This window comes from Chryseobacterium sp. 22458 (assembly GCF_052044975.1).
Lineage (GTDB): Bacteria > Bacteroidota > Bacteroidia > Flavobacteriales > Weeksellaceae > Chryseobacterium.
Map to the genome: position 1 here is coordinate 115,343 of NZ_JBQEOA010000005.1, position 57,671 is coordinate 173,013.

A 57,671-nucleotide genomic window follows, 5' to 3' on the forward strand; every position below is an offset into this window, starting at 1 on the left:
AATTCATTCAGCAGGTTCAGGGGAAATCTTTCAACGATTTCGTGAATATTGCTAAGAAAGGGAATTATCAGTTCACCAATCCTAAAGCAGCTAAAAGATTTGAAGGTCAGCTTCAGGGCTTAGGTACTGAGAAAGATGCAGAGATCCTTACATGGGCTTTCGATAAGAAAAGATCTAAAGGAGATACTGAACTTTTCACAGTAGACGGAACAGGTGATAAAATTGTAGTATACCTGAACGGAAAACAGGATGCAGGTCTTGCTGATCCAGAATCTGTAAGAGATCAGATTGAAGTGATCGTTAAAAATAAACTGGCAGCAAAACAAATTTCTGATAAAATTGCAGGCGCAAAAGCTTCCAACCTGGATCAGATTGCTAAATTGTTTGCAACATCAAAACAGTCAGCTCAGGTTAATCTCTTGAATCCTTCAGTAGCAGGTGCTATGGAACCTAAAGTTGCCGGAGCAGCATTCGGAGTTGCCAAAGGAAAACTTTCTAACCCGGTTGAAGGCGGAACAGGAGTATACGTTCTGATCAAAAAATCAGAAACAGTAAATAAACAGCCTGGTGACCTTAAGCAATTTACTGAGTCTATTACTCAGAGAAATGCAGGAATGTTCGGACAGGCTTGGATGAAGAGTCTTCAGGACAATGCAGATATCGATGATTACAGAATTGAAATCTGGAATAAAATCGGAAATCAGCAGCAATAAGAAAACATTTTACAGATATAAAAAGCGACAAATTTTTTTGTCGCTTTTTTTTGTATTTAACGCAGAATAATAAAGGAAAAGATTTATTTAAAATGTATTATATTTGCTTATTAGAAAAAAATTAGCAAGTGAAGTTCAGTAAAGAATTAAAAGCTGGTGTGATCGCACTTCTGGCTATCGTAGGCTTTGTGGTGTTGTTTCAGTTTATGAAAGGGAAAAGCCTTTTTACTACCGATAATATATTTTACGCAAAATATGATAACGTGGAAGGACTTGCGCAGTCTTCGGCGGTTTCTATCAATGGTCTGAAAGTAGGGCAGGTGGATAAAATCATTCCTCTGACCTCAAAAGACGGGAAGATCAATTTTGTAGTGAAAATTACAGTAGACAACAAATTCGAATTTTCAAAAAACTCATCTCTGGAAATCTTTGAACCGGGATTGATGTCTGGTAAAGAAATGAGAATAAACCTTATGTACGGAGGTCCAACGGCAAAAGACGGTGATACTCTGAAAGGTGCTTTCAAACTGGGAACCCTGGGGAGCCTTTCTTCTCAGGTAGGCCCGGTAAAAGATCAGCTACAGGTTGTGCTGCACAGAGTGGATTCGCTGATGACCAATGCCAATATGCTTGTAGATGCACAAAACAGAGCTGAGATCAAAGCCTTATTGTCCAATCTTAATAAAACAGTAGGAGCATTACAGACTACAGCAGGAAGTGTAAACAATCTGGTGGGGCACAATGATCCTAAACTGCAGAAAGTACTGGATGATGCAAGCCTTACCATGCAGAGCGGAAAAGTAACGCTGGATAAATACGGAAATCTGGCAGAAAGTATCGATACAAAGAAACTTAATGCAACCATTGCAAATCTGGATGCTACGGTAGGTAAACTTAATCAGGTGATCGGAGGGATAGATAACGGACAGGGAAGTTTAGGTAAACTGATGAAAGATGAGCAGCTTTACAATAACCTGAATTCAGCATCTTCTAACCTGAATTCATTGATCGAAGATATGAAAGCGAACCCGAAGAGATACATCAATTTCTCGGTTTTCGGTAAAAATAACAAAGACTAATACGCCTTATGCAGTACATCGATAACATTATTTTCCTGATTTTATTAGTGGCCGGATTTGGACTATTTGCCAAAAGCCTCCAGAAAATCTATAGAAATATCAGGTTAGGTCACGAAATCAACAGAAACGACAGAAAAGGAGAACGTTGGGGAACCATGGCAAGAGTGGCTATGGGACAGAGTAAAATGACAGCACGTCCTGTAGCAGGAGTTTTACACCTTTTCGTATACGTAGGTTTTGTGATTATTAATATTGAATTAATAGAAATTGTTGTTGATGGAATATTTGGGACGCACCGTTTCTTATCAAGCATTTTAGGACATACTTTATATAATTTCTTCACCGCAACACTAGAAGTTCTGGCTCTTTTGGTGGTGATTGGAGTGGTTATTTTCTTTATCCGTAGAAATTTTTACGGAGTAAAAAGATTGACGATGAAAGAACTTTTCGGATGGCCGAAAAATGATGCCAACTGGATTTTGATCATTGAATTTGCTCTGATGATGGCTTTCTTTATGATGAATGCTTCTGATTTTATTTTACAGGCAAGAGGTGTTTTTCCTGAACATGGAAGCTTCCCGATCAGTGAAATGACATTTGTTCCGTTTTTGGAAATCTTCAATTTTGACAGCGGATTTCTGATGTTCACAGAAAAAGGAGCATGGTGGTTCCACTTTGTGGGAATTCTGTTCTTTATGAATTATCTGTATTATTCAAAGCATCTACATATTATCCTTGCTTTTCCAAGTACATGGTACGCCAATCTTGATAAAAAAGGAAAATTCAATAATCTTGAGTCTGTAACAAAGGAAATCAAATTAATGATGGATCCTAATGCAGATCCGTATGCTGCTCCGGCTGAAGGTGCTGAGGCTGATGTTCCGTCTAAATTCGGGGCTGAAGATATCTTTGACCTGAACCAGGTACAGCTGTTGAACGCTTACTCCTGTACAGAATGCGGACGTTGTACTTCCGTTTGTCCGGCTAATATTACCGGTAAAAAACTTTCTCCGAGACTGATCCTGATGAAGACCAGAGACAGACTGGAAGAGGTAGGAAGAAACATTGATCAGAACGGAAAATTTGTTGACGACGGCAAAAAGCTGTTGAATGATTATATCACAAAAGAAGAACTTTGGGCCTGTACAACGTGTAATGCCTGTACAGAAGCTTGTCCGGTATTGCTTGATCCGCTTTCCATTATTTTCGAAATGAGAAGATTCCTGGTAATGGAACAATCTGCGGCTCCGCAGGAACTGAATCTGATGATGACGAATGTGGAAAACAATGCTGCTCCGTGGCAGTATAACCAGGCAGACCGTCTGAACTGGGCCAATGAAAACTAGATAATTAATCAATTTGAAAGTTTGAAATTGATAACAGTCTATATCACTTTCAAATTTCCAAATTCTCACATTTTCAAATTGAAAAAGAAATGGATTTCAATATAAAAACAATGGCAGAATATGCTGCCGAAGGAAAAGCCCCGGAAGTTTTATTTTGGGTTGGATGTGCGGGAAGTTTTGATGACCGTGCCAAAAAAATTACAAAAGCATTTTGCAAAATATTAAATAAAATAGGGGTAGAATTTGCTGTTCTGGGACAGGAAGAAAGCTGCACCGGAGATCCTGCCAAAAGAGCCGGAAACGAATTCGTATTCCAGATGATGGCGCTTACCAATATTGAAGTTCTTAATGCTTACGAAGTAAAGAAAATTGTAACGGCTTGTCCGCACTGCTTCAATACCCTTAAAAATGAATATCCAAGCTTAGGAGGCCACTTTGAAGTGGTACACCATACTCAATTCCTTAAAACTTTAATGGAAGAAGGCCGTCTGAAAATTGAAGGAGGAGCATTCAAAGGAAAGAAAATCACTTTCCATGATCCATGTTACCTGGGACGTGCCAATGATGAATATGAAGCGCCGAGAATGCTGCTTGAAAAGCTTGATGCAGAGCTTGTAGAAATGAAACGTTGCAAAACCAACGGACTTTGCTGTGGAGCAGGAGGAGCACAGATGTTCAAAGAACCTGAAAAAGGAAACAAAGACATCAATATTGAAAGAACAGAAGAAGCTTTATCTTTTGAACCTAAGGTGATTGCAACAGGATGCCCTTTCTGTAATACAATGATGACAGACGGAGTAAAACATTTTAATAAAAATACTGAAGTTGCTGTAAAGGATATTGTTGAACTTCTTGCAGAAGCAGACGATTTATAGATATAATCTTCAGACCATGAAATTAAAATGGGGAATCTCCTTTTTATTTATAATATCGATACTTGCTTTTCTAACCTTCTGGAACTACAACAACAGAGTTTATGATTGGGATATGCCCGGATATCTGGGGTGTATGTACACTTCAGAATTTCCAAATTCACCGGATAAAGTTCGTATCATTACCTATGAAGAAATAAAAAAAGAGGCTCCTGCAGAACATTATGCTGATGTTATTGGTCTGAAACCGTGGGATATACCACGCCAATACTTTACAAAAAACACCCAGTCTTTTACAGAACAGTTACCCTATTTTCAGATCAAAATAGGGTATATTTGGGTTATTACCCTTTTTTATAAACTCGGAGTGAGCCCGCCGATGGCAGTACTGGGTACCAGTCTTATTTCCTATTTTATCTCAGGACTGCTGTTCTTTTATATTCTGAAGCTCCTGTTTCCGAAAAAATACTGGCTTGCTGTTTTGTTGACGGTTGCAGCAATGCTGTTGCCTCCAATGACCTATATGTCCAGGGTTTCAACACCGGATATGTTCATTTTTCAGTTCATTCTGGTCTTTATTATCGGATTAATCAAAAACTGGAGCAAATGGGGAATGTTTGCACTTCTTTTTGCCATCACGTTCATCCGTCCGGATTATATTACTTTTACGCTGACCTACATTATGGCTGTTTTCTTTTTCAGCTATTATCAGGAAAAGAAAATTGAAGTCTCCTACATCGTTCAGGGAGGGATCCTTTTGCTGATGTATCTGGCCATTATTAAATTTTACCATTATCCGGGATGGAAAGATGTTTTCTATGATACATTTATTGACAGAAGACCTATTATTTCCACACATCCGGTTAAGCTGAGTTTGATGGATTATCTGCAGATTATTTACATTAAAATCATCTATTTTAAAAAGGTAACCTTATCGGTCTCCATCATGATAGGGATTATCTTCTGGAAATCAAAAGATACTTGGGTGAGAATGATTTCGGTTCTTTTCCTCGTCAATGTCTATATTAAATTTTTCTTTTTCCCTCAATCTGCTGCATTAAGGTTCTTCTTTCCGTTCATTTTCCCGCTGTTCATTATGATGCTCTATGTTTTAAGCAAAAAATACAATGATCTTAAACTCAGGAAAATTGCGTAATTTTGTAATCTGAATTGATAGGATATGAGATCATCAGATTCAAATGCGGAAATGATGATGGCATACCTTTTTAAATACTGTTTACATTATGAAAATCGAAGAATCTAATATTGTAGAAACCAACGACTACAGAGTTATTATATATCCGGCTTCAAGGCCTTTTGAAACGAAAGAGGCAAAAGCCATTACTGAGAAGTTATTTGATTTCCTGGCCACATGGGCAGCTCACGGAAAACCTCTTTCCTCTTCATTTAAAATCGAAAAGAACCAGTTTATTGTGGTTTGTGTTGATGAAGAGAAAGAAATGGCTTCCGGATGCAGCATTGATGCTTTAGGAAAGATCATGAAAGAAATTGATGAAGAATATCAGTTGGGATTGTTCGACAGAATGAAGGCGAGCTTCGTTGAAAACGGAGAAGTGAAAACATTAAAACTGATGGACTTTAAAACGAAGCTGAGAAATGGAGAAATTTCAAATGATATCCAGGTTTTTGATTTCTCTAAAAATACCTACCTTGACTTCTTAAGCCACTTTCTTCTTCCTTTGGAGAAGAGCTGGGCAGCATCTATAAAATAAACGCATTAAGCCGATAAAGCTTATTATTCATAAAGTGGAAACGTGTTTTCCACTTTTTTGTTTTAATGTATCTTTGCACAGATTCGAGTAAGAACTAATGCCTAAAGTACTTTTTTTAACCACATCCCACAGCTATAATGATGACCGTATTTTTTATCATCAGGCGAAAGCGCTTAGAGATAATGGGTATGAGGTAAAAATATGCAGTTTATATGCAGATTATAAAGGTACTATTGATGGTATTGAGATAGAATCCTATGCCGTTCTGGAAGAAAGTGTGGAAAAGAAAACTGTGACATTTCAAACGGTTTGTGAGGCTTTTAAGCCCGATACCATCATCTGTTCCGAACCTCTCGCAGTAGTGGCCGCAAAAAAGTTTGTGAAGGCAAATAAAATCAGCTGTATTTATGATATTACAGAGTGGTATCCTTCCATGTCAATGCTGGAGAAATACAGATTTCCGGTTAAGATTTTTCAGGCATTAAAGTTTTTTCTCATTCAGTTGTATGCCGGCTATGTAAGTACTCATTTTATTTTTGGGGAAACCACCAAAAAATTTCCTTTAGCTTATTTCTTTGGATTTAAAAAACAGATCATCCTTCCTTATTATCCGGATCCGGACTATATCCGGGAAAGTATAAAAGCACTGGATCCTGGCAGCATTACGCTTTGCTATACCGGGCAGATTTCAAAAGACAAAGGAATTGGCAATTTCTTGAAAGCAGCAGATAAGGTCCGTCAGAAAATTTCCACCCATAAAGTTAAGATTCTTATCATTGGCGCTACAAGACAGGAAAGTGATGAAGCTTACTTTTCTGATTTATTGAATAAGTATGCTTTTGAACATATTGAAATCAGAAAGCCCACGTCTTTTGAGAAATTTACTGAAGCTTTGGCTGATGCAGATTTATGTTTTGACCTTCGGGAAATCAATTTTGAAAATAATCATTCCCTGCCGATAAAGCTGTTTTACTTTATGGGAGCGGGAAAACCCGTGATCTACTCAGATCTGAAAGGCATCCGGAAACATATGGGAACCCTCTCATTTGGAAGCCTGGCAGATCCGCAGGATGCAGAAGCTATTTCGGAAATTATTGTTAATTATGTAAAAGACCCGGAGCTGTATCACCTGCATGCAATGAATGCCGGTAAAGCATTTAAAGAAAAATACAACTGGAGAACGATCAGCAATTCTTTTGTGAATTTTGTGAAAAAATCTATTGACAGATAATTGATTATGCCACTTACCATCATTAAAACCTTCGTTTCACGCTTTCTGATCCTGTTTCTCAGCTTCGGACTGGTGATCTATTCTACGAATATGTGGGGAAGTGAAGGGAAAGGAACTATTTCCATTGTGATTGCGAATGCTGCTGCGGTAAGCTTTTTCAGCAGTATTTTTTCCGGAAGCAGCACCTCTTATTTTGCATCAAGGTTCAGAATAGAGAAGATCTTATTATATGCTTATCTCTGGTCCCTTTTTATAGGACTTCTGGTGCCTTTTCTCTTCAGCTTTGCTTCTGTTCAGAGTGAATATCTTATTTACCTGATCGGGATTTCGGTTTTTTCATCCCTGTTGTCAACGAATATAAGCTTGTTTGTTGGTACACAGAATATTAAAAGGTTTAATCTTTACACCGTCTTGCAGCAATTCGTCCATATTATTTTTATAGGATTGCTGGTATATGTGTTTAACCAAAAAGATGTTTCCGTATACTTTCTTGCACAGATAGGTTGTCTGGCATTACTTTTCATCACAAGTTTTTTTCAGATTATCAGGAAATGTGATATTTCAGAGGTTTCTTTCTCTAAAGAAGTTTCCCGGAATATGTTTGAGTACGGTTGGAAAACCCAGTTGAGCGCTTTTGTTCAGTTCCTGAATTACAGACTTTCTTTTTATTTTCTGGAATATTTTGAAGGCATTTCGAGCGTAGGGATTTTTTCCATCGGGGTCACTTTTTCGGAAGCCATATGGACGATTACAAGAAGTATTGCGGTAGTTCTGTATTCTGATGTTGTCAACAGCAAAAGCAGGGAAGAATCCATTGAAAAAACCAAATCTTCTATCAAACTGACGGTTATACTGATGATGGCTTTTGTTTTGGGTATTCTGATTATTCCTTCAGAGATTTATATCATGATTTTCGGAAAAGAATTCAGAGATACCAAGGAAATTATATTTTTTCTTTCTCCGGGAATTTTTGCTATTGCCGTAAGTGATATGGCAGGCCATTATTTTTCAGGAATCAGAGAACTGAAAATCCTGAATGTCAAATCAATAGTAGGATTAGTGTTTACGGTTGTTTTCTCTTTGATTGCTATTCCGAGATGGGGAATTTTGGGAGCCTGCTTTGCCACCACATCTTCTTATCTGGTCTCAGCTTTTCTATTATTAAGAAAGTTTTATAGCGATACACCGTTCAGACTTAAAGATTATATGGTGTCAAGAGAAGAGTTACAGCTTTTAAAAGATAAATTTTTAAAGAGATAAATTTCATTGCAGAATTATATTCTCGGTGTCTGTATTGTCTATTTTTTACCATAATTTCAACAGCAAAGCCGTTTTCTTTTTTTATCATCGGAAATAAAAACCTATGAAAAACAGTTCCGGTTTATGCCGGATAAAGTCATTTCCTTATTTTTACATTTCTATTAAGACTTATTATGTGCGGAATCAGCGGCTATTATTCATTTCATAAAAATATTTCCTCTAAAAATATTCTGGAGATGAATCAGGCGATCAGGCACCGTGGGCCGGATGATGAAGGTTTCTGGCTTTATTTCAACCGGGAGGGGACGTCTTTTTCAGGGACGGACTCTACGGAGAAAATTAAAGAACAGTTTCCGGTTTTATCAGAAAATCAGGCCGGAATTGCACTGGGATTCCGAAGATTATCCATTGTTGATCTTTCCGAAAGAGGTCATCAGCCAATGCTTTCGGATAATGAAAAGATCATTATTACATTCAACGGAGAAATTTACAATTTCAGAAAGCTAAGAGCGGAGCTTGAATTGCTGGGACATTCCTTTAAAAGTACCTCAGATACTGAAGTGATCCTGAAGGCTTATCAGGAGTGGGGGAATTCAATGTTTGTAAAACTGGACGGGATGTTTGCCATCTGTATTGTTGATCTTCTTCAGCAAAAACTTATTCTGGCAAGAGACAGGGTAGGAATGAAACCTCTTTTTTATTATAAGGATGAAAATGCATTGGTCTGGGCCTCAGAAATAAAAGCAATTCTGAAAAATGAACTGGTAAAGACAACGATCAACTGGAACGGAGTATACACCAACTTCCTTTTTCAGACCACATTGGCTCCACAAACCTGTTTTCAGAACATATTTTCTCTGGAACCGGCCTCTTGTATGACCATCGATCTGGAAGATCAGAAAATAACAAAACAAACATTCTGGAATTTACCTTCAAAACATAAAGATGATATTACAACAGCTGAAGCGACAGAAAAAATAGACGAATTACTGTCTGAAAGTATATCAGAACAGCTATATGCCGATGTTCCGGTTACGGTAATGATGAGCGGAGGAATAGATTCAACCCTGATTGCTTCAAAAGCAAAACCGTTTAATGGAAAAATAGATACCTACACGATTTCATATCCGTTTTCTGAAGAAGAAGTGAAAAAAGCCTCACTGGCAGCCCGGTATTTTGGAGTTTCGCATAAAGTAAAAGAAGTGAGTGATGAAGAGGCGCTTGATCAGCTTAAAGAAAATATTCAGCATTTCGAAGAACCTTACAGCAGTTTTGAAGTGCTGATCAATGCAGCAAAATATGCCCGTGATCAGGAATTCAAGGTTGTACTCAGCGGAAACGGAGCAGATGAGCTTTTTGGAGGTTATTCTCATACGCTGAAGCTTAACAGATGGCTTCTGATGAGGAATTTTAATTTTGTAAAGCCCCTTATTTTTACGAAAGACCGGTTTTCACAAAGGGTAAAAAATTATTTTTCTCAGGAGAAAATGTTTGATTTTTTCTGCCAGAGCCAGATCAGTATGATGCCGCTTCAGATTAAAAATGTCTTAAAACCTGAAATTTATACTGAGATCAATACCGATCTTTCAGGATATCATGCATCAGAGATAAAAAGCTATTCAGGATATTTTGAATATGACATGAAATTTTCGCTGTCATCCCACCATGTATTCCGGGATGACCTGAGTGCTATGAAATATGGGGTGGAGTTCCGTTATCCTTATTTAAGCAATGCCTTGATTGATTATGTGGCTGCTTTACCGGAGAATATCAGATTCAATGGAGTTCAGAATAAACCGCTTCTGCGTAAGGTAGCGGCAAAATATCTTCCTCAGGAAGTTTTGAATATGCCGAAACGTGGATTTTCTTTTCCGGTACATTATTTCATCAGAAACGAACAGCGGGTAAGGGATTTTATTGCAGAAAATTTAGAAAGTTTAAAAAAGAGGAATTTTTTCAAAGGAGAAGTGATTGATGAGTGGTGGAAGCATCAGGAAAATGAATATGACTGGGTCAAAATATGGCAATTGGTGACTTTTGAGCTATGGTATCAGAAATATTTTGAAAAATAAAGAAGCAGCCTAAAGATTAATATTTTACCTTTGTATTATGATGAAATATTTTTGGAGTATACTGATTATTGTCTTCGCACTTATAAGCTGTAAAAGTGATGACGAATCTTTGCAGAGAATTGATCAGGTTATGAATATTTACATGAAGAGCAACACCAATCCGGATCTGCTGAATGCTAAAAAATCCGGATCCTATACTGCATATTCAGTAAATGATATGCTGGGAGACAGGGATATTTCCCCAGTGAGCATTCCTCTGAAAATGAGACCGGACTCCACTTTTTATATGGAATATATTTCAGGAGCCAAGAGAAGAAAGCTTGATTCTGCAGGCACTACATATTACTCACGGATGCGTCTCACTTTATCGAAAAACGTTAATAATGTCCCTGAAAATACATTTGATACCCTTGAAATTCGCTATAGAAACTCATTTGAGGTATTTCAGGTTTCTCAGGTTTTATACAATAGAAAATTAATGTTTTCAAAAGAAGCCGGTGCTGCAAATTCGATAAATGAGGTAACTATCGTAAAATAATTTTACATTTGTACAATTGTTAGCTTGAGTGTAAGCTAAACATCTAATATTTAACATCTAAATAAAATGTTACAAGTCAATTTTTTGCGCGACAATAAAGAACGCGTTTTAGAAGGTCTTAAGAAAAGACAATTCAAAAATCTTGAGTTGGTAGACGAAGCTATTGCTACTGACGACGAAAGAAAAAGAATCCAGTTTGAATTAGATTCCCAGCTTTCCGAGATCAATAAAATATCCAAAGAGATCGGACTTTTGATGAAGGAAGGAAAGAAAGAAGAAGCGGAATCAGCAAAATCTAAAACAGCACAGTATAAAGAGTCGAGTTCAGAATTGAAATCTCAGCTGGAAGTAAAAGAAACAGAATTACTGAATATTTTGTACCAACTTCCAAATATTCCAAATGAATTGGTGAAAAGTGGTGCTTCAGCTGACGACAACGAAATTATTTTCCAGTCTCACACTGTAGAAGGTCTTGGCGAAGGAGCAATCCCTCACTGGGAACTGGCTAAAAAATATAACCTTATCGATTTTGAACTAGGAGTAAAGATCGCCGGAGCAGGATTTCCTGTTTATTTAGGAAAAGGAGCAAGATTACAGAGAGCTTTGGTTCAGTATTTCTTAGATAAAAACGTAGAAAAAGGATATACAGAAGTGAACCCTCCTCACGTTGTGAATGAGGCATCCGGTTTCGGAACAGGGCAATTGCCTGACAAAGAAGGGCAGATGTATTATATCAACGAAGATAAATTATATTTGATCCCTACGGCAGAAGTTCCTGTAACCAATCTTTACCGTGATGTATTACTGGATGAGAAAGATCTTCCGATTAAAAATACAGCTTTCTCTCAGTGTTACAGAAGAGAAGCGGGAAGCTATGGAGCTCATGTAAGAGGTTTGAACCGTCTTCACCAGTTCGAAAAAGTAGAGATCGTAAGAATTGAAAAGCCAGAAAATTCTTATGCTGTACTGGAAGAAATGGTAGAACACATCAAAGAAATTCTTACAGATCTTGAACTTCCGTTCAGAGTTTTAAGGCTTTGTGGCGGAGATACAGGTTTTGCATCTGCAATGACCTATGATTTTGAAGTATGGAGTGCCGCTCAGGAAATGTGGCTGGAAGTAAGCTCTGTGTCTAACTTTGAAACTTTCCAGGCGAACAGATTGAAGTGCCGTTATAAAGCAGACGGTAAGTCTCAGCTGGTTCACACATTGAACGGATCTGCAATGGCGTTGCCAAGAATTATGGCTGCGTTGCTGGAGAACAACCAGACTGCGGAAGGAATAAAACTTCCTAAGAAGATTGCAGAATATGCAAGATTTGATATTATTAGCTAAATAATTCAATTACAGATAAAAACCCACCGGATTCCGGTGGGTTTTGTTATTTTATTCAGTGACAATGATGATCTTTTTATCAGCATTTTTAAATTTTGCATCCTTGTCATACAGGGCTTTCAGGTCATAGGTGATTTTCACAGAATAATCATCAACCTGTTTCAGCCAGTCATGTTTTCCGGTGATCGATTTTATCTTGTTTTCAAACTTCAATGTTGTTCCGATATTTTTGAAAAACATCATCATCATGCCCTCCATTTGCTGAGTTTCATCTTCGGAGCCTTTTGCTTTAAGAACTTCTTCAATATTTTTAACATTGAAAAGATCCGTATTGATGATCAGAGTTTTTCCATCCCAGGTGTTGAATAAATTCTGATCGAAGGGTAATTTTTCGTCTTTATTGAAATTTTTAATCAATTCATAATCTTTGGGAGTGATGTGATCCATTTTAAAGGAAAATCCTGCAGGAACATCCTTATTGTCTTCTTTTGCAGATTTCATGAAAAACTTTTTCAGAACTCTTATAGTGTCCTGATTTTCAGTCTTCAGCTTTCCTTCTTTCTTCATAAGATCATACATACTCGTCCAGGTGGTTGGAAGTCTGTCCATATCCTTAAACTTCTCCTGCTGTAATGAATCCGGTGTCATAGCCTGCATTTCCGCCATAAATTCCCGGGTATCAATGTCGGTCAGCAAGGATGATGCTGAGTCTTTATGGTAGACTATTTCAGTATTTACATTACAGGCCTGTAGCGTAAAAAGACTTATTAAAAATAGAACAATTGTTTTCTTCATAGGTATTATAGGTAAATGCTGTTTAGTGGCAGTTGACAGCTCCGTTATGATCCTTTGAAATAGTCATAGCTTCAGCTTTTGGAGAAATGTAAGGTATTCCCAGCTCTAAGCCCCTCAGGATGAAAAGCCCGCCCAGAATGATCATGATCACCGGAACAGCTTTCAGTACTTTTATTCTGAAGGCCTGATTCATAAGATTTCCGGCCAGAACGATGGCAAACATGAATGGAAGGGTTCCCAGACCAAATAAAGCCATATATAAAGCTCCCTGCCATATTCCTCCGCCTGCAAGACTTGCGGTAAGGGCCATATAAACCATTCCACAGGGTAAGAAACCATTAAGGATACCTGTTGTAAACCTTGATCTGTAATCCGCCTTCTGCAGCAGCCTTCCTAAATTTGATTTTACAGAATACAGAAATTTGGAAAGAAAGGGTATTTTTGAAGCAAAATCTTTTCCTCCAAATGAAAATACAGCCATGATGATCAGCAACACTCCGGCTGTGATCGTCAGGTACTTCTGAAAGCCGGCCATTTCAAATCCCTGTCCTATTATTCCAAGAAGAGCACCTAATAATGAATAGGTAAAGATTCTTCCGAACTGATAGGTAAGGTTCTGAAGGTAGAAATTGGCAGCCTGTTTTTTGGTTAATCCCATCGATAATGCAATAGGCCCACACATTCCGATACAGTGAAAACCGGAAGCAAATCCTAAGGCAATAGCCGATACAACAAATCCTATTTCCATATCACATCATAGTCCATTCGATAGTCTGTTTTGTCTTTTGTCCAGCTCAGTCTTAAGGTATAATTACCCATTTTCAATACCTGTGCAGGTATTACGAAAGACTGGCCGGTAAGCTGTACAGATTTTTTGATATCTAAATTCTGGTCGTCGGTTCTGTTTAAAACAAATTTTACCGTAGTATTTGAGCTGTTATAATCTTGTGGAAAAGTAATTTTTATTCCTTCGGTGCTCTGGCTGTATACAGGCTTTTCCTGCAGTTCGTCAGCCCTTTTTTTGGCATCAATTACATCCTGGTACTGTAATTCTTCTTCATAGTAGTTGTCTGTCACCATTTCAGAGTTTTTCTGCCCGTTCGGGAAAAGAAATAACATCGATAATATAAAAATGATGAATGCAGCCAATGCAATGACAACACCGTGTCCCCAACTAAAGTTCTTCATTTCTTCCGGATTTTTTATTTTTTATGGTTGAAATACTTCCATAACAGATAAGTATGGAAGTATTTTATATTTTAATTAAAATTGTAGTTTAAACGGACCTTCAAAATACGTCTGGTAAGAGTCAATAAGATTTCCTTTCATATCATAAACCCCAATGGTGATGTTCTGCTTAGAGAGTCTCATCTCATTTTCCGGGAAGCTGATGTTGATGGTTCCTTTAGAAATCTTATCTCTGTCTACCTGAATCTTGCTTGATGCACTGTAAGTAATCTCTCCGTGAGTAGGTTCTATTACTTTTATTGTAACGATCTTTTTATCGTTTGTTTTATTCAGGAAGGTATAATTGTAGGTATTGGTAATTTTTCCGTCTCTTACAAAGAAGGTGCTTCCTGCCGGTTTAATGAACTTAGCTTCCATTTCGCCACGGCTGTAGAGAAGAAATCCTAAGAACCCTACAAGAAGGAGCAGGAATATTGAGAACCCTTTCATTCTTCCTGTAAATTTAAACTGGGTTTCTTTCTCAATTTCATTTTCAGAAGCATATCTGATCAGCCCTTTTGGAAGGCCAACTTTGTCCATCACTTCATCGCAGGCGTCGATACATGCCGTACAGTTGATGCATTCCAGCTGCTGTCCGTCTCTGATATCAATTCCTGTAGGGCATACCACTACACATTGATGACAGTCGATACAGTCTCCTTTACCAGCTGCTTTTCTGTCTTCACCTTTTCTCCATTTCGATCTGTTTTCTCCTCTTTTAAAATCATAGAAAACGTTGATTGTATCTTTGTCAATCAGTACTCCCTGAAGTCTTCCATACGGACACACCAAAGTACATACCTGCTCTCTGAACCATGCAAATACAAAATAAAATGCAGCGGTAAGAAGGATCATCACGATAAAATTGGTAGGATGGGCAAACGGTCCTTCAGAGACTATTCTGAATACTTCTTCATAGCCCACAATGTACATGAACATGAAGTGAGTAATGATGAGCGAAATAATGATATAAACAGACCATTTCAAGCTTCTCTTCCAGATCTTCTCGCTGTTCCACTCCTGTCTGTCCAGCTTCATCTGCTTATTACGGTCTCCTTCGATCAGATATTCGATTTTACGGAAGATCGATTCCATAAAAATTGTCTGAGGGCATATCCACCCGCAGAAAATTCTTCCGAATGCAATCGTAAAAACGATAATAAAGATCAAAGAGGCGATAGCACCTAAAGTCAGGATAAAAAAGTCCTGTGGATAGAAAGGCTGTCCAAAAATGAAGAACTCCCGGTCTATTACGTTGAACATCAGCAATGGGTTTCCATTGATCTTGATGAACGGTAGTGAAAAATAAATAATTAATAAAAGATAGCTTACAATGTTTCTATAGTTGGTGTATTTCCCTTTTGGTTTTCTTGGGAATACCCACTTTCTTTTACCGGATTGCTCCATTGTCCCTATAGAATCTCTGTAAGTTTCAGGGTCCAGAACCTGTCCCTGTCCGCCTCGTACTTCTATTTCTTCTATGTCTGACATATTGTAATGTGTTTAAAAAAGAAAAAACATAATTCGTTACTATTTTTAATCTAATAACAAATTATGTTTTTTTCATATGTTTCTAATTTTTTAAATTACTCTTTTTCCCAATGTGCTTCCTCACCATATGGTGTTGCTCCTCCTTGAGCAGGAGTAATTGGCGGTTGCTCCTGGTTGATGTGGTAAACATAAGCTGCTACATTTTGGATGTCAGCACCTGTTAATACCCCATTTTTACCCCAAGCCTGCATTGCCGTACCTGTTACCCCATTTTCTACAACGTGGAATACGTTTTTGAATAAGGTCTTTTCAGGCTGGTTGTGCCAGAAGTTATCGGTAAGGTTAGGCCCGATACCTCCTCTACCACCATCAGAGTGACAAGAAACACAGTTAGTTTTGAATACTTCCTCTCCGGCTGCAATGTTATCTGCTGAATATTTTGCAGATTCAATGGTTACTGGAGGCTGGTCTTTCATATACTTATCAATAGCAGCCATCTGTTCTTTATATTCCTTCTCATACTCGCTTAGCGGGTGTGCGAAATCTGTGAAAGAGTATGCTGCAATATATACAATACAAAAAGCAGTCCCAAAGTAGAATAAACCTACCCACCATTTTGGTAATTGGTTATCCAACTCCATGATTCCATCGAATCCGTGGTCGATAAGAATGTCTTTTTCTTCTGTATCCGATTGCTTTTTGAAAGCAGCTGCATACATTCTTTTGAAGAAAGGAACTTTCTTTTCAGCCAGGTAAGCCGCTTTTTCTTCAGGAGATAATTTTTTGAATTTGTTGTTTTCAATAAGGTCTCCAATGGCACTGTGAATATAAGCCAGAATACCAGCGATCACAACAGTTCCCCAGAAGTAAGGCGAACCTAAGAATGCATAACTTTGTACAAACAAATAATAAAAAACGATTAAAAGTCCGATTATTATTAAGATGTTTACGACAACAGGTGTTCTTTGTTTCATAAAATAGTCTAATTTTTTAAATTAAAATCGTCATCTTCATCATCCTGCAGAGGAGCTTCTTCTTCTTCTTTGTAGTATTTCTTAGGCTTGCTAAAAACATATATAATCAAAGCTACGAAGAACAGCATAAAGAAAATCAGAGCCAGTGTCTGGTAGAAACCAGAATTGTCTGTATTGGATAATATATCTTTAAAGTTCTGAGGAATCATATGAACCTTTTAATGTTTTTTTAGTTATTACTTGCTGTTTTGATTTCAGTTGTTTTGATATCAGTTCCCAGTCTCTGAAGATAAGAAATAAGAGCTACGATTTCTTTTTTCTCTAATTCTCCCTGAGGTCTCTTAGCATATGCCTCTTTAAGGTCATTCGCTTCAGAGAAGATATCTTTTACAATTTTTGCCGATTGGTTGTCAGCCCACTTATCTGCAGAATCAATCTGAGCCTTAGTATAAGGTACATCAAATGTATTCTTCATCAGCTTCATTTTGTCTACCATTTTAGATCTGTCTAAGTTATTAGCGATCAACCAAGGGTAACGAGGCATGATGGAACCTGCAGAAGTAGATCTTGGGTTGTACATGTGCTTGTAATGCCAAGAACTTGGGTTTTTACCACCTTCTCTATGTAAATCCGGTCCTGTTCTCTTAGAACCCCATAGGAATGGTCTGTCGTATACGAATTCTCCAGCTTTGGAGTATTGTCCGTTTTTACCGTTGAATCTTACGATCTCATCTCTGAACGGTCTTACCATCTGAGAGTGGCAAGCGTTACATCCTTCACGGATATAGATATCTCTACCTTCTAATTCAAGCGGTGAATAAGGCTTCACAGCAGAAATGGTAGGAACACTTTTCTTAAGGGATAGAGTAGGGATGATTTCCACCATACTTCCGATTGAAATGGTAAACAATGATAACACTGTCAATAACATCGGCATTCTTTCCAACCAAAGGTGGAATCCTTCTCCTTCTTTACGTTTGTTTCCGATATTGGCCAATGCAGGTGCCTCAGCAGGAACTTCTTTCTGGAATGATCCTTTTCTTACCGTAGCAATTACGTTTACGATCATTAGGATAGCTCCTGAAATATAGAATACTCCTCCTAAGAATCTCATTTTGAAGTAAGGGATAATAGCCGTTACCGTATCCAACCAGTTTTTCCATAATAAGGTTCCGTCCGGGTTGAATTGTTTCCACATTAATCCTTGTGTGAATCCTGAAATATACATTGGTACTGCATAGAAAATGATTCCTAATGTACCTAACCAGAAATGCCAGTTAGCTAATTTTACAGACCAGATTTTTGTTCTCCACATAATAGGTACCAGGTAATAAATAACCCCGAATGCCATGAAACCATTCCATCCAAGAGCTCCTAAGTGTACGTGACCGATAACCCAGTCTGTGAAGTGACCAATTTTGTTGATGTTTTTTGTTGCTAAAAGCGGCCCTTCAAATGTTGCCATACCATAACAGGTAACTGCAACTACGAAGAACTTAAGGATAGGATTTTCTCTTACTTTATCCCAAGCTCCTCTCAGCGTAAGAAGACCATTTAACATTCCCCCCCAGGATGGTGCGATAAGCATGATAGAGAAACCTGTTCCTACTGCCTGTGCCCATGCCGGAAGAGCGGTATACTGAAGGTGGTGAGGACCAGCCCAGATATATACGAAAATTAATGACCAGAAGTGAATAATAGACAGTTTATAAGAGAAAACCGGTCTGTCTGCAGCTTTTGGTAAGAAATAATACATCAAACCTAAAACCGGAGTTGTCAATACGAATGCTACTGCATTGTGACCATACCACCATTGTACGATAGCATCTTTTGCCCCTGCATATGCAGAATAAGACTTCCAGCCAGAGAATGATAACGGAACTTCAAGGTTGTTGAAGATATGAAGCATTGCTACTGCAACCCAGGTACCTAAATAGAACCAGATCGCTACATAAAGGTGTCTTACCCTTCTTTTAGCAATAGTCATAATCATGTTAACCCCGAAAATGATCCATGAAATAGCGATTAAGATATCGATCGGCCATTCATGTTCAGCATATTCTTTAGAAGTATTGATCCCCATAAAGAACGTAATGAACGTAGCAACGATCATAAACTGCCAAGTCCAGAAATGAATCCAAGACAATGTATCACTATACATTCTTGTTTTTAATAATCTCTGCGTAGAGTAATATACCCCAACATAAACGATATTACATACGAATGCAAAGATTACGGTATTGGTGTGCAACATTCTGATTCTACCAAAACCAAATGCACCATGAGTGTTTATTAACCCTTGGATATTACCTGATGATAAACTTCTGATGGTTGTATCATCTGTACCGAATAAGAATTCAGGTAATTCCGGGTAGAAAAGCATTAATGCCGCCGTAAGCCCGAACGTAAATCCTATGAAACCAAAGATAATGGTTGCATAGAGGAACGCACGGACAATACTATTGTCATAACTAAACTTTTGTGTTTCCATATCAACTATTCACTATTTTTCTCAATTTTTATTATTTTCTCCTATTTCTTTTTCGTCTTTATCCTTGTCGCCAGTCTCATCTTTTTCTTTGACTCTCTCGTCATCAAAAAGAATTCTGACAGCCGGAGATTCATCATCTTCAAACTGCCCTTTCTTGGCATACACTATAAATACGACCAGGAAGATCGCAGCTAAAGAAACACTGCAGACGATCATTAAATATAGAATATCCATTGGACAACAAAATTAACCTATTTTCGGGGTTCAAATTTAGTGAAAAATAATGACATTCATCACGAAATGCCGATTTCAGCTAATTTAAAATCAGTCTAAATAACAGCGTTTAAGCCCGTTTTTTGAAGTATTTGCGACCCAGTATCCAAGTCGAAATTGTAGTAAAGGTCACTACCGTAATTGAACTCACCGGCATGATGATTGCTGCAAAAAGCGGATGCATATGTCCTGTGACTGCGTAACTTAACCCTACAATATTATAAAGAAAACTGATTATAAATGTCATTTTCACAATAGTGATCGAGCCTTTGCAGACGTTCAGGTAATTGTCAAGAGTCACTACTTTTTCACCATTCATGATCACATCGGAAGAAGGGGTGAAGCTGTTGGTGTCATCGGCAATGGCAATTCCTACATTACTTTGTTTTAACGCTCCGGCATCATTCAGCCCGTCTCCCAACATGGCTACTTTCATGTGCTGATCCTGAAGGTTTTTGATATAATTCAGTTTGTCCTCAGGGCTTTGATTGAAAGCCATTCCCTTGTAATTAGGGATGAGTTCTTTGAGCTGGGTTTCCTCTGAAGAATTGTCCCCGCTAAGAATGAATATTTTGTATTGGGTAAGTTTGGTAAACAGATCCTTAAGTTTCGGACGGTATTCGTTTTTAAAGATGAATTTTCCGATGAACTGGTCGTTTTTACTGATGTATACTGCGGTTTCAAGATTTTTAGGTTCCTGATTATTGTATCGTGCAGAACCGATTTTGTACACATTCCCTCTTACGCTGGCTTCGTATCCTTTTCCTGATATTTCGCGGAAATTTTCTACCGGGAAATAGTCATCATTTACCTCTATAAACTCATATAATGATTTGGAAAGCGGATGATTTGAATTTTTGAGTAAGGTTTTGATATTGAATAAATCAAATTCACTGATTTCAGTACCTTCATATTTGATATTTGCCTTTTTTCTATGGGTAATCGTTCCTGTTTTATCAAAAACGATAGTATCCAGTTTGGCAATTTTTTCAATCGTTAAAGTGTCTTTTACGTAAAATTTATTCCTGCCTAAAATCCTCATAATATGGCCGAAAGTAAATGGGGCAGATAAGGCAAGTGCACAAGGGCAGGCAATGATCAGAATCGCTGAAATGACCTGGAACATTTTTTCAAGATCGATAAATGCCCAGTAGATTCCTGATATCAGGGCGATGCCAAGAATGACAAATGTAAAATATTTACTGATATTATTCGTGAGAGTATCAAGGCCGGTTTCATGTTTTTTAAATGCTTCTTTATTCCAAAGTTGGGTAAGGTAACTTTGATCTACATCTTTGATAACTTCCAGCTCAAGAGAGGAACCAATTTGTTTTCCTCCTGCAAAGATTTTATCTCCCGGCTGTTTACTGATACTTTCACTTTCCCCGGTGATAAAGCTGTTGTCAATATTCCCTTCTCCGTTGATCAGAATGGCGTCTACCGGTATGATTTCCTGGTTTCTAACTAGAATTCTGTCTCCTACTTTAACTTCTGAAAGCAGCATGTTTTCCTGTTTCCCTTCAAAATCTATTTTGGTAACGGCAATCGGATAGAAAGATTTGTAATCCCTGTCATAGGAAAGGGCGCTGTACGTTCTTTTCTGGAAAAGTTTACCCATCAGCATGAAAAACAGAAGGCCGCAAAGTGTGTCAAAATATCCCGGACCATAATCCGTGGCCACTTCATAGATGCTTCTCCCAAAAAGAACGAAGATTCCCAATACGATAGGAACATCGATGTTTACAATTTTATTCTTCAGTCCGTACCATGCGGATTTGTAGTAATCTGATGCAGAGTAGAATACAACAGGGCAGGCCAGTAAGAACATCAGTACTCTGAAAAGCCCTTTGTAATGCTCCATCCAGTAATCTTCACCTCCCACGTATTCAGGAAAAGCCAGGAACATTCCGTTTCCGAAGGCAAATCCGGCAATGGCAAATTTTACCAGAAGGGATTTGTCCAGATGGTCAACATTTTTTTCGGCAGTCTCAAGGTTGATGACAGGTTTGTACCCCAGATTAGTTAAGAAATTAGCGAGTTGGCTTAATTTCAGGTCGTTATGATTGAATGAGATCTGTAAGGTCTTTCTGGTAAAGTTGACCTGGGAATATTTGATATGATCGTTCAGTGTATGAAGGCTTTCCAGAAGCCAGATACAAGAAGAGCAGTGTATTACAGGGATTTTAAATGTGACAAGGCTGGTGTTTCCTTCTGAGAAATCAGTCACCTTTTCGAAAATTTCAGGAGTGTCCAGATAATCGAACTGAGTAGAGTTTTCATCACCCGGGCGAATTCCGGCTCCTTTATTCAGCTCGTAGAAATTACTTAAATTATTCGTATTCAGAATTTCATAAACAGATTTACATCCGTTGCAACAGAAAGTCTTTTCGTCAAATAAAATTCTCTCTTTTTCTATACCTTGACCACAATGAAAACAGTTCTCGCTCACCCCATAAAATATTGAACTACAAAATTATAACAATTTTTTTTGTTTATCGTGTTAAAAAGTTCTATTTTTGTGATAAATATCATATAAAATGCCGCAGGAACAACAGATAGCAATTGAAGAGAGGTTCGCCAGAGTTTTTAATGATAAATCATTTAAGGAAAGACTTTCTAGCGCAGATTTTGAAAAATATATTAACGGTAAAAAAAGATTGAGTTTTCAGAAACACGATACTATTTTCGAGGATGGCGAAACTCCGAAAGGGGTATTCGTGCTTGAAAAAGGAGCCGCTAAACTTTCGAAATCAGGTGCCTTCGGGAAAGATCAGATTTTAAGATTTATCAAAGAAGGGGATATCATCGGCTATCGTTCTTTGCTTTGCGGGGAAAATTTCCAGGCCAAAGCAGAAGCTATGACAGACATTGAGTGTGTTTTCTTACCAGCTGATATCTTTATGTATCTTTTGGAAGTAGATCCGCAACTATCTTTCGTGATGCTTCAGAAAATATCATACGAATTAGGAGAATCTTCCAATACCATTACTTTCCTTGCTCAGAAAACAGTGAGAGAAAGACTGGCTGAAATCCTTTTGCTTCTTGAGCAGAAACTGGGAGTAGATCCGGAAGGATTTATCAAGATATCATTGACAAGAGAAGAAATTGCCAATATTATCGGTACCGCTACAGAAAGTGCCATCCGTCTGATCTCAGAATTCAAACAGGACAGCCTGATTGAAGTGGATGGACGAAACATCAAGATTCTCAATCACGACAAACTCATGAAACTCGGTCACGTAGTTTTATAAAAATCATAAAAACTTAAGTCGGCTACAGGCCGACTTTTTAACTTTTAAAAAATAGATCAATTATGTCTGTTCACTCTGAAATTAAAAAAGTTACAACTGAAACCTTGCGTAAAATGAAATTCGACAAGGAAAAAATAACAATGCTTACAGCCTATGATTTTACTACAGCAAAAATGGTAGACGCAGGTGGAGTAGATGCTATTTTGATTGGTGACTCTGCAGCAAATGTAATGGCAGGTTTTGAAACGACCTTACCTATTACCCTGGATCAGATGATCTATCATGCTCAAAGTGTGGTGAGAGGAACTGACAGAGCTTTGGTAGTGGCAGATTTGCCTTTCGGAACATATCAGAGTAATCCGGAAAAAGCCCTGGAATCTGCCGTAAGAATGATGAAAGAAGGAGGTGCTCATGCAGTAAAGATTGAAGGAGGTAAAGAAATTTCCAAATCAATCAAAAAAATCATCAACGCCGGAATTCCTGTGATGGGGCATTTGGGATTAACTCCACAATCAATCTATAAATTCGGAACCTATAAAGTAAGAGCAAAAGAAGAAGCTGAAGCTCAAAAACTGATTGATGATGCCATGCTTTTGGAAGAGTTAGGCTGCTTCTCAGTTGTTTTAGAGAAAATTCCTGCTGATCTGGCTAAAAAGGTAACAGAAAGTATTTCTATCCCAACGATCGGAATCGGTGCCGGTGCAGATTGTGACGGGCAGGTTCTTGTTTATCATGATATGGTAGGAATGAACAAAGGCTTCAGTCCGAAATTCTTAAGAAGATACCTTGATCTTTACACGGAAATTACAGGAGCTGTTTCTCAATACGTAAAAGACGTGAAAAGTGTAGAGTTTCCAAACGAAAACGAAAGTTATTAATTCATGCAAAATCAACAACAATCTATCCAGGGAATTTTATCTATTGCAGCACTGATCTGTCTTGCGGTAGGATGGTTCAACCTGTTTTCCCCGGAAATCAACCATTTACTTTCCAGAAAGGTTTTTTATGTGCTGATAGGGGCAAGCTTCTTTATTCAGGCACCTTTGCTTACCAATAAAAACTTTGTCTATGCCATGTATGCAGCAGCAGCGATCTGTGTAATCGGAGCATTTATACCGGAAGGTTCAAATCTCTCTGCTGTTAAAACCATTGGCCTTCTGGCCGGGATTATCCTTTCATTGTCAAACAGAAGAAGATAGACTGCAGCAATATGAAGGAGCAGATTATATATGAAGACAATCATCTTCTGGTGGTCAACAAAAAGGTAGGTCAGCTTGTACAGGGCGACAAAACCGGTGATGAATCCCTACTGGAATCCATAAAGAATTTTATAAAAATAAGAGATGCTAAGCCGGGAAATGTTTTTCTCGGCTTGGTTCATCGTATAGACCGGCCTACTTCAGGTCTGGTGATCTATGCAAAAACATCCAAAGCACTTTCCCGTCTTACACAGATGGTTAAGAACCGTGAGGTCAAAAAAACCTATTGGGCTGTTGTAGGTAAAGAAATGATTCCTCAGAATCAGAGACTGGTGCATTATTTAAAGAAAAACGAAAAAAATAATAAAGCGATCGTTTTTCCTAAGGCTACAGAAGGCGCAAAAGAAGCAATACTTACCTATAACGTGATCAAAACACTGGATAATTACCTGCTTTTGGAAATTGATCTTGAAACGGGAAGACATCATCAGATCCGGGCACAGCTGTCAAAAACAGGAGTTCCGATCAAAGGGGATCTTAAATATGGAGCGCCCCGTTCCAATCCGGATGGCGGTATCAATCTTCACGCAAGAAAACTGGAGTTTATTCATCCGGTTACCAAAGAAAAAATTGAAATTACAGCACCGGTTCCGCAGAATGATGCAATCTGGAGAGCCTGTGAAGAATAAAAGGAAATCCTGCTGATAGGCGGGATTTCTTTTTGTTTTTCGGATTTTTGATTTGTCTTTTATTCTCTTTCTGGTGTATTAAATTCTCTATATTTAATATATTGTATTGATTATTATTCAACAAATGTTAAATTTAATTAAATTATTCAAAAAATTCATATCTTGGTTGGAACTTAAAAATTTAACGAGATATGAAAAAACTTTACCCATTTTCTTTTCCACGGAAAAGAAAAACATTTAATTTTAAAAGCATTGTATTGGGATTTGCAATGCTGATAGGAGGAAAAGAGATGGCTTCCGCACAGGTGAGCACTTATACTTTTTCCCAGTCTTCAGGAACTTATACACCAATAACGGGAACAGTATTGGATGCTGCTACAGGAAATACTTCTACTACTAACCTTAATAGTAATATTTACCCTCTGTCATTGCCTTTTGATTTCGTATTTAATGGTACAACGTATAATTCTGTGAATATTTCTACGAATGGCTTCATTACTTTTGGAGCAACGGCCCCTACTGCCACTACAACATCCCCTATATCAGGTACTTCAGGATATGATGGAGCTGTTGCTGCATGGGGAAGAGATCTTGGGTCTGTATTTGATATTAATGGTACTACAGGAAATATCAGCTGGACAACTACAGGAACGGCTCCAAACCGGGAAGTTGTGATACAATGGAAAGACTTCAGAGCGGTTTACAGTACTTCTACCACAAACGTTTATGTATTTTCTTTTCAGGTTGTACTTCAGGAAACATCCAATATTATAAAAACCATATATAATGACGGAGCATTTTTAGTTGGAAATACAGCGGTTTCTTCTACAGCTCAAATCGGATTGAGAGGAAGTTCGAACAGTGATTTTAATAACAGGCTCAATGCTTCATCACTGGAATTTATCAATTCTACTGCCGGAACATCAAACAGCAGTAGTCAGTCTTTTAATAGTACAAATGCTGTTCCGGGAATGCCTCCTGCCGGATTAACCTATAGCTGGACGCCACCTTCCTGCTATGCCCCGTCAGGATTATCAGCCGGAGCAACAACTGCCAATACTGCTGCAATATCATGGTCTGCTTCGCCTTCTGCTCCCGGTACTTATGATGTATATTATAGTACAAGCAATACGGCTCCTACCTCTTCTACACTACCAAGTATACCTCCGGTATCCGGTACATCAGCTACTTTAAATTCTTTAGCCCCGTCAAGCGTTTATTATATTTGGGTAAGATCAAATTGTGGTTCCGGTAATACAAGTATATGGTCTCTTCAGCCTATACAGGTTATAACGCAATGTCAGCCTCCTTCAGTCATTACATCCAGCGGAGCTACAGTATGTCCGGGGCAGACTGCAACATTATCTGCAACAACAGGCAGTGGATCTGTGCTTTTGTGGTATGATGCCAGTACAGGCGGAAACAATATTGGTACAGGGAATTCATATACTACTCCAGCACTTGCCTCTACCACAGATTACTGGGTTTCTGCAGCGACTATAGGATCAGATTCATATGTAGGTAAAGATGCACCTACCGCTACAACAGGGAATTCTACATTCACTGATTATGGGCTGGTATTTGACGCTTATTCTCAAATGACAATAAAAGAAGTGGATGTATATCCTATGGGAAGTGGTACAACAGGTACGGTTACCATTAACCTGAAAAACTCAAGCGGTACTATTCTGGCTACCAAAACAGCTACTGTGAATGTAACTACAGCAGGTGTATTGAATACCATAACACTTGATTTTAATGTTCCGGCAGCTGGAAATGATTACAGACTTGTTGTAGACGGAGCATCAGGAATATCCAATTTACGTAGGGAAATTTCATCAGGTTTCACTTATCCGTATGTGTTGCCTGGAATATGCAGCATAAAAGCAGCCAGATTCGGCTCAAGTCCTAGCCAAAGTTATTATTACTACCTGTACAACTGGAAAGTAAGCGGAATTTGTGAATCAGATAGAACAATGGTGACCGCTACTGTAAACTGTTTAAGTACTTCAGAAGTAAATACCAAAGATGCGATGAAAGTGTATCCTAATCCGTTCAGTGACAGGGTTACCATTACGGATATTGAAAAAGTAAAATCAATTCAGGTATTTGATGCTTTAGGAAGAATGGTAAAAACGATTGATAATGTAACTTCTAAAGAAATTGATCTTGGTGACTTGAATTCAGGATTGTATGTTCTTACTCTTAGTATGAAAGATGGAAGCAGTACCCATGTGAAGGCAATAAAGAAATAGTTTTTTAATTAAAATAAAATGAAGTCCGGAGGTTGTATTATCTCCGGATTTTTTGTTTTAAAAAACGATTTTGTCCTTTCTGAAAAAATAACTAACTTCGTCCCATGCTTTAGGGGTGTCTGTTATAGACAGACTGAGATTTTACCCTTTGAACCTGATCTGGATCATACCAGCGTAGGGAAAAGTAAATGACTTTTGCTGTACATTCTATTGTACAATAATGGCCATTCCTAAAGTATATTTAAATTATTAGGAATGGAACTAATTATCAACCACACCCCAAAAACATTTGATACACTTCCTGAAAATCTGGAAGCATTACTGGCTATAGAGTTTCCCGGAAAACGAAAAGGAATTGCCGTAGCCCTCAATAATCGTATCATTCCGCTGTCTGCCTGGGCGGAAACCTTCCTCAAAGACAAAGATTCAGTTTTAATCATTACTGCCACTCAGGGCGGTTAATTCTCATATTTTAATACCAATACTTATGGCTCACTCCATTACATGTTCGCCATTTCCGAACTCAAAGAAAATATATATTGAAGGAAAAATTCATTCTATCAATGTAGCAATGCGTGAAATACAGCTTAGTCCTACCAAACTTACCAATGGAGGCTTTGAACACAATCCGCCTGTAACCATTTACGATACCTCAGGTCCCTATACCGATGAAAATGCTGTGATTGATATCCAGAAAGGACTTCCCAGGATCAGAGAGCAATGGATATTGGATAGAGAAGATGTTAATATTCTGGAAGGAATTACTTCAGAATATGGTAAAGCCCGCCTTGCAGATCCTAAGCTTGACGAATTACGTTTTTCCTATGATCATAAACCTAAAGTAGCACAGGAAGGAAAAGAACTTACCCAGCTTTATTATGCGAAACAGGGAATCATCACTCCGGAGATGGAGTATGTGGCAATCAGGGAAAACCAAAGAATTGAACAGTTGGAATCTGCCCCTAAAGAGATGGCCTGCCAGCATATCGGAAACAGTTTTGGAGCCAATACTCCAAAAAGTAAGATTACTCCGGAATTTGTAAGAGATGAAATCGCTGCCGGAAGAGCAATTATTCCGAATAATATCAACCACCCGGAAAGCGAGCCGATGATCATCGGAAGAAACTTTTTAGTAAAGATCAATGCCAATATCGGTAACAGCGCTGTCACATCCAGTATTGAAGAGGAAGTGGAAAAAGCTGTCTGGGCCTGCCGCTGGGGAGCCGATACCATCATGGATCTTTCCACAGGAAAAAATATTCATGAGACAAGAGAATGGATTATCAGAAACAGCCCGGTTCCTATTGGTACCGTTCCGATCTATCAGGCCTTAGAAAAAGTAAAAGGAGTTCCGGAAGATCTTACATGGGAAGTCTTCAAAGACACACTGATTGAGCAGGCAGAGCAGGGAGTGTCTTATTTTACCATTCATGCCGGGGTTTTGCTTCGTTATATTCATCTGACAGCCAGTAGAGTAACGGGGATTGTGTCCCGGGGAGGGTCTATTATGGCCAAATGGTGTTTGTTCCATCATAAAGAAAACTTTTTATACACTCATTTTGAGGAGATTTGCGAGATCATGAAGAAATATGATGTAGCTTTCTCACTTGGGGACGGTCTTCGTCCGGGGTCAATTGCTGATGCCAATGATGCTGCACAGTTTGCTGAGCTCGAAACTTTAGGCGAGCTGACCAAAATAGCATGGAAACATAATGTACAGGTCATGATCGAAGGGCCGGGGCACGTTCCGATGCACATGATCAAAGAAAATATGGAAAAACAGCTGGAAGAATGCCATGAAGCACCATTCTACACTTTAGGACCTTTAACAACGGATATTGCGCCGGGCTATGACCACATTACCTCAGGAATAGGAGCAGCAATGATCGGGTGGTTCGGTTGTGCAATGCTTTGCTATGTAACACCTAAGGAACATTTAGGACTTCCGAATAAAGAAGATGTAAAAGTTGGGGTAATCACCTATAAACTGGCCGCTCATGCAGCAGACCTGGCAAAAGGGCATCCCGGTGCACAATACAGGGATAATGCCTTGAGTAAAGCCAGATTTGAATTCAGATGGGAAGATCAGTTCAACCTTTCGTTAGATCCGGATACGGCAAGAGCTTATCATGATGAAACCCTTCCTGCCGACGGAGCAAAGATTGCTCACTTCTGCTCAATGTGTGGGCCGAAATTCTGCTCCATGAAGATTACTCAGGAAATCCGTGAATCTGCAGAAAAAGGAATGCTGGATAAATCACAGGAATTTATTGAAAAAGGAAAAGAGATCTATATATGATCCTTGTCATCACCCCTGAAATAATGGTTCCCAATGAAACGGATATTATCAATCAGATGTTTCAGAAAGGATTGGATCTGCTTCATATCAGAAAGCCGCAGGCTACCCTGCAGAAACTGGCAAGTTTTATCAGTGAGATTGACCTTTCATTCCGTTCACGGTTAGTTCTTCATACTCATTATGAGTTGGGAAAAGATCATGGAATTTCAAGATTTCATGTAAGGGAAACCGATAGATTGGAAGGAAAATATAAGCCTTTTGCAGACAAGAATATTATGTCAACTTCAGTGCATGATATGAATACTTACAATACATTGGGAAAAGAATGGGAATATGTTTTCATAAGCCCGTTCTTTCCAAGTATTTCTAAAAAAGGATATGGTGAAAACTCAACAATTAGAGAAGAGGTGAAGCATAGAGACAACAAAGCGCTACAATTGATAGCACTGGGTGGAATTACTCCTGAAAATATCTGCAAAGTTTTTGAAGCCGGAGCAGATGGAGCTGCTTTGCTGGGAGCAGTCTGGGAAAGTGAAGATCCTCTGGGTGTTTTTATGAAATGCAGGGAGAATTATTTCATATCAAAAAAATAGAGCAACTATGGAAAAACTACAATACATATCACAGGGAAAAACAAGAGCAGAGCAGGAAGTTAACATCCGGAAAGCTTTAGATCATGGTATAAACTGGGTGCAGATCCGTTGGAAAAATGCACCTGAAAAAGAATTGATCAGTCTTTGTGAGACTTCAAAGAGTTTATGCTCAGAATATCAGTCGGTTTGCATTATCAATGATCATGTAGAACTGGCAAAAAATATTGATGCTGACGGTGTCCATTTAGGATTGGATGACGGTTCTCCGGAAGCAGCCAGATCCATTTTAGGAGACCATAAAATAATAGGCGGTACAGCCAATACCCTTTCTGATGTATTGCAAAGAATGAACGAACCATGTGATTATATAGGGCTTGGGCCGTTACGATTTACGGCAACAAAGGAAAAGCTGAGCCCCGTACTGGGTTTTGAAGGATATCGTCAGATTGTGGAGATTTTGAAAGAAAAATCTCTGTCTGTTCCTAAGATATTTGCGATAGGCAGTATCACTCTTGAAGATATTGTTCCCTTACAACAGATTGGAATTTATGGAGTTGCCGTTTCAGGAGAAATTACCAGACAGGCGTCCCTTATTAATGAATTTAAAAAAGTAATCACCCATAACGAGATTTTCCGGTAAGCGGAACAGGGGATTGTATATGACCTTTGAAAAATAAATAATGATATGACTGATCAGAAATTAATAATAGCAGACAGAACTTTTGAATCCAGACTATTTTTAGGAACCGGAAAATTCGGAAGCCTGAGAGAGATGACATCTTCTGTAGTGGCCTCAGAAACAGATATGGTGACAATGGCCCTGAAAAGAATTGATGCCCAATCTGCAGAAGATGACCTGCTGGACTCCTTACGGGGGACAAAAGTGCATCTTTTACCCAATACTTCAGGAGCAAGAACAGCCAAAGAAGCGGTATTAGCAGCTCAGCTGGCCAGGGAAGCTCTGGAAACCAACTGGGTGAAGCTTGAAATTCATCCGGACCCAAAGTATTTGCTACCGGACCCTATTGAAACGCTTTATGCAACTGAAGAGCTGGCAAAACTGGGCTTTGTGGTAATGCCTTATATTCATGCAGATCCCGTATTATGTAAAAGGCTGGAAGATGCAGGAACAGCTGTGGTAATGCCTTTGGGAGCGCCTATTGGAACGAATAAAGGTTTGAGAACATTAGATTTTTTAGAAATCATCATCAGCCAAAGTAATGTACCGGTAGTGGTAGATGCAGGAATAGGAGCGCCATCAGATGGGGCCAAGGCAATGGAGATGGGAGCTGACGCCGTTCTTGTTAATACAGCGATTGCAGTGGCAGGAAATCCTGTGAATATGGCTGTAGCATTTAAAGAAGGTGTAATTGCAGGAAGAAAAGCCTTTGAATCAGGATTGGGAGCCATAGCCAATCATGCCGAAGCTTCAAGCCCGCTGACCTCATTTTTATTTGAATAAAACAGAATCATGAAAAGCTTCAAAAATGTTTTTGAACAATATGACTGGGAAGAAATAAAAAACAGGCTCAGAAAGGTAACTTTATCAGACGTCTGCTACAGTCTTCAGAAAAAGAATAAAACAATAGATGACTTTCTGAACCTGATTTCTCCGGCAGCTTCCGTGGAGCTGGAGACGATGGCTAAAATGACCCGTTCCCTTACGCAGAAACGTTTCGGGAAAACAATTCAGTTGTATGCGCCGCTGTATCTCAGCAACGAATGCCAGAATATATGTACCTACTGTGGATTCAGTTTAGACAACCAGTTAAAAAGAAAAACACTTTCAGACACGGAATTGCTTGTTGAAGCTTCAGTCCTGAAGTCAATGGAAGTGAATCATGTATTATTGGTAAGCGGAGAAGCCAATAAGATCGTGGGAGTTCCTTATTTTCAGAATGCTGTTCGTCTGTTGAAACCTCATTTTTCAAATATATCTATTGAAGTGCAGCCTTTGACAGAAGATGAGTACAGTCTTCTTCACAAAGAAGGTGTGCATTCTGTACTGGTATATCAGGAAACTTATCATCAGGAGGTTTATAAAGAATATCATCCTAAAGGAAAAAAATCAAATTTTGATTTCCGTCTGGATACACCTGACCGGATAGGCAGGGCAGGAATCCACAAAATAGGGTTGGGAGTGCTTTTGGGATTGGAAGATTGGCGTGTTGACAGCTTTTTCAACGCATTACATATCGATTACCTTCAGAAACAGTATTGGAAAAGCAAATTTTCGGTTTCATTTCCAAGGCTGAGACCGGCTGAAGGAATTATTGAACCTAATTTTATAATGGAAGATAAAGACCTGCTTCAGCTGATCTGTGCTTACCGCATATGGAATGAAGACCTGGAAATCTCTATATCTACCAGAGAAAATGAGATTTTCAGAAATAATATCGTTTCGCTCGGGGCTACAGCCATGAGCGCAGGTTCCAAAACCAATCCGGGAGGCTATTCTGTGGATAAAGAATCTTTAGAACAATTTGAAACCAGTGACGAAAGGAGTATGGATGAAATCAGGATGATGATCAGAAAATCAGGATATGATCCTGTAATGAAAGACTGGGACTCCGTGTACAGTGGATTTTAAAATTTTTAAACCATTAAGGACTTTGAAGAAGTGAAGTTTAATTAAGAGAAACAGAAGATTTTTAAGATAGCAGCTTTTTAAACGGAGCTCATCTTAACTCTCCTTAAAAACTTAAAGAATCTTAATGGTTCAATTATTATAAAGTATGAAAAAAGAAGATTATTTTTCACGGTACAGCCGGCAGATATTCATTGAGGAAATAGGATTGGAAGGGCAAAAAAAAATCATGGCTTCGAAAGCACTCGTTGTTGGAGCCGGTGGCCTAGGAAGTCCTGTTATCCAGTATCTGGCTGCGGCTGGTGTAGGAACTTTAGGGATTGCAGATTTTGACCTTGTAGAATTGCATAACCTCAACCGTCAGATCATTCACACGGAAGACAGAACGGGAATGTCTAAAGTAAAAAGTGCCGAGGTATTTGTGAAAAACCTTAATCACCAGGTGAATCTGATTCCTATCGAACAGAAAATCAATAAAGCCAATGCATCAGACATCCTTTCCCGGTTTGACATCATCATCGACGGATCTGATAATTTTTCAACAAGATACCTGGTTAATGACACCTGTATGAAGCTGAAAAAAACATTGGTGTACGGAAGTATTCTCGGATTTTCAGGGCAAGTGGCAGTATTTAATCATCAGGGAAGCAAAAACCTGAGAGACCTGTTCCCGGAACCTCCGTCTGATGGAGATATGCCGGATTGTGACAGTTTAGGTGTTCTGGGAGCTTTGCCGGGAATTATAGGAAGTATGATGGCGCTTCAGACTTTAAAGATCATGGCTGATCTTCCTGTAAATTTAAATCAGATAACATTGGTAGATACAATGAATTGGAGATTTCAGACGATTGATTTTTAACAGCTTAAAAAGATTAAAAAATATTTCATCATTCTTTAACTATTCAATAGAAACGGGCTAAAGCCCGTTTTCTTATAACAAAATTCCATTGGCTTTAGCCGAAACTTACGCTTTTGATTTCTGAAAGATTTGTTATAATCCATAAAAATAAAAGAGGCAGTAAATTGTACTGCCTCCCTCTGTATCATTATTCGATGAAAAATTACTGTCCTTGCTGCATTACGCCTCCGTTATCCTCTTTTTTAGTCTGGTTCAGGATATTAGGATCCTCTTTCGCCAGTTTATTCTTTGTCGGAATCTTGTAATTGATGGAAATTCCAAAGTTTCTTGAGTCATATTTGGATCTCAGCATTGCACTCTCTCCCAATGGCGGATTAGAACGTACCTGCATGATCTGTCCGTTGAAAATATCATTGGCAAAAACAGATACAGTAAGGCGGTTGTTCATAAACTTCTTTGTTAAGGTAATATCTAAATTATTGTTGAACGGCTTTTCTGCTGTAAAGTAGAAATATCCTGCTTTAGGAGTCAGATAGCTGTAATTAGCTGTCAGTTTAATATCTTTTGGAAGAAGCAACTGAGTCATCACATTCAAAATCCAGAACCCTTTATTGTTGAGGTTATCAATCTCATGTTTCTGATATCCTGCATAGATGTACATGAAATTCATCTTGTCAGGATTGAAGTTAGATTTCATAATTTCACCTATCGATTTGGTGAAAATCTGAAACGGAACAGGAAGACCTACATTGAAATTGTGAATTTTCATATTTGAAATATTCATCTGCTGGTTGAATAGTTTTCTGCCGTCTTTTCTGATAATCTGTGCTACCTGGTTATTTGCTGAACTTACACTATACCCGATGAATGCATAATCGAAAGCTGAGATTTTTATTTCATAATTATCAAAAATAGTAGGCTGTAGATTCGGGTTACCGTTTACTTCCGTATTAGGGCCGTAGAATGTTACGTTATTAGGGTTTAAGGCAGAAATACTAGGCAGACTTATTTTTCTGTTGTAATTGGCGGCAATATAAACCTGACTCATCATATTATACTGCACACTTGCATTGGGGAAAAGCTTGAATTTATTGAAAGGAGTCAGATTAGCTTCTGTGAGCTTTCCTTCTTTATTGAAAAACCTTGTTATCCCTGAAATATCATAATTTTCAGCCCTTGAACCCAAGGTGAAATCAAACTTCTTCAGTTTAGCCTGAAATTCCAAATACGTAGAGGCGGTCTGTCTCTGGTATTCAAGATTGGTTAAGCCAAAACTTTCAGTATCGTAATCCTGTCTTTCATACAACCCTCCAAAGCTTACTTTTCCACCATCAAGAAGTTTGATAGGTTGAGCGTAATCTACTTTGAAATTGGCAATATTCATCACGGATTTATTGTTCAGCAGATCTTTTACGCCACTCATAGCACTGTTAATTGGAGGCTGGGGATCCGCTGCAAAATTTCCATCCTGAAAGAAATTGTCCTGAGAAAATTTACTGTCTGATCTTGTATAACCAAACTGAAAGTCCAGTTTTTGAGATTTATCTGCAAAACGTTTCTGATAGGTTACAACAGCTTCCTGTCGCAAATTATTCGTATGGGCAACATCTGAAGAAGTATAAAAAGCCTCTCTCAGATCATCTTTATTATTATCAAAAGGTAAATCTCCATGCCCCTTACTCAGTGTGTAATTGTCATTATTATTGTGATAAATATCGTAGTTTAATAATAGACGGTCCTGTCCTAAATCGAATGTTAACCCTGATTTTGCAAAATAACCTCTTCCCAATCGATCCGTATTGCTGTCCAGAAGCTCATCCTGCTGTGCATTCAGCATGCTTTCACGGTAGTTTTGCCCTACATTCAGCTGCCAGCCGAAATATTTATTTCTTGCATTCAGATTGATTGAATTGGTTGTTCTGCTTCTGTATTTATCATAATTCGAGAATGAATAATTCCCGGAATACGTTGCTGTTAAATACTTATTGGCATTTTTATTCGTAATAATATTCATGATAGCCCCTCCTGAGGTTGCCGGGAATTCGGCTCCGGGCTGAGTGATCACTTCTATTCTTTCTACAGAATTGGCAGGCATTCCTTCAAGAAAAGAATTTAATTCGTTGGAAGTAATATTCAAAGGCCTTCCGTTCAGGAAAACGTCCAGCATTTTTCCCTGGTACATCATTCCTGCAATATCCGTTGCAACAAGCCCCGGGAGTTTTTTAATTCCTTCCAGCACGTTTCCGTTATTCAGTTGAGGTTGTTCGGAAAAATCAAAAATAGTACGGTCTGCCTTTTGTTCAACGGCTTTTTTAGTTTTGGTGATTACCACCCCTTCAATTTGTTTCTCTTTAGAAGCAGCATTCTCTTTTTCCTGAGAAAAAGCAAATACAGAACCCAAAAGTGACAAAGCGAATATAGTTTTTTTCATAATGTTTTTACTGATATCCGGTTAGACGCAGAAAAAGATCATTTGTTACTGTAAAATATTGAAAATCGAAAATTTAGGCTAAATATTTTTTTATTTCCGAAATAATTATATCTTTGCCGGGTAATTATCAAGAATCTCTAGATGGGATAGCAACCTGCAAAAACAAGCAAGGTGCTGCAAGCGATAAGCCGGATCTTCCGGAAAAAATGTTTATCATTCTATCATTACTCCCATCTTGAATTTTTTGTTTTAAAGCTAAAATCAAATGTTTAAAAAGAAGGGAAATCACATTTCATCAGTACTTTTTTATTCTTCGGATCATGAAGTGAATCTTCATTACTCTGATATGTTCTCATGCCATTTCTACATGCGCATGTGTTGTTGTTTCTAGCCATTCTATTTCCAAAAAATAATACAAACTTTTCGAATGCTCCGGTAACCTTACAATTTTAGGGTTACAGGAATTGTATTGCCTAAAAAAACTTGACAATAAAAAAAATAACAACATGCATAATTTCAGAAAAAAAATTTTTGTTCCTTCCATTGCGCTTATCTCTACATTTTATTACGCTCAGAAGGATACTTTACAATCTAAAAAAATAGAAGATGTGGTGATCCTTGGATCAAGAGGTTCAGGAAGATCATTAACAGATACTCCGGTGCCGGTGGATATCATCAATATTTCAAAAATTTTAAAACAAAGCCCGAGCAACAGCATCAGTCAGGCTTTAAATTATATTGTACCTTCATTTTCATCAACTTCTCATACGGTTAACGACGGAACTGATTTTGTAGATCCTGCGCTCCTGAGGGGATTAGGCCCTGATCAGGTTCTGGTTCTTGTAAACGGAAAAAGAAGATATCAGTCTTCGCTTATTAATGTTACCCTTACCCCGGGAAGAGGTTCTGTGGGAACCGACCTTAATGCTATTCCTGCCTTTGCTTTAGAAAAGATTGAGGTTTTAAGGGACGGTGCTTCTGCCCAATACGGTTCCGATGCCATTGCCGGAGTGGTAAACCTGGGATTGAAAAAAAGACTTGGGCTTTCCGGACAGGTATTTTTAGGAGGGTATGCTTCTCCTGTTACCAATAATTTCTCTGGTGGGATAGATGGGCAGACGATTTCTGTAGATCTTAATTATGGAGCCAAAATAGGGAAAACAGGATTTTTTAACGTTACTGGTTCTGCCCAATACCGTGATCCTTATTCAAGAGCCGGAGTGAGAAACGGGGATATTTTCAATGCCTATAATGCAATTCATTACAGAGCTTTACAGGATGGAGTAAATATTGATGGACTCTATAAAAATATTACCAATACTCCCAATTCCCAGCAGATTATCAATACAATTAAGCAATATGCAACCAAAGTAGATTATTTTGGGAATGATTTTCAGTCTCAGATCTCAGAGGCAAATAGCATTTCTGATCTTCAGAATATACTGGGCAGAGATTTTACCTCTCAGGAACTTAATTACAGAGGCCTGGAGAGAAAAGATTTCAGTCTGAGAGCAGGGCAGTCTAAATTACAGTCAGGGCAGCTCTTTTTTAACTCTGAAATTCCTGTTAATGATGAATGGAAAGTGTACTCATTTGGAGGCTACAGCTACCGCCTTGGAAATGCCGGGGGATTTTACAGGCTTCCGAACAATGAAAGAAATATAAATTCAATTACCCCCAACGGATATCTTCCTCAGATTGAAGCGACGGTAAATGACTATTCTCTTGCTGCCGGAATTAAAGGCAAATGGAACGGCTGGAATGTAGATTTCAGCAATACATTTGGGAAAAATACCTTCGGTTTTGGGGTCGTAAATACCTTTAATGCATCGCTTACCGATAGTTCTCCAAGAACCTTTGATGCAGGAGGATCTGAGTTTTCACAAAATACAGTCAACCTGGATTTTTCCAAAAAATATGATGTCCTGAAAGGGTTGAATATTGCATTTGGGGGAGAATACAGGCACGAAAATTATAAAGTAAATGCCGGAAAAGAAAATTCTTATGCCTCATACGATATTTTTGGCCGTGTGGTAACCGCTCAAACGCCTGAAAATGAAAAAGTAACTGACTTCTTTAACAATATAAGACCAGCCGGAGCACAGGTTTTCCCAGGTTTTAGTCCGGAAAATGCAGTTTCAGGAAACAGAAACAGTATTGCAGCTTATGCTGATGCCGAGCTGGAAGTTACTGATGGGTGGCTGTTGGAGGGAGCTTTACGGTATGAGAATTATTCAGACTTTGGGTCTACATTCAATTATAAGGTGGCAACCAATGTAAAGCTGGCTCCCAATCTGAACTGGAGAGGAGCTGTTTCCACAGGGTTCAGAGCGCCTTCATTGGCTCAGATCTATTACAGCTCTACTTCCACTTTGATCCAGCAGGGGGTAACAACACAGGTAGGTACTTTCAGAAATAAATCTGAAGCTGCCCAGGCATTGGGGATTCCAAAATTAAAACAGGAAACATCACAATCTTACAGCACAGGAATTACATGGAAGATTCCGGCATTAAGCCTGACTTTCACAGCAGATGCTTATTTAATAAAGATTAAGGACAGAGTCGTTTTAACTGATCTTTTCTACCGTCCTGACGGAAGTTTTACTCCTGGTTCAGATCAAGCCGTTTTACAGAATGCTTTTGATCTCGCAAGAGCAAGCGCTGCCAACTTTTTTGCCAATGCAGTAGATTCTCAGACAAAAGGACTGGATATTACTATTTCCCATAACTCAAAAATTTCATCAGGGGTTTCTTTAGAGAATAATCTGGGAATCAACTTCAATCAGACTAAAAGAATCGGAGATATCCATGCCTCACCGAAATTGGTAAGCCAGATCAATAATTATTTCTCAGAACCCAACAGAATTTATTTTGAAGAAGCTGTACCGCGTGTAAAAGCTACATTAGCCAACACGGTAAGGGTTTCCGGCTTTACTTTCGTACTGCGCAATTCATTCTTTGGCAAAGTGACTGATGCAGATGTGGTAGATGCTAATTTTGATGGAGTAAAGGGAAGTACAGAACATTTTATCCTTAACAGTCGTTTGGTAACAGATCTATCTGTAGGTTATAATTTTAATAAAAATATTTCAGCAACAATAGGAAGCAATAATATCTTAAATATATTGCCTTCTAAAAGCCCTGATATACCTTCATTAACAGCAGATAATCAGTTTGTCTATTCCAGACAGGTTTCCCAATACGGGATAGGGGGAAGATTCTTATTTGCAAGAATTGAATTCAGTTTCTAAATATATTTGCTTAGAAGTTTTGAGTACAAAAGACAGAGACCGGATCTCTGTCTTTTATTTTTTATTTATTTCAGTGATGAAAATTCTATAAAATCATATTCTGCGGAAGAGGTAAAAAGCTGTCGTAATACTGCAGCATGTCCATTTCCGGCTATCACAAGAATTCTGTCTTCACTGTTGTGCGGAATGTTTTGGATATTTCGGAACATCCTCAGGTTTCTGCTGTACCAGTAAAGCGCAAGCATATCAGCACCATCATATTCTCTTAGTTTAAAATCACCGCTTAGATAGGCTCCATATCCGTACTCGTGGCTTTCTTTTGAATTCATATAGGTAAAAGTGTCCAGTAGAGATTTAAAATTTTTAGGCTCAGAACTCTTGTAGAAGGCTATAAACTGTTGAGAGATCTGATCATCACTTCTGAAGTCGTAATCCTTGCTGAGATTTTTAAAAAATGCAGAATCAGTTTTTCCAAAATGTTTTTCAAGATCATCCAGAATAGACTCAGCATCAATACTGAACAATTCGTTGATTTTAAGTTCACCGGCTATTCTCATCGCAAGCTGATAACGCTCATCTCTTTTGTCACGGTGCTTACCTTCGTTATATTCCTTCAGCTTTTGATTGGCCTTCCAGTTTGGCCAGGCTTCTATTGCAATCTTTGTAGGTTTAAATCTTTTGATATATTCTACAAGTTCAGTGACTTCTTTTGCTGTTTTAGGAGAAAGTACATCTACCTGATCTTCTTTATTGGTTTTATGGGCATCAAGATTAGGATAATCGAAATGGAATGAACCCACCACCAAAACTTTCGTCTTTGGGTTTGTAAAATAATCTGAAGGTTTCTTTTGTGCAAATACTGATGTAGAAAGGCAAACAAGAAAAATATAAATTAAGGTTTTCATGAGTTTATTTTTTTTAGTTACTATTAAATTATTGTGCACGGTTTTTCTCTTCGAAATTCACCGCTCGGTTATTTGATTTTATTTTTTGGTTTCCAAAATTATAGGTGATGCTGAGTACCAGTCTTCTGGCATCCCAATAATTGTTGAAAGACTGTGTATTATCTGAAAAATATGCCTCTCCTTTATATCCGGACTGTTTAAAAATATCACTTACCGAAAGATTGATCTGTACCGCTTTTTCTACAAGACTCATTTTGATTCCGGCGTCCAGGCTCGCCCTGTTTCTGATAGAGGAGTATCCGTCACGGGAAGGGAGATTATGCCAGTAATTTACAAACAGGAAGAAGGTTTTGGCCTTATTGAGCTGAAAAGTATTGTTGGTGGAATAATAAAACGATTGTCCGTTTTTGGGAACAGCATTAAATTGCGTGATCTGCGTTTCATTATAGCTGAATGAAACTGAAGTATTACTTTCCCAGATCTTAAAAAATGTATCCGTATAATTGAGATTAATCCCATACTTATCCTGATTATAATAATTGTAATAGGTGCTGGTAATATCTTTTCCGTCCAGAAAAGTGATCTGGTCAAAATTATTGACGGTTCTCTGGTAATAAAGATTGGCAGATAATCTGTTTTTAAAAATATAATTGAATTCTATATTATGATTGAAAGAAGGCTGTAAGCTTGGGTTTCCGGAATAATAAGTTCTTGGATTGGAGTACCATCGGAACGGGTCCAAAGCCCGGAAATAAGGACGGTTGATCCTTCTGGAATAATTAATACTGAACTGGTTATTTTCATTAGCTTTATAGGAAATATAAGCCGTAGGAAAGAATTTTCCATACTTGTTTTCAGATTCAGTCTGAATAATAGGTGAAAAACCGTTGGTTTGCGTGTATTCATAACGAAGCCCGGCTTTGGCAGACCATTTTTCACTGATATCCTTACTGGCACTGATGTATGCGGCATAATTTTTCTCTTTGTAATTAAAAAGGTTACTTCTGCCAGGATCTATGATGTAATCGTCCTGAATCAGATTAAAATATCCTATATCCGAACCATTGGAAAACTGACTGTATTTTGCTCCTGTTTCTATCTGCACCTTTTTAAAGTTTAATGTAAGATCAGCCTGCCCCGAATAAATTTTATAATCTACAGAAGAAAGATTTCGCACCACCTGAGCTGTATTGTCTGTCAGATTTCTGGTGGTAAAATTGACATTATTATCAGGCATATTCCCATAATAATTGGCCCCGAGGCTCAATTTATGTTCCCCGAATTTCTGGTCAAAATATAAATTCAGCATCTGTGATGTAAAAACAGAACGGTGTTTAGAATCCGTATCGGTTTGTAACGTCCGGATATTATTGGTAAAATAGCTTTGCTCTGACCTGATATCCATATCGGAATGACCTTTTGAAATATCATACACCAGCCCGATATTGGCATTTTTAGACAGTGAATAATCGAAATTGGCATTTAATCCAAGGCCGTCATTCATATCCCGTCTGTCATCCCTGCTGATAGAAGAATTCTGTCCGATGATCTTATAATTTTCCACGGAACGTTTATCTGCATCATATCCCAGAACTTTTACAGAGGCTTTCCATTTTTCATTTTGATAATTTACACCAGCCACACTGGTGAATCCTGCGTATGTTTTCTGAGTATAGTTCGTATTCAGGTAGCCGTTCCATCCGAGATTCTGGTTTTTTTTGAGAACGATATTGATGATTCCGCTATTTCCCTGGGCATCATATTTTGCCGGCGGGGTGGTGATTACCTCTATTTTCAGGATGTTTTCTGAACGGAGGTTTCTCAGATAGTTGATAAGCTCAATGCCGGAAAGATTAAGTATACGGTCATTTACCATCACAGAAACACCATTTTTTCCTGCAATAGAGAGAAGGCCTTTATCTTCATCAACTTTCAGTAAAGGGGTTCCGGCAAGCACTTCCATTCCGGAGCTTCCCTGAGAAAGCATGGAGTTCTGGACATTGTAAACCAAACGATCTACTTTACGCTCTACCAGGGCTTTCTTTCCGTTTACCGTAACAACTTCTATTGTACGGACATTGATGGTGTCTTTAGTTTGGCCTGCTGCAAACGAACAAACTAAAATTGCTATAGAAAGAATATGTTTTTTCATAGTATATAAATGACATTTTAGAAGATGAATATGTTACATTTCCTGAACAAAAGTATGAGTCACACTTTTTTGTAGAAATAGCCATTAGATGAACCGTTATTTTAGGGAGATGAAAATAGTTTGGTCGGAAAAAAACAGCCTTTTGTCGATAAAATATTGAAATATGATATTCCGGAGGTTTATATTTGAATATGAAATCGCTATTAACAAAATTTTCTAGCAAATAAATATGCGTGAAGATGGCGATTGCATATGACCTTTGAAAAAAATAAACATCTACATATGAAAAGAAAGCAGATTGTATGGCTTCAGATTCTCTATTGGGGATTTGATTTTTTTGGCTCGGTTATTACCCCTTTTTATTTTTTTCCGGAGGAGCTTAACTATCAGATAGGTGTTCTCAAGATTACCTATTTTGTAGTAAGAATACTTAGTTTCTATATTTTATACTTATTTGTTTTTCCTAAAATTTTCAAACCTGACAGGCTTTATACCGCTGTCTTTGTTTTTCTGTTTGGCCTTTTGTCTTTTGCAGGACTGCGCTATTTATTGGAAGAACTCATTTTGCCGGTAACATTTGGATTCCGGAATTATAATGAGGATACGGGACTCACTTACTATTTTTTTGATAACCTTTATAAAAGTACTCTTACAACTTTTATTGCCGGAATTTTATGGATACTGGAAAAATACGGTATCGCTGAAAACGATAAAAAACAACTTTTAATAGAGAAAAGGCAGGCTGAACTTCAGGCACTGAAAACCCAGATCAATCCTCATTTTATTTTTAATTCATTGAATAATATCTACTCCCTTGTTTATCAACATTCGGATAAGGCATTGCCGGCTATTGAAGAGCTTAGTCAGCTTTTAAGATACAGTACAAAAGATCTGGAGAAAGACTTTATAACTCTTGATAAAGAAGTAGGGTATATCGATAGCCTGGTTGCACTGGAAAAACTCAGAATCAAAAATCCTGAATTACTCATCACAGAGAAAGAAATTGAATATCCCCATCTTAATATTTCACCGATGCTGTTGGTTCCATTCGTAGAGAATGCCTTTAAGCATGGTGATTTTCGGAATAAGGGCTTTGAAATGAAAATTTCTGACCATGATAAGATCCTGCATTTTTATCTTTTAAATTTTAAAAATGAAAAAGTAAAAGACACCGTCTCAGGAATAGGGATAGAAAATGTGAAAAAAAGACTGGAGATTTTATATCCGGATCATTATGAACTGAATATAAAAAATACTGAAACAGAATTTGTTGTAGATTTAAAAATTGATTTACGAAATGAATAAGATTAAATGCATTATTGTAGATGACGAACCGCTGGCAATTTCTTTGTTGGAGCAGTATGTAGAGAAAATACCTTTTCTTGAATTGGTTTTTTCTGCAGAAAATCCTATTCAGGCTTTAGAATATATTAAGAATAATCCTTCTGATCTGATTTTTTTAGACATTATGATGCCTGAGCTCACAGGAATCAATTTTATGAAAATTTTAGGAGACAGACAGAAATATATCCTGACAACTGCGTACTCAGAGTATGCCTTGGAAGGCTACGAACATCATATTATTGATTATCTTCTGAAACCCATTTCTTTCGAGCGTTTTCAGAAAAGTGTTATAAAAGCTCAGGAACGGTTTTCTTTTCAGGCCGCAGAAAATACCCATTTCTTTGTTAAATCCTCGGGGCGGCAGCATCGTATCTGCTTTCATGAGATCCTTTATATTGAAAGTATTAAAGATTATGTGAACATCCGCACAGAAACAGAAGAGTATATCGTTCTTGATACCCTTAAATCAATGGAAAGTCAGCTTCCCGACAGATTCATACGTATCCACAAATCTTTTATTATCAATCTTGATAAAGTGAAAAGTATTGATGTAAAGAAAGTAATATTAGAAGGTTTTGAAATTCCGATAGGAGATAGCTATAGGAATAACCTTTTGGAGAAATTAAAGTAACGTAAATCTTATCGTTTTTCAATTCCGCATAAATCTTGTGTAATCTGTTGTCTTATTTTAAAGCGGGCTAATATCCACTTCTATTGTATAACATACACTCAAAGGCAGTCTATTATTCAATCATCTTTAACGCAAAATCCGCAAAAATTTTTATCAATAATTTATAAACGTTCGCAAGGGCGTTACACTCAGCAAATAAAAGGTGATGCTATGCTTTGATGAATCAAATGCCATCGTGAACAAAATATCCGAAAATTTTATTCAAACCCTTTGCGATTCCTGGCGTTTGAAATAAAGATTCTAAAAAGGACTGCTCTTATATCCTGTTTCGATATAAATCTGTGTAATCTGCAATATCAGTGAGATATTTAAACTTTTAGTTTCTGGTTTAAAACAAAAAAGACAACTTCCAAAGAAGTCGCCTTTTCTATTAATCGATCTAACAATTAATCTTATTTTTCTTGTTGTTTAATCAGATTCAATGCAGAACCGGCCTTAAACCAATCAATCTGTTGATCGTTGTAAGTGTGGTTGGCCATGATGATATCTTTGGTTCCGTCTTTGTGAATGAATTCTAAGGTCAATTGTTTTCCCGGAGCAAACTGATCAAGATCTAAGAAATTGACAACATCGTCTTCCTGGATTTTGTCATAGTCAGCCTCATTAGCGAAAGTGATCCCTAGCATCCCTTGTTTTTTAAGGTTCGTTTCGTGAATTCTCGCAAATGACTTTACCAATACTGCTTTTACTCCAAGGTGTCTTGGTTCCATCGCAGCATGTTCTCTTGAAGAACCTTCACCATAGTTTTGGTCTCCTACCACAATGGTTGGAATACCTGCAGCTTTGTAAGCTCTTTGTACAGCCGGAACCTCTCCGTATTCACCGGTTAATTCATTTTTAACTTTATTCGTTTCCATGTTGTAAGCATTCACTGCCCCGATCAACATGTTATTGGAAATATTATCAAGATGACCTCTGTATTTCAGCCATGGCCCAGCCATAGAGATGTGGTCGGTAGTACATTTTCCGAAAGCTTTGATCAATACTCTTGCTCCTGTAATATTTTTACCGTCCCAAGCCGGAAATTCTTCTAACAGCTGAAGTCTGTCTGAAGTAGGGCTCACGTTCACTACAACACTGGAACCGTCTTCTGATGGAGCCTGATATCCATTATCATCTACCGCAAAGCCTTTTGACGGAAGTTCGAAACCTCTTGGCTCGTCAAGTTTTACCTGCTCGCCTGCTTCGTTCGTTAAAGTATCGGTAATCGGGTTGAAGTCTAATCTACCGGAGATTGCAACAGCAGCTACCATTTCAGGAGAAGCTACAAATGCATGAGTATTCGGGTTACCGTCAGCTCTTTTGGCAAAGTTTCTGTTGAAAGAGTGAATAATAGAGTTTTTCTCTCCTTTTTCAGCACCTTCTCTATCCCATTGCCCGATACATGGTCCACAAGCGTTGGTAAAGATTCTTGCATTTTCAAATTTTCTGAAAGAATTTAAGAATCCGTCTCTTTCTGCTGTGAATTTCACCTGCTCAGAACCAGGGTTGATCCCTAAGATTGCTTTTGGTTTTACTCCTTTGGCTACGGCATCTTCCACGATAGATGCAGCTCTTGATAAATCCTCATAAGAAGAGTTGGTACAGGAACCGATAAGAGCCCATTCTACTTCTAACGGCCATCCGTTAGCTTCAGCTTTAGCTCTGAATTCAGCAACCGGAGTTGCTAAATCCGGAGTGAAAGGTCCGTTTAAGTGCGGAGTCAGTTCTGAAAGGTTGATTTCTATTAATTGGTCGAAATATTGTTCAGGGTTAGCATATACTTCAGCATCTCCTGTTAAATGTTCAGCAATTTTATCAGCAGCATCTACTACATCCTGTCTTCCTGTTGCTGACAGATATCTTCTCATTGAATCGTCATATCCGAATGTAGAGGTTGTAGCCCCGATTTCAGCACCCATATTACAAATAGTACCTTTACCGGTTGCAGAAAGAGATTGTGCCCCTTCGCCGAAATATTCCACGATACAGCCTGTACCTCCTTTTACGGTAAGGATTCCTGCCACTTTTAAGATGACATCTTTAGCAGAAGTCCATCCGTTCATTTTACCGGTTAATTTCACCCCGATAAGTTTAGGCATTTTAAGCTCCCATGCCATACCTGCCATTACGTCTACTGCATCAGCACCACCTACACCAATGGCAACCATTCCTAGGCCGCCGGCGTTTACAGTGTGTGAGTCAGTACCGATCATCATACCTCCGGGGAATGCATAGTTTTCTAATACCACCTGGTGAATGATACCTGCTCCCGGTTTCCAGAATCCGATCCCGTATTTATCACATACGGAACTCAGGAAGTTGAATACCTCAGAGTTTTTGTTGATACCTTCCTGCAGGTCTTTATCAGCTCCTACTTTCGCCTGGATCAGGTGGTCAGCATGAGCGGTAGAAGGAACAGCTACTTTTGCTTTTCCTGCCTGCATGAATTGTAAAAGTGCCATCTGTGCAGTGGCATCCTGCATGGCTACTCTGTCCGGAGCAAAATCTACATAAGAGTTTCCTCTTTCATAGGCTTGTGTAGCATTTCCTTCCCAAAGGTGGGTGTAAAGGATTTTTTCTGAAAGGGTAAGAGGTTTTCCCACAATCTGTCTTGCCGCAGCAATTCTTTCCGGGTAACGCTCATACACTTTTTTGATCATATCAATATCAAAAGTCATATCGTATTTTAGTTTTATTCTTTTTCCGTTAATGCTTCTTTTTCTTCAATCCTGAAAAGAAAAATGATTTTTTTATACATCAAAAAACGTTCCTATAATCCATAAATGGGGATAATTTTGACTATAAAACCAAGAGATTTTATAACTTTCAATTTAAGAAAAAATAGATTCTGTTTTTCCTGTTTTTTGAAAAAAAAATCGTAGTTCACTTAAAATAGAAACATTCTAAACAAAAAAACGGAAGATCTTAAATCCCAAAGGACTGCAATCTTCCGTTTTATATAATTTTGAAAGTCTTACGACTTATTGATCAGTTCTGTTAATGAGCGCTGGTACTTGTCAATTCCTTAATGGAAGGTACAAACGTTGTAAGGTCAATGCCCTCAACTGCAGCTTTATACTCGTCAATGCTTGGGATTCTTCCGATGATGGCTGAAAGAACCACTACCGGAGTTGAAGCCAGTAAAGATTCTCCTTTTTTGCGTTCAGAATCTTCTACAACTCTTCCCTGGAACAGACGGGTTGAAGTAGCCAATACTGTATCTCCTTTTGCTGCTTTTTCCTGGTTACCCATACAAAGGTTACATCCCGGACGCTCAAGGTACATTACGTTTTCGTATTGGGTACGGGCTTCACCTTTTGGAGCATTGTCGTTGAATTCAAATCCTGAATATTTTTCCAGCAATTCCCAGTCTCCTTCAGCTTTTAACTCGTCAATGATGTTGTAAGTAGGAGCTGCCACTACTAGCGGTGCACTGAACTCTACTTTTCCCTGTTGTTTTTCAAGGTTTCTCAACATCTGAGATACAATCTTAAGGTCTCCTTTGTGAACCATACAGGATCCTACGAAACCAAGATCTACCTTTTTCTCACCACCATAGTAAGAAAGATCTCTGATAGTATCGTGGGTATATCTCTTGGAAACATCTTCGTTGTTTACATCCGGGTCAGCAATCATAGGTTCTACGATTACATCAAGATCAACAACAACTTCTGCATAATATTTAGCGTTGGCATCAGGAGTCAAAGCTGGCTTTTCACCTGATCTGATTTCCTCAATTCTCTTATTCGCTTTATCAATCAATCCCTGAAGAACCTTGTTGTGGTTATCCATTCCTTTGTCGATCATGATCTGGATTCTGCCTTTAGCAATTTCCAATGATTCGATTAAAGTATTATCTTCAGAAATATTGATAGATGCTTTTGCTTTCATTTCAGCAGTCCAGTCTGTAAATGTGAATGCCTGGTCAGCAGGAAGTGTTCCGATGTGAACCTCAATGATTCTACCCTGGAATACGTTCTCTCCTCCAAACTGTTTCAGCATCTGAGCCTGAGTTGCGTGTACCACATCACGGAAATCCATATGAGGCTTCATTTCACCTTTAAAAGTTACTTTTACAGATTCCGGGATTGGCATAGAAGCTTCACCGGTAGCCAATGCAAGAGCAACTGTTCCGGAGTCAGCTCCGAAAGCAACTCCTTTAGACATTCTCGTGTGAGAGTCACCACCAATGATGATCGCCCATTCGTCTACAGTGATATCGTTAAGAACCTTGTGAATAACGTCTGTCATAGAGTGGTATTCACCTTTCGGGTCACGGGCTGTGATCAGACCGAAATCGTTCATGAATTTCATCAGCTTAGGAATGTTGGCCTGAGCTTTTTTATCCCAAACTGAAGCGGTGTGACATCCTGATTGGTAAGCACCGTCAACTGTTGGAGAAATTACAGTAGCAGCCATTGATTCAAGCTCCTGAGCGGTCATAAGACCTGTTGTATCCTGTGAACCAACGATATTTACTTTTACACGTACATCAGAACCTGCATGTAATACTTTTCCTGGTGTTGTTCCTACAGCATTTCTGTTGAAGATCTTTTCTACAGCTGTAAGACCCTGTCCTTCGTGAGAAATTTCTTTTGATGGAGCAAAAACAACAGGAGCTTCAATACCCAGTGTCTGGGCTGCAAACGTCTGTAGTTTCTTACCGAATACGATAGCATAAGATCCTCCGGCCTTGATGAATTCCATCTTTTGCGGAGTGAAAGACTTCGTAAGGTCGATCAGTTCCTGATCTCCGTTATATAATTTCTTTTCTTTTGTATTGATTGTTAAAACAGTTCCTGTAGCTACTGAATAGGCCTCTTCAAGAATAACCTCACCGGCTTCATTACGAACAGGGTTTCCATTTTCGTCCACTTTCTTCACCCAATTCTTAAGGTCGATACCGATACCTCCGGTAACGTCAACTGTGGTAAGGAAAATCGGAGAAATACCGTTGGTTCCTCCTACAATCGGAGCGATATTCACGAATGGTACGTAAGGACTTGCCTGTTTACCGGTCCAAAGTGCTACGTTGTTTACTCCTGACATTCTGGATGAACCTACCCCCATTGTTCCTTTTTCAGCAATAAGCATAACGCTTGCATCAGGATGTTGTGCCTGTAAAGCTTTGATTTCTGCCTGTGCTTCAGGAGTAATCATGCATTTACCGTGAAGTTCACGGTCTGATCTTGAGTGGGCCTGGTTACCCGGAGAAAGTAAGTCGGTAGAAATGTCTCCTTCACCGGCAATGTAAGTAACTACTTTGATTTCCTCAGCCACTTCAGGAAGTTTAGTGAAGAATTCAGCTTTTGCGTAGCTTTCTAAAATTTCTTTAGCAATTGCATTTCCGCTGTTATATGCTTCTTTCAGACGGTTGGTATCCGCTTCATAAAGGAAAACCTGAGTTTTAAGAACATCAGCAGCCTGTTGGGCAATATCAGTATCGTTACCTAAAGCAAGGTCTAATAATACTTCGATTGATTTCCCTCCTTTCATGTGGGATAATAATTCAAATGCAAAGTCTGGAGTAATTTCTTCTACTACGGATTCACCTAGAATGATTTCTTTTAAAAACTGAGCTTTTACACCTGCTGCGCTGGTTGTTCCCGGTAGGGTATTGTAAATGAAAAATTTAAGAGAGTCCGTTCGGTCTGCATTCCCTGAATCTTTGATCTGTGCAATGATTTCGCTTAATAATTCAGCACTGTCAATAGGTTTTGGATGAAGCCCCTGAGTTTTTCTTTCTTCAATCTCTTTGATGTAATCCTTATAAATATTCATAATAGAAGTCTTTCAATATTAAAGGTAGAGTACGTTATTGCTTCTTACTGGTCTGTATAAATACAATTAATGACATTTTGAGATCTCGCATGTGGATGCAACATTAACCGAATAAGGTCAGCATAATCTACACTTTTTTAAAAGTTTTTTAAATTATTAAACAATTCAAAATGCAGCCCAAAATTACGAAATTTTACTATTTTATGAGAATGAAATTATTTAGATTCTTTATAAATATGAATTTGATAATTTCTATTTTTGGCCTTAATTTTGCGACCCAATGATGAATATGAAAAATATCCTGAATGTTTTGTGCGTTTTTATTTCGATTTCTATTTTCTCGCAGACGAAATCTGTGAAGAAAGCCGGAGTGAAAACCGGTGCTAAAACAACGATAAAGAAAGGCCCGGTAAAGGCTAAGCCGAATCCTGATCTTGTGGTAATCAATAAAGATCTTCCGGTTCTGATCCCCAAAAAGAAAGGGGACCAATTTGGGTACGTCAATCAGAATGGAAAATTCATCATCCAGCCGGAATACCATATTGCTGTATTTTTTTATGAGGACTGCAATCTTCTGAATTCTCCTAATCCAAAAGTTCGGAAATTCGGAAGCGGGAATTATGCTACGGTAGAAAAAGATATGATTTCGTATCGGGTTGATCAGTCAGGGAAGAGAGTTTATCAGTTTAAAGATGCCGACCTGGGAAAATGTAAGTTTGAAGAGTATAAACAGCAATTATTTCAGGCTTATATCTTAAATGGTTTCTACGGGATCATTGAAAAATCAAAATTTGTCAACGCTGCAGATTACAGACAATATCAGATTTACCCCCAATATCAGTACCTGTACATTCTTGAAGGTGATGATGTTGCAGATCCAATGATAGTGGCTTCCAATAATGATAAATTCGGTGTGATTGATGTCAATAATAAGGTGATCATCCCGTTTGAATACTCCAACATCAAAAGAAATTTCAGCTGGAGGCTTGGGAAAATGTTTGAAGTTACAAAAGATGGCAAAAACTATTATTATGTTGATGCCAATAATAAAACCTATTAGGTCTGAGGTACACACATCGGCCAATCACGAATCTCAAAACCACAAAATCAGAAACTCGTATATTTTTTGTACTTTTGCACCCGAAATAAAGGGGTGCTTTTACAGGCTGAGATTATACCCGATGAACCTGGAACAGGTAATGCTGTTTAGGGACGTCCGCTCTATAAGGAACGGAACTGTATAATATCTTATCGATCCCCTTTTATTCATTAAATGTAAAGATTTATAGAATGAAAGGATTATTTTTTTTAGGGCTTAGTGTAGGCTCTGTAGCCTTTATCCAGGCTCAAAATACAGATTCTCTGAAAATCAGGGAAATTGAAGCGGTCAGCTTTACCAAACGACTTCCTGTCGCAAAAGAAATCATCAACGTTCAGAAAGACCTTGACGGGAGAAACCTGGGCCAGGACCTTCCTATTCTTTTGAAAAATCAAACTTCCATTATTTCTACTTCCGATGCCGGAAACGGTGTGGGATATACAGGATTTAGGATTCGTGGTGTTTCCGGGACAGCAATCAACATCATGATGAATGGGGTTCCATACAATGATTCTGAGAGCCAGGGTACATTTTTTGTCAATGTTCCAGATTTAACGAGCTCTGCCTCACAGATTGTCATCCAAAGGGGAGTAGGTACATCCAATAACGGGGTTTCCGCTTTTGGAGCCAGTGTGAATGTCATTTCAAGAGAACCTGAAGAAAAGTTTTACTTTAAAACCGATGACAGTTACGGCTCTTTTAATACTTATAAATATTCAGCAGAAATAGGTTCCGGAAAATTCTGGAAAAACCGTCTTTCCGTGATGGGAAGATATACCCATATTCACTCTGACGGTTATATTGACAGGGCTTCATCAAACCTGCATTCCTACAACTTTACCGCTCTCTTTGAAGAAGGAAATACCAAATTGCGTTTAATGGCTTTTGGCGGAAAAGAAAAAACATATCAGGCCTGGGGTGGTGTTACCAAAGAAAAATGGGAAACAGATCCTAAATTTAATGGTTCCGGTGCAATCTATGATGCCGACTGGAAAAATGTTGTAGGGTTCTATGATAACGAAACGGATAACTACAGACAGAACCATTATCAGCTGCTTTGGGAGCAGAAATTCAATGACCGTTGGAATCTGGAAACCACTTTCCATTATACCAAAGGAAAAGGATTTTATGAAAATTATAAACAGGGTAATGCCTTCTCAAGATATAATTTACCTGATATTATTGAGGGCGGACAAACTATAGAATATTCAGATTTTATAAGAAAGAAATGGCTGGATAATGATTTTTACGGAGTAGTTTCCACTCTTTACGGAAAACTTGGAAATCTGGATTTAAATTTTGGAGCGGTAGCCAATCAGTATTATGGCAGACATTTTGGAAATGTTACCGGAGTTTTCTTCCCACAGATTGATGAGCATGAATATTACAGAAACCGTTCTGTGAAGAGTGAAGTTTCAGGTTTTGCAAAAGCTTTATTCAGAATGGATAATTTTGAATTTTTTGGAGATCTTCAGCTCAGAAATATTCATTACAATACCAAAATCCTGCTGGCCGGTGATAAGGAAGGTGCCAACCTGGATAAGAACTGGTTGTTTTTCAATCCAAAAGCTGGTGTAAATTATAGAATTGACGGAGGAAAAGTATTCCTGTCTTATGCCCATGCCCATCGTGAGCCGAACAGGGAGGATATCATGGCAAATAATGATGTAAAACCGGAAAAACTTCACGATTTTGAAGCTGGATTGGAAAAACAGTTTGGCTTTTTATCCGTGACGGCCAATGTGTATTATATGTATTATGTCAATCAGTTGGTGTTAAACGGTACATTGAGTAATGTGGGAGCATTTATCAGGACGAATTCAGGAAAGAGCTACAGAAGAGGAATTGAGATTGGTGCCTTGGCAAAATTGTCTAAACAATGGGAGGTTTCAGGGAATTTAACTTTAAGCCAGAACAGGAATCAGGATTTTAATATCAAAGACGGAAACAGCCCTAAAAGTTTGGGAAATACACAGATCTCATTCTCTCCGAATGTGATTGCAAATCTGGGTTTGAAATTCAATCCGACTAAAAACTTCCAGTTTGCTTTGATGAATCAGTATGTAGGGAAACAGTACCTTGATAATACAGAAGATAAAAACTTTGAGCTTAAAGATTATTTCCTTACAGACTTCAATGCCCAGTATCAGTTTAAAATTGCCAATAATGATATCGCACTGAAATTAATAGTGAATAACCTTTTCAATAAAAAATATGTAAATAACGGGGCTGTTGACGGAAGCCAGGCGTATTACTTTGCACAGGCAGGAACCAATTTTATGTTTGGTGTGAGCTGGAAGATTCAATAGTTTTCGCTGTTTATCTTTATTTTTATAATGGTATTCCTGTTTTAATAGAGAATAATCAAAAGACTGTTTCGGCGGTCTTTTTTTATATCCGTTAAATATCTTCAAAAGTCATGAAAAAGTTATAAATTTGCCACCAAATGAATATTTCAGCATACATTTTAGAATATTTAAAACAATTTGGAACTGCCACGGTTCCAGGCTTTGGTGTGTTTTCTCTGAAAAATTCCAAGGCAATTATCAATTCTGAAAACGGCAGCATCCTGCCTCCGGCCAGCCAGATTGAATTTGCTATTGATTATGAAGTGCAGGCTGAAGAACTTACCGCTTATATTGCGGAACAGAAACAAATGTCTTTGGATGCTTCAAGAAGTGATCTGAAGATTCAGACTGATTTCTGGAAGAAAAAACTGCAGGCAGAGCAGGTTCTCGAAATTCAAAATCTGGGAACGGTTTTTATTGAAGAAGGAGATACCCATTTTAAGGGAAAAAGAGTGGAAGCCGGCCGCCCGGACTTTTATGGGTTGGAAGAAATCCGGTTCTCAGATATCAACAACGGGGAAAAAGTAAATGCCTCAGAAAGCCGTGAAAAGGATTATAAATTCGGGAAGACGATTCTATGGATATTCCTGATCATGATTCCGGTACTGGGAATTGTATACCTTGCCTTCACTCAGGAGGAACTTCTTTTCGGAAAGAAATCTTTCACAAATGTTTCTGTAAAGACGTCTACACACAGAATCGTAAAAGACACCGCTACAATAATGAAGCAGGAACCGAAAGTACCTGTCTCGGATTCCTTACAAAAAGACTCACTGGTAAAACCTGTCGGAAAAGGAACAAAACCTGTTCCGGCCGCCCCAATCAACACTAAGACTAAATGGCAAAAGTAAAAACGGCGTCAGAATCCCTGACCATTATGACCAATATCGTTCTTCCGAACGAAACCAATTCTCTAAGAAACCTTTTTGGTGGTGAACTTTTAGCAAAAATGGACCGATGTGCGTCTATTTCCGCTGCAAGACATTGCGAAAGAAGGGTAGTAACAGCTTCTGTAAACCATGTTTCCTTCAATCATCCGATTCCGGAAGGAGGAGTAGTGGTGTTGGAGTCTAAAGTTTCCAGAGCATTCTCTACTTCTATGGAGGTATATGTGGATGTGTGGTCTGATGACCCGATCAATCAGAAAAAAATTCATACCAATTCCGGGATCTATACTTTCGTTGCGGTAGATGAATTCAACCGTCCGATTCCGATTCCTGATATGATTCCTGAAACCGAAGAGGAAAAAGAAAGATATGCAGCAGCATTCCGCAGAAAGGAACTTTCACTCATCCTTTCCGGAAGAATGAAGCCTCTGGAATCTGTAGAGCTTAAGAAACTTTTCCAGGAACCACAGGAATCTAAGAAAGACAAAAAGTAGTAATTATATACTTTATCTATTAAAAAATGCTTTTAAACTTTGCTGAGTGCTAACGCCTTTGCGAGCTTAAAAGCATTTATTTTTGAGGTTTGCGAACTTTGCGGTAGAATAAATAATCACTTTAGGACTCAGTTCCTATTACTAAATCTTTAAATGAAATGAAAATACTTCTTTTAGATAAAAACCATCCTCTCATTACTGAACAGCTTCTGGCCAAGAACTTTATACTGGAAGAGGATTTTACTTCTTCTTATGATGAGGTTTGCCGTAAGATTCAAAATTATGACGGAATTATCATCAGAAGCCGTATTCCTTTAGATAAAAACTTTCTTGAAAAAGCACAGAATCTGAAGTTTATAGCAAGGGTAGGAGCGGGAATGGAGAATATTGATATTCCTGTTGCAGAAAAGCTGGGGATTCAGCTGATCAATTCTCCGGAAGGGAACAGAGATTCTGTAGCCGAGCATGTGGTAGGAATGCTGCTTGTCATCATGAACAGGCTTTTTATCGCTTCCCGGGAAGTGAAAAACGGGATCTGGAAACGTGAAGAAAACAGGGGCGATGAATTGTTGGGGAAAACAGTTGGGCTGATAGGATATGGAAATATGGGAAAAGCTACTGCCAGGAGACTTTCCGGATTTGGGTGTAAAGTGATCTTCCATGATATTCTTCCCGGTCTTTCTGATGACTTTGCAAGACAGGTTACGCTGGACGAATTAAAAGAGTCTGCTGAGGTTTTAAGCCTGCATATTCCTCTGACTCCGGAAACTCATTATCTTATTGATGAAAGATTTATTTCTGAAATGAAAAATGACTTCTACTTTGTGAATACAGCGAGAGGAAAAAACGTAAAAACTAAAAGTTTAGTAGAAGCATTAAAATCAGGAAAAGTAAAAGGAACCTGCCTTGACGTTCTTGAATATGAAAAATCTTCCTTTGAAAATATAGAATCTGAAAATGAAGATCTGAAATATCTTTTAGAATCTGAAAAAGCGATTGTTACTCCTCATATTGCCGGGTGGACTCATCAGAGTAAAGAAAAACTGGCGCAGTTTATTGTGGATAAGATTGTAACATCGTATTGTTAGAAAAACAAGCTAAAGAAAAATAAAATACCTCAAACCTGAAAAATCATGTGTATAGCTCTGAATTTTTCAGGTTTTTTATTTTAACCGGGCTTCTTTTTTATGATTTCATTTTTCTTTCATTTATGTTAAATAATTCATAATGTCTCCTTCATATTTATAATTTACTTTCGAGTTTTATTAAATTGCCGCTCATTTTTGAATCTCATGAAGATGCGTAATTTCGTACTTATTTTAACTGTCTTTTTATCTGTCTTTTCCTGCAAAAAAAAATCTGAAGCCCAAAAAGTTTCGGCAGAAAACACCACTAATCTTCCCAATTACGGAAATGTGGATCTGGAAAATGTTTTTACCAAAGCTGACGGTCAGCTTTTAGACAAATATACCACTGTAAATTACATCAACCAGTATTACAAAAAGATCTGGGAAGGAGGAGACCTTAGCGGAGGGATTCTCGTAGCTAAAGGGGACGAAATTCTATACGAAAATTACAGAGGTTTCGGAAGAGAAGGCAATCAGATGCCGATCGATAAAAATACTCCATTGCACGTTGCATCGGTTTCAAAGACTCTTACTGCAATGGCCATGATGAAGCTGGTGGAGGCCGGAAAAATAAAACTTACAGATCATCTTACTCAGTTCTTTCCGGGGTTTCCCTATCCTAATGTTACAGTTCAGACTTTGCTGGACCAAAGAAGCGGGCTTCCGAAATATGAATACTTTATCACTAAGATACAACCGGCTCCGGCAGAGCTTTCAAAGCCGTTCATTACCAATCAGGATGTGCTGAATATGATCATCAAATACAAGCCTGATCTGGCAAGAGATACGGATACCGGATTTATGTACTGCAATACCAACTTTGCTTTACTGGCATTACTGATTGAAAAAGTGACTAATACTCCTTTTCCGCAGGCAATGAAAGAAATGGTTTTCACGCCATTAAAAATGAATAATTCCTATATCTTTCAGGAAAAAGATATTCCTACCGCTTCACAGTCTTTCTACTACGGTGGAAACAAATTGTATCCGCTGGACAGGCTGGATCTGATCTATGGAGATAAAAATGTATATACAACACCGAGAGATTTATATAATTTTTCAAAAGCAATGTTTTCCAGGGATTTCCTTAAGCCGGAGTTGATGCAGATGGTATTTGCCCCTTACAGCAATGAAAAGGCGGGAATGAATAACTACGGATTAGGATTCAGGATGAAAATATTTGATAATGGTGAAAAACTGACTTATCACAACGGATGGTGGCATGGAACAAACTCTGTATTTGCCCATCTCCTGAAGTCTAAAGTGACCATTGTAGCGATCGGAAATAAATATTCAAACAAAGTGTATACAGCATTGGCATTGTCCGGATTATTTGAAGATTTTCCTTTACAGAAAGATAAGCTTCATACGGTGATGAATGACAATAAAGATACTTTGAATTCCGGACAGGAAGTTTTTGGAGAATAATGTTTACTTTTGCTTAAACATTTTCATGAAAAGGTTTCTTTTATTATTCGTTATCTGTTTTCTTGTACATTCATGTGCAAGAGTGGGTTCGCCTGTAGGTGGGCCAAAAGATACATTAGCACCAAAATTTTTAAGTTCCAATATTGATACTACAAGGATCAATGTCAAAAGAGATATTCACGAGCTCCGCCTGGATTTTGATGAATACATTACATTGAAAGATATCAGTAAAAACCTGATTATCTCTCCTCCCATCAAAGATATCAAGAGGATTATTCCGTCTAATATTGCCAACAAATTTGTACTGATCCAATGGGCAGATACACTTCAGGCCAATACCACTTATAATTTCAATTTCGGGAATTCTATTGTGGATAATAATGAGGCTAATGTGCTCAGGTATTTTAATTTTGCCTTTTCTACAGGAGATAAACTGGATGATTTATACGTTAGCGGAGAAGTAAAGGACGCTGCACAGATTAAAAAGAAAGAAGGAAGTAATGAAAACAAGCTGGTGGTAGGATTGTACCAGCTTAAAGATACGATCAACTATAAGCAAAAACCGTATTATATTACTAAAGTTGATGAT

Annotated in this window: 47 protein-coding genes and 2 riboswitches (2 of these 49 running past the window's edge); of the genes, 33 read left to right on the plus strand and 14 right to left on the minus strand. The window is 38.2% G+C overall.

Translation table 11 applies throughout. From position 1 onward, the window contains the following. The 11 genes from ACTJJF_RS17980 to serS all read left to right on the plus strand — a co-directional run. Positions 1 to 713, plus strand: partial view of a peptidylprolyl isomerase gene (locus ACTJJF_RS17980; protein WP_440700539.1) — the final stretch only. The gene continues 1,441 nt to the left of window position 1, outside the view; 713 of the gene's 2,154 nt are visible here — the last part of the coding sequence; its start codon lies off the left edge, out of view; its stop codon occupies positions 711 to 713. Between the two features lie 128 nt (positions 714 to 841). Further along, positions 842 to 1,792, plus strand: coding sequence for an MlaD family protein (locus tag ACTJJF_RS17985; RefSeq protein ID WP_312298939.1), 951 nt, complete (start codon positions 842 to 844; stop codon positions 1,790 to 1,792). Positions 1,793 to 1,800: 8 nt separating this feature from the next. Beyond that, entirely contained in the window at positions 1,801 to 3,138 is a 1,338-nt protein-coding gene (locus ACTJJF_RS17990; RefSeq protein WP_440700540.1) for a 4Fe-4S dicluster domain-containing protein, read from the plus strand. An 89-nt stretch (positions 3,139 to 3,227) separates the two neighbouring features. Beyond that, positions 3,228 to 4,013 carry a (Fe-S)-binding protein gene (locus ACTJJF_RS17995; RefSeq protein ID WP_065400895.1) on the plus strand — a complete coding sequence of 262 codons (786 nt, stop codon included), beginning with the start codon at positions 3,228 to 3,230 and terminating at the stop codon, positions 4,011 to 4,013. A gap of 16 nt (positions 4,014 to 4,029) precedes the next feature. Then, positions 4,030 to 5,166, plus strand: a complete 1,137-nt coding sequence (locus ACTJJF_RS18000) for a hypothetical protein (RefSeq protein WP_440700541.1) — start codon at positions 4,030 to 4,032, stop codon at positions 5,164 to 5,166. Positions 5,167 to 5,254: 88 nt separating this feature from the next. Further along, the gene (locus ACTJJF_RS18005; RefSeq protein ID WP_440700542.1) at positions 5,255 to 5,743 is read left to right on the plus strand and encodes a hypothetical protein; all 489 of its coding nucleotides are present in this window, start codon (positions 5,255 to 5,257) and stop codon (positions 5,741 to 5,743) included. 97 nt (positions 5,744 to 5,840) lie between these two features. After that, entirely contained in the window at positions 5,841 to 6,974 is a 1,134-nt protein-coding gene (locus ACTJJF_RS18010) for a glycosyltransferase (RefSeq protein ID WP_440700543.1), read from the plus strand. Positions 6,975 to 6,980: 6 nt separating this feature from the next. Then, positions 6,981 to 8,234, plus strand: a complete 1,254-nt coding sequence (locus ACTJJF_RS18015; protein ID WP_440700544.1) for an oligosaccharide flippase family protein — start codon at positions 6,981 to 6,983, stop codon at positions 8,232 to 8,234. Between the two features lie 173 nt (positions 8,235 to 8,407). Next, positions 8,408 to 10,306, plus strand: coding sequence for an asparagine synthase (glutamine-hydrolyzing) (gene asnB, locus ACTJJF_RS18020; protein WP_440700545.1), 1,899 nt, complete (start codon positions 8,408 to 8,410; stop codon positions 10,304 to 10,306). Positions 10,307 to 10,343: 37 nt separating this feature from the next. Then, on the plus strand, positions 10,344 to 10,844 hold the full coding sequence (locus tag ACTJJF_RS18025) for a hypothetical protein (protein WP_440700546.1): 501 nt from the start codon (positions 10,344 to 10,346) through the stop codon (positions 10,842 to 10,844). Between the two features lie 66 nt (positions 10,845 to 10,910). Further along, complete coding sequence (gene serS / locus ACTJJF_RS18030; RefSeq protein ID WP_312298917.1) at positions 10,911 to 12,179, plus strand: serine--tRNA ligase; 1,269 nt, start codon at positions 10,911 to 10,913, stop codon at positions 12,177 to 12,179. Positions 12,180 to 12,230: 51 nt separating this feature from the next. Here serS and ACTJJF_RS18035 read toward each other — a convergent pair whose 3' ends face one another. From ACTJJF_RS18035 to ACTJJF_RS18075, 9 genes are all read right to left on the minus strand, one after another. Beyond that, on the minus strand, positions 12,231 to 12,974 hold the full coding sequence (locus ACTJJF_RS18035; protein ID WP_440700547.1) for a hypothetical protein: 744 nt from the start codon (positions 12,972 to 12,974) through the stop codon (positions 12,231 to 12,233). Positions 12,975 to 12,996: 22 nt separating this feature from the next. Further along, the gene (locus tag ACTJJF_RS18040) at positions 12,997 to 13,722 is read right to left on the minus strand and encodes a sulfite exporter TauE/SafE family protein (RefSeq protein ID WP_440700548.1); all 726 of its coding nucleotides are present in this window, start codon (positions 13,720 to 13,722) and stop codon (positions 12,997 to 12,999) included. Further along, positions 13,713 to 14,162, minus strand: coding sequence for a FixH family protein (locus ACTJJF_RS18045; protein ID WP_065400905.1), 450 nt, complete (start codon positions 14,160 to 14,162; stop codon positions 13,713 to 13,715). Before ACTJJF_RS18045 ends, ACTJJF_RS18040 begins: the two co-directional genes overlap by 10 nt. A 75-nt stretch (positions 14,163 to 14,237) precedes the next feature. After that, positions 14,238 to 15,692, minus strand: a complete 1,455-nt coding sequence (gene ccoG / locus ACTJJF_RS18050) for a cytochrome c oxidase accessory protein CcoG (protein ID WP_312298907.1) — start codon at positions 15,690 to 15,692, stop codon at positions 14,238 to 14,240. A gap of 95 nt (positions 15,693 to 15,787) precedes the next feature. Further along, positions 15,788 to 16,666 (minus strand): c-type cytochrome, encoded by an 879-nt coding sequence (locus ACTJJF_RS18055; protein WP_312298905.1) that lies wholly within the window; start codon positions 16,664 to 16,666, stop codon positions 15,788 to 15,790. An 8-nt stretch (positions 16,667 to 16,674) separates the two neighbouring features. Continuing rightward, positions 16,675 to 16,875: a cbb3-type cytochrome oxidase subunit 3 gene (locus tag ACTJJF_RS18060; RefSeq protein ID WP_440700549.1), complete on the minus strand. Its 201-nt coding sequence runs from the start codon at positions 16,873 to 16,875 to the stop codon at positions 16,675 to 16,677. A 20-nt stretch (positions 16,876 to 16,895) separates the two neighbouring features. Then, the gene (gene ccoN / locus ACTJJF_RS18065) at positions 16,896 to 19,157 is read right to left on the minus strand and encodes a cytochrome-c oxidase, cbb3-type subunit I (protein WP_312298898.1); all 2,262 of its coding nucleotides are present in this window, start codon (positions 19,155 to 19,157) and stop codon (positions 16,896 to 16,898) included. Positions 19,158 to 19,178: 21 nt separating this feature from the next. Next, positions 19,179 to 19,391 carry a cbb3-type cytochrome oxidase assembly protein CcoS gene (gene ccoS / locus ACTJJF_RS18070; RefSeq protein ID WP_065400910.1) on the minus strand — a complete coding sequence of 71 codons (213 nt, stop codon included), beginning with the start codon at positions 19,389 to 19,391 and terminating at the stop codon, positions 19,179 to 19,181. A 109-nt stretch (positions 19,392 to 19,500) separates the two neighbouring features. After that, on the minus strand, positions 19,501 to 21,879 hold the full coding sequence (locus ACTJJF_RS18075; RefSeq protein WP_440700550.1) for a heavy metal translocating P-type ATPase: 2,379 nt from the start codon (positions 21,877 to 21,879) through the stop codon (positions 19,501 to 19,503). 88 nt (positions 21,880 to 21,967) lie between these two features. Here ACTJJF_RS18075 and ACTJJF_RS18080 point away from each other — a divergent pair, with 88 nt between their 5' ends. From ACTJJF_RS18080 to ACTJJF_RS18135, 12 genes are all read left to right on the plus strand, one after another. After that, positions 21,968 to 22,681, plus strand: coding sequence for a Crp/Fnr family transcriptional regulator (locus ACTJJF_RS18080; RefSeq protein ID WP_065400912.1), 714 nt, complete (start codon positions 21,968 to 21,970; stop codon positions 22,679 to 22,681). A gap of 62 nt (positions 22,682 to 22,743) precedes the next feature. Further along, complete coding sequence (panB, locus tag ACTJJF_RS18085) at positions 22,744 to 23,559, plus strand: 3-methyl-2-oxobutanoate hydroxymethyltransferase (RefSeq protein WP_065400913.1); 816 nt, start codon at positions 22,744 to 22,746, stop codon at positions 23,557 to 23,559. Positions 23,560 to 23,562: 3 nt separating this feature from the next. Further along, a complete protein-coding gene (locus ACTJJF_RS18090) occupies positions 23,563 to 23,880 on the plus strand; it encodes a hypothetical protein (RefSeq protein ID WP_312298886.1) in 318 nt (105 codons plus the stop codon). Positions 23,881 to 23,891: 11 nt separating this feature from the next. Beyond that, on the plus strand, positions 23,892 to 24,569 hold the full coding sequence (locus ACTJJF_RS18095) for an RluA family pseudouridine synthase (protein WP_312298884.1): 678 nt from the start codon (positions 23,892 to 23,894) through the stop codon (positions 24,567 to 24,569). Positions 24,570 to 24,760: 191 nt separating this feature from the next. Further along, positions 24,761 to 26,824 (plus strand): T9SS type A sorting domain-containing protein, encoded by a 2,064-nt coding sequence (locus tag ACTJJF_RS18100; RefSeq protein ID WP_440700551.1) that lies wholly within the window; start codon positions 24,761 to 24,763, stop codon positions 26,822 to 26,824. Between the two features lie 101 nt (positions 26,825 to 26,925). Next, positions 26,926 to 27,022: riboswitch (TPP riboswitch) on the plus strand. 57 nt (positions 27,023 to 27,079) lie between these two features. Then, on the plus strand, positions 27,080 to 27,286 hold the full coding sequence (thiS, locus tag ACTJJF_RS18105; protein WP_440700552.1) for a sulfur carrier protein ThiS: 207 nt from the start codon (positions 27,080 to 27,082) through the stop codon (positions 27,284 to 27,286). 25 nt (positions 27,287 to 27,311) lie between these two features. Then, positions 27,312 to 29,123 carry a phosphomethylpyrimidine synthase ThiC gene (gene thiC / locus ACTJJF_RS18110; protein ID WP_440700553.1) on the plus strand — a complete coding sequence of 604 codons (1,812 nt, stop codon included), beginning with the start codon at positions 27,312 to 27,314 and terminating at the stop codon, positions 29,121 to 29,123. Next, positions 29,120 to 29,716 (plus strand): thiamine phosphate synthase, encoded by a 597-nt coding sequence (locus ACTJJF_RS18115; RefSeq protein WP_440700554.1) that lies wholly within the window; start codon positions 29,120 to 29,122, stop codon positions 29,714 to 29,716. Before thiC ends, ACTJJF_RS18115 begins: the two co-directional genes overlap by 4 nt. Positions 29,717 to 29,723: 7 nt before the next feature. After that, positions 29,724 to 30,356 carry a thiamine phosphate synthase gene (gene thiE, locus ACTJJF_RS18120; protein ID WP_440700555.1) on the plus strand — a complete coding sequence of 211 codons (633 nt, stop codon included), beginning with the start codon at positions 29,724 to 29,726 and terminating at the stop codon, positions 30,354 to 30,356. A gap of 45 nt (positions 30,357 to 30,401) precedes the next feature. Further along, positions 30,402 to 31,178 carry a thiazole synthase gene (locus tag ACTJJF_RS18125; RefSeq protein WP_440700556.1) on the plus strand — a complete coding sequence of 259 codons (777 nt, stop codon included), beginning with the start codon at positions 30,402 to 30,404 and terminating at the stop codon, positions 31,176 to 31,178. Between the two features lie 9 nt (positions 31,179 to 31,187). Continuing rightward, on the plus strand, positions 31,188 to 32,306 hold the full coding sequence (gene thiH / locus ACTJJF_RS18130; RefSeq protein ID WP_312298869.1) for a 2-iminoacetate synthase ThiH: 1,119 nt from the start codon (positions 31,188 to 31,190) through the stop codon (positions 32,304 to 32,306). A gap of 145 nt (positions 32,307 to 32,451) precedes the next feature. Continuing rightward, the gene (locus tag ACTJJF_RS18135; RefSeq protein ID WP_440700557.1) at positions 32,452 to 33,162 is read left to right on the plus strand and encodes a HesA/MoeB/ThiF family protein; all 711 of its coding nucleotides are present in this window, start codon (positions 32,452 to 32,454) and stop codon (positions 33,160 to 33,162) included. A 202-nt stretch (positions 33,163 to 33,364) separates the two neighbouring features. On the opposite strand, the gene ACTJJF_RS18140 is transcribed toward ACTJJF_RS18135, so the two are convergent. Then, positions 33,365 to 35,593, minus strand: a complete 2,229-nt coding sequence (locus ACTJJF_RS18140; RefSeq protein WP_440700558.1) for an outer membrane beta-barrel protein — start codon at positions 35,591 to 35,593, stop codon at positions 33,365 to 33,367. Between the two features lie 119 nt (positions 35,594 to 35,712). After that, a riboswitch (SAM-I-IV-variant riboswitch) is annotated at positions 35,713 to 35,810 on the plus strand. Positions 35,811 to 36,099: 289 nt separating this feature from the next. Between ACTJJF_RS18140 and ACTJJF_RS18145 the strand changes: the two genes are divergently transcribed. After that, the gene (locus tag ACTJJF_RS18145; RefSeq protein ID WP_440700559.1) at positions 36,100 to 38,844 is read left to right on the plus strand and encodes a TonB-dependent receptor plug domain-containing protein; all 2,745 of its coding nucleotides are present in this window, start codon (positions 36,100 to 36,102) and stop codon (positions 38,842 to 38,844) included. 65 nt (positions 38,845 to 38,909) lie between these two features. Here the strand turns inward: ACTJJF_RS18145 and ACTJJF_RS18150 are convergent, their stop codons facing one another. Further along, positions 38,910 to 39,749, minus strand: coding sequence for a DUF5694 domain-containing protein (locus ACTJJF_RS18150; protein WP_440700560.1), 840 nt, complete (start codon positions 39,747 to 39,749; stop codon positions 38,910 to 38,912). Between the two features lie 28 nt (positions 39,750 to 39,777). Continuing rightward, positions 39,778 to 41,901: a TonB-dependent receptor domain-containing protein gene (locus tag ACTJJF_RS18155; protein ID WP_440700561.1), complete on the minus strand. Its 2,124-nt coding sequence runs from the start codon at positions 41,899 to 41,901 to the stop codon at positions 39,778 to 39,780. A gap of 282 nt (positions 41,902 to 42,183) precedes the next feature. Here ACTJJF_RS18155 and ACTJJF_RS18160 point away from each other — a divergent pair, with 282 nt between their 5' ends. Together ACTJJF_RS18160 and ACTJJF_RS18165 are read left to right on the plus strand one after the other, a co-directional pair. Continuing rightward, complete coding sequence (locus tag ACTJJF_RS18160) at positions 42,184 to 43,206, plus strand: sensor histidine kinase (protein WP_440700562.1); 1,023 nt, start codon at positions 42,184 to 42,186, stop codon at positions 43,204 to 43,206. Further along, entirely contained in the window at positions 43,199 to 43,876 is a 678-nt protein-coding gene (locus ACTJJF_RS18165; protein WP_440700563.1) for a LytR/AlgR family response regulator transcription factor, read from the plus strand. Before ACTJJF_RS18160 ends, ACTJJF_RS18165 begins: the two co-directional genes overlap by 8 nt. A 452-nt stretch (positions 43,877 to 44,328) precedes the next feature. On the opposite strand, the gene ACTJJF_RS18170 is transcribed toward ACTJJF_RS18165, so the two are convergent. Both ACTJJF_RS18170 and ACTJJF_RS18175 read right to left on the minus strand, forming a co-directional pair. Continuing rightward, positions 44,329 to 46,596: an aconitate hydratase gene (locus ACTJJF_RS18170; protein ID WP_440700564.1), complete on the minus strand. Its 2,268-nt coding sequence runs from the start codon at positions 46,594 to 46,596 to the stop codon at positions 44,329 to 44,331. 319 nt (positions 46,597 to 46,915) lie between these two features. Further along, positions 46,916 to 49,699: a bifunctional aconitate hydratase 2/2-methylisocitrate dehydratase gene (locus ACTJJF_RS18175; RefSeq protein ID WP_440700565.1), complete on the minus strand. Its 2,784-nt coding sequence runs from the start codon at positions 49,697 to 49,699 to the stop codon at positions 46,916 to 46,918. 280 nt (positions 49,700 to 49,979) lie between these two features. Between ACTJJF_RS18175 and ACTJJF_RS18180 the strand changes: the two genes are divergently transcribed. The 7 genes from ACTJJF_RS18180 to ACTJJF_RS18210 all read left to right on the plus strand — a co-directional run. Continuing rightward, positions 49,980 to 50,759 carry a WG repeat-containing protein gene (locus ACTJJF_RS18180; protein ID WP_440700566.1) on the plus strand — a complete coding sequence of 260 codons (780 nt, stop codon included), beginning with the start codon at positions 49,980 to 49,982 and terminating at the stop codon, positions 50,757 to 50,759. 230 nt (positions 50,760 to 50,989) lie between these two features. After that, positions 50,990 to 53,107, plus strand: coding sequence for a TonB-dependent receptor (locus tag ACTJJF_RS18185; protein ID WP_440700567.1), 2,118 nt, complete (start codon positions 50,990 to 50,992; stop codon positions 53,105 to 53,107). Between the two features lie 137 nt (positions 53,108 to 53,244). Beyond that, positions 53,245 to 53,997 carry a hypothetical protein gene (locus ACTJJF_RS18190; protein ID WP_440700568.1) on the plus strand — a complete coding sequence of 251 codons (753 nt, stop codon included), beginning with the start codon at positions 53,245 to 53,247 and terminating at the stop codon, positions 53,995 to 53,997. Beyond that, positions 53,985 to 54,527 carry an acyl-CoA thioesterase gene (locus tag ACTJJF_RS18195; RefSeq protein ID WP_212649814.1) on the plus strand — a complete coding sequence of 181 codons (543 nt, stop codon included), beginning with the start codon at positions 53,985 to 53,987 and terminating at the stop codon, positions 54,525 to 54,527. Before ACTJJF_RS18190 ends, ACTJJF_RS18195 begins: the two co-directional genes overlap by 13 nt. 158 nt (positions 54,528 to 54,685) lie before the next feature. Continuing rightward, on the plus strand, positions 54,686 to 55,615 hold the full coding sequence (locus ACTJJF_RS18200; protein ID WP_440700569.1) for a 2-hydroxyacid dehydrogenase: 930 nt from the start codon (positions 54,686 to 54,688) through the stop codon (positions 55,613 to 55,615). A gap of 204 nt (positions 55,616 to 55,819) precedes the next feature. Beyond that, positions 55,820 to 57,082, plus strand: a complete 1,263-nt coding sequence (locus ACTJJF_RS18205; protein ID WP_312298829.1) for a serine hydrolase domain-containing protein — start codon at positions 55,820 to 55,822, stop codon at positions 57,080 to 57,082. Positions 57,083 to 57,107: 25 nt separating this feature from the next. Next, on the plus strand, positions 57,108 to 57,671 hold the 5' end (the start) of the coding sequence (locus ACTJJF_RS18210; protein WP_440700570.1) for an Ig-like domain-containing protein. 1,209 nt of this gene lie beyond the right edge of the window; 564 of the gene's 1,773 nt are visible here — the first part of the coding sequence; its start codon is at positions 57,108 to 57,110; its stop codon lies beyond the right edge, outside the window.

Excerpts from the sequence above, each read along its gene's own strand:
- ACTJJF_RS18080 (WP_065400912.1), top strand. The coding sequence starts at position 21,968 with ATGCCGCAGGAACAACAGATAGCAATTGAAGAGAGGTTCGCCAGAGTT.
- ACTJJF_RS18035 (WP_440700547.1), bottom strand. The coding sequence starts at position 12,974 with ATGAAGAAAACAATTGTTCTATTTTTAATAAGTCTTTTTACGCTACAG.
- ACTJJF_RS18145 (WP_440700559.1), top strand. The coding sequence starts at position 36,100 with ATGCATAATTTCAGAAAAAAAATTTTTGTTCCTTCCATTGCGCTTATC.
- ACTJJF_RS18015 (WP_440700544.1), top strand. The coding sequence starts at position 6,981 with ATGCCACTTACCATCATTAAAACCTTCGTTTCACGCTTTCTGATCCTG.
- thiH (WP_312298869.1), top strand. The coding sequence starts at position 31,188 with ATGAAAAGCTTCAAAAATGTTTTTGAACAATATGACTGGGAAGAAATA.
- ACTJJF_RS18060 (WP_440700549.1), bottom strand. The coding sequence starts at position 16,875 with ATGATTCCTCAGAACTTTAAAGATATATTATCCAATACAGACAATTCT.
- panB (WP_065400913.1), top strand. The coding sequence starts at position 22,744 with ATGTCTGTTCACTCTGAAATTAAAAAAGTTACAACTGAAACCTTGCGT.
- ACTJJF_RS18155 (WP_440700561.1), bottom strand. The coding sequence starts at position 41,901 with ATGAAAAAACATATTCTTTCTATAGCAATTTTAGTTTGTTCGTTTGCA.
- ACTJJF_RS18000 (WP_440700541.1), top strand. The coding sequence starts at position 4,030 with ATGAAATTAAAATGGGGAATCTCCTTTTTATTTATAATATCGATACTT.
- ccoS (WP_065400910.1), bottom strand. The coding sequence starts at position 19,391 with ATGGATATTCTATATTTAATGATCGTCTGCAGTGTTTCTTTAGCTGCG.
- ACTJJF_RS18090 (WP_312298886.1), top strand. The coding sequence starts at position 23,563 with ATGCAAAATCAACAACAATCTATCCAGGGAATTTTATCTATTGCAGCA.
- ACTJJF_RS18195 (WP_212649814.1), top strand. The coding sequence starts at position 53,985 with ATGGCAAAAGTAAAAACGGCGTCAGAATCCCTGACCATTATGACCAAT.
- ACTJJF_RS17995 (WP_065400895.1), top strand. The coding sequence starts at position 3,228 with ATGGATTTCAATATAAAAACAATGGCAGAATATGCTGCCGAAGGAAAA.
- ACTJJF_RS18025 (WP_440700546.1), top strand. The coding sequence starts at position 10,344 with ATGATGAAATATTTTTGGAGTATACTGATTATTGTCTTCGCACTTATA.
- ACTJJF_RS18140 (WP_440700558.1), bottom strand. The coding sequence starts at position 35,593 with ATGAAAAAAACTATATTCGCTTTGTCACTTTTGGGTTCTGTATTTGCT.
- ACTJJF_RS18055 (WP_312298905.1), bottom strand. The coding sequence starts at position 16,666 with ATGAAACAAAGAACACCTGTTGTCGTAAACATCTTAATAATAATCGGA.
- ACTJJF_RS18205 (WP_312298829.1), top strand. The coding sequence starts at position 55,820 with ATGAAGATGCGTAATTTCGTACTTATTTTAACTGTCTTTTTATCTGTC.
- thiS (WP_440700552.1), top strand. The coding sequence starts at position 27,080 with ATGGAACTAATTATCAACCACACCCCAAAAACATTTGATACACTTCCT.
- ACTJJF_RS18175 (WP_440700565.1), bottom strand. The coding sequence starts at position 49,699 with ATGAATATTTATAAGGATTACATCAAAGAGATTGAAGAAAGAAAAACT.
- ccoN (WP_312298898.1), bottom strand. The coding sequence starts at position 19,157 with ATGGAAACACAAAAGTTTAGTTATGACAATAGTATTGTCCGTGCGTTC.
- ACTJJF_RS18135 (WP_440700557.1), top strand. The coding sequence starts at position 32,452 with ATGAAAAAAGAAGATTATTTTTCACGGTACAGCCGGCAGATATTCATT.
- ACTJJF_RS18165 (WP_440700563.1), top strand. The coding sequence starts at position 43,199 with ATGAATAAGATTAAATGCATTATTGTAGATGACGAACCGCTGGCAATT.
- ACTJJF_RS18185 (WP_440700567.1), top strand. The coding sequence starts at position 50,990 with ATGAAAGGATTATTTTTTTTAGGGCTTAGTGTAGGCTCTGTAGCCTTT.
- ACTJJF_RS18170 (WP_440700564.1), bottom strand. The coding sequence starts at position 46,596 with ATGACTTTTGATATTGATATGATCAAAAAAGTGTATGAGCGTTACCCG.
- asnB (WP_440700545.1), top strand. The coding sequence starts at position 8,408 with ATGTGCGGAATCAGCGGCTATTATTCATTTCATAAAAATATTTCCTCT.
- ACTJJF_RS18095 (WP_312298884.1), top strand. The coding sequence starts at position 23,892 with ATGAAGGAGCAGATTATATATGAAGACAATCATCTTCTGGTGGTCAAC.
- ACTJJF_RS17990 (WP_440700540.1), top strand. The coding sequence starts at position 1,801 with ATGCAGTACATCGATAACATTATTTTCCTGATTTTATTAGTGGCCGGA.
- serS (WP_312298917.1), top strand. The coding sequence starts at position 10,911 with ATGTTACAAGTCAATTTTTTGCGCGACAATAAAGAACGCGTTTTAGAA.
- ACTJJF_RS18100 (WP_440700551.1), top strand. The coding sequence starts at position 24,761 with ATGAAAAAACTTTACCCATTTTCTTTTCCACGGAAAAGAAAAACATTT.
- ACTJJF_RS18040 (WP_440700548.1), bottom strand. The coding sequence starts at position 13,722 with ATGGAAATAGGATTTGTTGTATCGGCTATTGCCTTAGGATTTGCTTCC.
- ACTJJF_RS18180 (WP_440700566.1), top strand. The coding sequence starts at position 49,980 with ATGATGAATATGAAAAATATCCTGAATGTTTTGTGCGTTTTTATTTCG.
- ACTJJF_RS18200 (WP_440700569.1), top strand. The coding sequence starts at position 54,686 with ATGAAAATACTTCTTTTAGATAAAAACCATCCTCTCATTACTGAACAG.
- ACTJJF_RS18010 (WP_440700543.1), top strand. The coding sequence starts at position 5,841 with ATGCCTAAAGTACTTTTTTTAACCACATCCCACAGCTATAATGATGAC.
- ACTJJF_RS18045 (WP_065400905.1), bottom strand. The coding sequence starts at position 14,162 with ATGAAGAACTTTAGTTGGGGACACGGTGTTGTCATTGCATTGGCTGCA.
- ACTJJF_RS18150 (WP_440700560.1), bottom strand. The coding sequence starts at position 39,749 with ATGAAAACCTTAATTTATATTTTTCTTGTTTGCCTTTCTACATCAGTA.
- ACTJJF_RS18125 (WP_440700556.1), top strand. The coding sequence starts at position 30,402 with ATGACTGATCAGAAATTAATAATAGCAGACAGAACTTTTGAATCCAGA.
- thiE (WP_440700555.1), top strand. The coding sequence starts at position 29,724 with ATGGAAAAACTACAATACATATCACAGGGAAAAACAAGAGCAGAGCAG.
- thiC (WP_440700553.1), top strand. The coding sequence starts at position 27,312 with ATGGCTCACTCCATTACATGTTCGCCATTTCCGAACTCAAAGAAAATA.
- ACTJJF_RS18115 (WP_440700554.1), top strand. The coding sequence starts at position 29,120 with ATGATCCTTGTCATCACCCCTGAAATAATGGTTCCCAATGAAACGGAT.
- ACTJJF_RS18005 (WP_440700542.1), top strand. The coding sequence starts at position 5,255 with ATGAAAATCGAAGAATCTAATATTGTAGAAACCAACGACTACAGAGTT.
- ACTJJF_RS18190 (WP_440700568.1), top strand. The coding sequence starts at position 53,245 with ATGAATATTTCAGCATACATTTTAGAATATTTAAAACAATTTGGAACT.
- ACTJJF_RS18160 (WP_440700562.1), top strand. The coding sequence starts at position 42,184 with ATGAAAAGAAAGCAGATTGTATGGCTTCAGATTCTCTATTGGGGATTT.
- ccoG (WP_312298907.1), bottom strand. The coding sequence starts at position 15,692 with ATGTCAGACATAGAAGAAATAGAAGTACGAGGCGGACAGGGACAGGTT.